The organism is Spirochaetota bacterium, assembly GCA_038043445.1.
In the GTDB taxonomy this organism is placed as follows: Bacteria; Spirochaetota; Brachyspiria; order Brachyspirales; family JACRPF01; genus JBBTBY01.
Map to the genome: position 1 here is coordinate 57672 of JBBTBY010000003.1, position 42929 is coordinate 100600.

Annotated in this window: 34 protein-coding genes (1 of these 34 only partly in view); 18 read left to right on the forward strand and 16 right to left on the reverse strand. The window is 56.2% G+C overall.

Translation table 11 applies throughout. The features are described from left to right. The 3 genes in view from AABZ39_00310 to AABZ39_00320 are tightly spaced (at most 56 nt apart) and all read left to right on the forward strand, a layout consistent with a single transcriptional unit that may run on beyond the window. Positions 1 to 217: the 3' portion of an endo-1,4-beta-xylanase gene (locus AABZ39_00310; protein MEK6793189.1), read on the forward strand. It extends 2456 nt beyond the left edge of the window; only the last 217 of its 2673 coding nucleotides appear in the window; the start codon falls outside the window, past its left edge; its stop codon occupies positions 215 to 217. A 56-nt stretch (positions 218 to 273) separates the two neighbouring features. Continuing rightward, on the forward strand, positions 274 to 1011 hold the full coding sequence (locus AABZ39_00315) for an SDR family NAD(P)-dependent oxidoreductase (protein MEK6793190.1): 738 nt from the start codon (positions 274 to 276) through the stop codon (positions 1009 to 1011). Positions 1012 to 1025: 14 nt separating this feature from the next. Beyond that, a complete protein-coding gene (locus AABZ39_00320) occupies positions 1026 to 1802 on the forward strand; it encodes a type I 3-dehydroquinate dehydratase (GenBank protein ID MEK6793191.1) in 777 nt (258 codons plus the stop codon). Between the two features lie 217 nt (positions 1803 to 2019). Here AABZ39_00320 and AABZ39_00325 read toward each other — a convergent pair whose 3' ends face one another. From AABZ39_00325 to serS, 4 genes are read right to left on the reverse strand one after another with little or no spacing between them, the layout of a single operon-like run. Continuing rightward, a complete protein-coding gene (locus AABZ39_00325; protein ID MEK6793192.1) occupies positions 2020 to 2712 on the reverse strand; it encodes an SAM-dependent methyltransferase in 693 nt (230 codons plus the stop codon). Continuing rightward, a complete protein-coding gene (gene queF / locus AABZ39_00330) occupies positions 2699 to 3127 on the reverse strand; it encodes a preQ(1) synthase (GenBank protein ID MEK6793193.1) in 429 nt (142 codons plus the stop codon). Before queF ends, AABZ39_00325 begins: the two co-directional genes overlap by 14 nt. Next, a complete protein-coding gene (locus AABZ39_00335; GenBank protein ID MEK6793194.1) occupies positions 3087 to 4241 on the reverse strand; it encodes an MraY family glycosyltransferase in 1155 nt (384 codons plus the stop codon). The genes queF and AABZ39_00335 overlap by 41 nt, the downstream gene beginning before the upstream one ends. Then, positions 4241 to 5512: a serine--tRNA ligase gene (gene serS, locus AABZ39_00340; protein ID MEK6793195.1), complete on the reverse strand. Its 1272-nt coding sequence runs from the start codon at positions 5510 to 5512 to the stop codon at positions 4241 to 4243. The genes AABZ39_00335 and serS overlap by 1 nt, the downstream gene beginning before the upstream one ends. 82 nt (positions 5513 to 5594) lie before the next feature. Here serS and AABZ39_00345 point away from each other — a divergent pair, with 82 nt between their 5' ends. Genes AABZ39_00345 through recO form a run of 3 tightly spaced genes read left to right on the forward strand, consistent with a single transcriptional unit; the run spans position 5595 to position 7947 of the window. Next, positions 5595 to 6143, forward strand: coding sequence for a hypothetical protein (locus AABZ39_00345; protein MEK6793196.1), 549 nt, complete (start codon positions 5595 to 5597; stop codon positions 6141 to 6143). Positions 6144 to 6148: 5 nt separating this feature from the next. Beyond that, positions 6149 to 7183, forward strand: a complete 1035-nt coding sequence (locus tag AABZ39_00350) for a DHH family phosphoesterase (protein ID MEK6793197.1) — start codon at positions 6149 to 6151, stop codon at positions 7181 to 7183. Positions 7184 to 7185: 2 nt separating this feature from the next. After that, positions 7186 to 7947 carry a DNA repair protein RecO gene (recO, locus tag AABZ39_00355; protein MEK6793198.1) on the forward strand — a complete coding sequence of 254 codons (762 nt, stop codon included), beginning with the start codon at positions 7186 to 7188 and terminating at the stop codon, positions 7945 to 7947. Positions 7948 to 8778: 831 nt separating this feature from the next. Here the strand turns inward: recO and AABZ39_00360 are convergent. Together AABZ39_00360 and AABZ39_00365 are read right to left on the reverse strand one after the other, a co-directional pair. Then, the gene (locus AABZ39_00360; GenBank protein ID MEK6793199.1) at positions 8779 to 9738 is read right to left on the reverse strand and encodes an NAD(P)-dependent alcohol dehydrogenase; all 960 of its coding nucleotides are present in this window, start codon (positions 9736 to 9738) and stop codon (positions 8779 to 8781) included. Between the two features lie 280 nt (positions 9739 to 10018). Then, positions 10019 to 10378 carry a hypothetical protein gene (locus AABZ39_00365; GenBank protein MEK6793200.1) on the reverse strand — a complete coding sequence of 120 codons (360 nt, stop codon included), beginning with the start codon at positions 10376 to 10378 and terminating at the stop codon, positions 10019 to 10021. On the opposite strand from AABZ39_00365, the gene AABZ39_00370 reads away from it, so the two are divergent. The 8 genes from AABZ39_00370 (at position 10353) to alr (ending at position 20104) form a co-directional block, all read left to right on the forward strand. After that, on the forward strand, positions 10353 to 11342 hold the full coding sequence (locus tag AABZ39_00370) for a hypothetical protein (GenBank protein MEK6793201.1): 990 nt from the start codon (positions 10353 to 10355) through the stop codon (positions 11340 to 11342). The genes AABZ39_00365 and AABZ39_00370 overlap by 26 nt on opposite strands. A gap of 270 nt (positions 11343 to 11612) precedes the next feature. Continuing rightward, positions 11613 to 12020, forward strand: a complete 408-nt coding sequence (locus tag AABZ39_00375; protein MEK6793202.1) for a PspC domain-containing protein — start codon at positions 11613 to 11615, stop codon at positions 12018 to 12020. 10 nt (positions 12021 to 12030) lie between these two features. Then, the gene (locus tag AABZ39_00380; protein ID MEK6793203.1) at positions 12031 to 13341 is read left to right on the forward strand and encodes a hypothetical protein; all 1311 of its coding nucleotides are present in this window, start codon (positions 12031 to 12033) and stop codon (positions 13339 to 13341) included. A 469-nt stretch (positions 13342 to 13810) separates the two neighbouring features. After that, positions 13811 to 14182 carry a GxxExxY protein gene (locus tag AABZ39_00385; GenBank protein MEK6793204.1) on the forward strand — a complete coding sequence of 124 codons (372 nt, stop codon included), beginning with the start codon at positions 13811 to 13813 and terminating at the stop codon, positions 14180 to 14182. Then, positions 14179 to 15276 (forward strand): glycosyltransferase family 9 protein, encoded by a 1098-nt coding sequence (locus tag AABZ39_00390; protein ID MEK6793205.1) that lies wholly within the window; start codon positions 14179 to 14181, stop codon positions 15274 to 15276. The genes AABZ39_00385 and AABZ39_00390 overlap by 4 nt, the downstream gene beginning before the upstream one ends. An 8-nt stretch (positions 15277 to 15284) precedes the next feature. After that, positions 15285 to 16280, forward strand: a complete 996-nt coding sequence (locus AABZ39_00395; GenBank protein ID MEK6793206.1) for a metallophosphoesterase — start codon at positions 15285 to 15287, stop codon at positions 16278 to 16280. A 173-nt stretch (positions 16281 to 16453) separates the two neighbouring features. Beyond that, the gene (locus tag AABZ39_00400; protein MEK6793207.1) at positions 16454 to 18910 is read left to right on the forward strand and encodes a PPC domain-containing protein; all 2457 of its coding nucleotides are present in this window, start codon (positions 16454 to 16456) and stop codon (positions 18908 to 18910) included. A gap of 45 nt (positions 18911 to 18955) precedes the next feature. Next, entirely contained in the window at positions 18956 to 20104 is a 1149-nt protein-coding gene (gene alr / locus AABZ39_00405) for an alanine racemase (protein ID MEK6793208.1), read from the forward strand. 56 nt (positions 20105 to 20160) lie between these two features. Here alr and AABZ39_00410 read toward each other — a convergent pair whose 3' ends face one another. From AABZ39_00410 to AABZ39_00440, 7 genes are all read right to left on the reverse strand, one after another. Then, on the reverse strand, positions 20161 to 20490 hold the full coding sequence (locus AABZ39_00410; GenBank protein MEK6793209.1) for a sulfurtransferase-like selenium metabolism protein YedF: 330 nt from the start codon (positions 20488 to 20490) through the stop codon (positions 20161 to 20163). 84 nt (positions 20491 to 20574) lie between these two features. Further along, the gene (locus AABZ39_00415) at positions 20575 to 21876 is read right to left on the reverse strand and encodes an alpha-L-fucosidase (protein MEK6793210.1); all 1302 of its coding nucleotides are present in this window, start codon (positions 21874 to 21876) and stop codon (positions 20575 to 20577) included. Between the two features lie 17 nt (positions 21877 to 21893). After that, positions 21894 to 26330, reverse strand: coding sequence for a sugar-binding protein (locus AABZ39_00420; GenBank protein ID MEK6793211.1), 4437 nt, complete (start codon positions 26328 to 26330; stop codon positions 21894 to 21896). Then, positions 26323 to 27402, reverse strand: coding sequence for a hypothetical protein (locus AABZ39_00425; GenBank protein MEK6793212.1), 1080 nt, complete (start codon positions 27400 to 27402; stop codon positions 26323 to 26325). The genes AABZ39_00420 and AABZ39_00425 overlap by 8 nt, the downstream gene beginning before the upstream one ends. A 77-nt stretch (positions 27403 to 27479) precedes the next feature. Further along, positions 27480 to 28451 (reverse strand): heparan-alpha-glucosaminide N-acetyltransferase domain-containing protein, encoded by a 972-nt coding sequence (locus AABZ39_00430; GenBank protein MEK6793213.1) that lies wholly within the window; start codon positions 28449 to 28451, stop codon positions 27480 to 27482. Between the two features lie 113 nt (positions 28452 to 28564). After that, a complete protein-coding gene (locus AABZ39_00435; GenBank protein MEK6793214.1) occupies positions 28565 to 29569 on the reverse strand; it encodes a hypothetical protein in 1005 nt (334 codons plus the stop codon). Positions 29570 to 29680: 111 nt separating this feature from the next. Beyond that, positions 29681 to 32260 carry a hypothetical protein gene (locus AABZ39_00440; GenBank protein ID MEK6793215.1) on the reverse strand — a complete coding sequence of 860 codons (2580 nt, stop codon included), beginning with the start codon at positions 32258 to 32260 and terminating at the stop codon, positions 29681 to 29683. 198 nt (positions 32261 to 32458) lie between these two features. Here AABZ39_00440 and AABZ39_00445 point away from each other — a divergent pair, with 198 nt between their 5' ends. Beyond that, complete coding sequence (locus AABZ39_00445) at positions 32459 to 34831, forward strand: glycoside hydrolase family 2 TIM barrel-domain containing protein (GenBank protein MEK6793216.1); 2373 nt, start codon at positions 32459 to 32461, stop codon at positions 34829 to 34831. A 15-nt stretch (positions 34832 to 34846) separates the two neighbouring features. Here AABZ39_00445 and AABZ39_00450 read toward each other — a convergent pair whose 3' ends face one another. Continuing rightward, a complete protein-coding gene (locus tag AABZ39_00450) occupies positions 34847 to 37168 on the reverse strand; it encodes a hypothetical protein (protein ID MEK6793217.1) in 2322 nt (773 codons plus the stop codon). 36 nt (positions 37169 to 37204) lie between these two features. Here AABZ39_00450 and AABZ39_00455 point away from each other — a divergent pair, with 36 nt between their 5' ends. The 3 genes from AABZ39_00455 to AABZ39_00465 all read left to right on the forward strand — a co-directional run bounded on the left by AABZ39_00455 (position 37205) and on the right by AABZ39_00465 (position 40416). After that, the gene (locus AABZ39_00455) at positions 37205 to 38101 is read left to right on the forward strand and encodes an AraC family transcriptional regulator (protein MEK6793218.1); all 897 of its coding nucleotides are present in this window, start codon (positions 37205 to 37207) and stop codon (positions 38099 to 38101) included. Beyond that, entirely contained in the window at positions 38098 to 38904 is an 807-nt protein-coding gene (locus AABZ39_00460; GenBank protein ID MEK6793219.1) for an AraC family transcriptional regulator, read from the forward strand. Before AABZ39_00455 ends, AABZ39_00460 begins: the two co-directional genes overlap by 4 nt. 87 nt (positions 38905 to 38991) lie before the next feature. Continuing rightward, positions 38992 to 40416: a hypothetical protein gene (locus tag AABZ39_00465; protein MEK6793220.1), complete on the forward strand. Its 1425-nt coding sequence runs from the start codon at positions 38992 to 38994 to the stop codon at positions 40414 to 40416. 21 nt (positions 40417 to 40437) lie between these two features. Here AABZ39_00465 and AABZ39_00470 read toward each other — a convergent pair whose 3' ends face one another. Then, complete coding sequence (locus AABZ39_00470; GenBank protein ID MEK6793221.1) at positions 40438 to 41313, reverse strand: hypothetical protein; 876 nt, start codon at positions 41311 to 41313, stop codon at positions 40438 to 40440. Between the two features lie 191 nt (positions 41314 to 41504). Continuing rightward, positions 41505 to 42578 carry a glycoside hydrolase family 43 protein gene (locus AABZ39_00475; protein MEK6793222.1) on the reverse strand — a complete coding sequence of 358 codons (1074 nt, stop codon included), beginning with the start codon at positions 42576 to 42578 and terminating at the stop codon, positions 41505 to 41507. Between the last annotated feature and the right edge of the window lie 351 nt (positions 42579 to 42929).

Genomic DNA, 42929 nt, shown 5'->3' on the forward strand with positions numbered 1-42929 from the left:
GGGTGACGCTAAACCCTACCTGTTCCTCGGCAATCGGGACACCAAAGAATATCCACAGAAAATAATGGAGGACGCAGGAGCCGACTTTCGCCGCCTTTCAATGGAGGTGACACTGCCAGCCAAGAACATCCTCCCACTGGCCATCTGCTGGGGCATCGCCTCCGGGGCAGGTGATGTGCTTGTGGACGATGTGGCCTTCGAACCCAAGATACCCTAATTCGACGGCGGACGCAGCTGCAGCGGTATGGATTGATACAACTTCCGGAGGAAGCGATGAGATTTGAAGGAAAGACTGCGGCAGTGACCGGTGCCGGACATGGCATCGGCAGGGCGATCGCAGAGCGGTTCGCCAAAGAGGGAGCGCACGTTGCCGCGCTTGACATACATAAGTTGAATCTGGGTGAGACGTCCGGAGCGATACGCAAAGCCGGCGGGACCGTGTTTGAACTCGTCGTCGATATTACGAAAGCCGATGAGGTCAAAGCAGCCGTAGAAAAGATAATCGCCGACTTCGGAAAGATCGATATACTTATCAACTGCGCTGGCGGCGGTTTTCAGACAGGCATCGATTTCAAGGATATGGCGGCAGGCGCCTGGCAATGGGTATTCGATCTGAACGTCAACGGCACCTTGAACCTCACGCATTGTGTTGTCCCGCATATGATCGAAAGAAAATACGGCAAGATCGTGAACTTCACTTCGATCGCCTCGAAAGTCGGGCTCCCGAAACGGGCTATCTACTCCGCGACGAAAGGTGCGATCGAAGCCTTCACGAAAACACTTGCGATGGAGCTCGGACCATTCAATATAAACGTGAACAGTGTCGCGCCGGGAAATATCGACTACGCGCCGAAGCCGCCGCCCACCAACGGCACCTGGCTTGGACGCTGCGGGACGCCTGATGAGGTCGCTGCATTGGTCGCGTTCCTGTCGTCGGACGAAGCTGCGTTCATAACAGGCGCTGATTATCTTATCGACGGCGGCCGTGTACTGGGACCAAAAGGCTTATGAAGGAGGATGCTTGCATGAGACCATCATTTGTAAAGCTTATCCAGCCGTATCTTGCGGCTATCGTTGAAGAAGTAACACCGAATGCATGCATGGCGAATATCCGCAATGCGGAGCATGAGGGGGCACAGGCATTCATGCTGGATCTTTCGCGGATTCCGCCGGAGCACAGGACGCGTGAAATCCTTGGGCAGATAATAAAAAGCACGGGCCGTCCCGTGATGCCGCTGGTGTACCGGGCGAACCGCATGTCAATGGATGTTTTTACCGATGAACAGCGTGCGGAGGAAATGATGAAGGCGCTTGATGCCGGCGCGGCGGGCTGCGATGTAATGGGGGATATGTTCGATCCCTCGCCGCGGGAGCTGACGCGCGATCCGCAAGCCGTGGAAAAGCAGATGAAACTGATACGAGAGATCCATAGCATGGGTGCAGAGGTACTGATGTCTTCGCACATGCCGATCCCGATCTCGGCGGAGGAAACGCTTGAGCACCTGCAGCGCATGCAGGAACGCGGCGCGGATATCGTCAAGATCGTCGTAACGGCGGACACCGAAGATGAATTCATCGAATCGCAGCGGGCAACGGTGCTCTTGAAAAAGGGATTGAAGGTGCCATTCGTCCACCTGTGCAACGGAAGGTACGGCCGTCTTCAGCGTTTTGTAGCGCCCATGCTCGGTGCGTCGCTGACCTTCGGCGTGCGTGAATACAGTGAAAGTTCACTCGGCATTCAGCCGACCATCCGTGCAGCGCGTACGGTGCTTGACGAGCTTCTGTGGCATAGGGATCATTAGAGCTGGGGATCGCGATGGCCAAAGACATTTCCAGCCATTGCACGGATCGCGCTGACGTCATACCGCGTTCCGCGGTCTTTGGAATGTCGATGCGGTCGCGCATGGAGATCCAAGGCTTGCGATGCCTCACGCCTTGCTGCGTTTATGCCGGACAGTTATTCCCGTCCCTTGCCCTTGTAACCGATCTTCGGGAGAAAGGAGCAGGCGGGGATAGGGGCTATTCTCCCCCATTCACAACAATAACGAATTCCCTGTCCTTCATCTTCGTCCCTCCATACGCAGCGAGCGCTTCACCCAGCGTCCCCGTAAAAACCGTTTCACTCTCCATGGTAAGATCGTATCCGATGAGCGTATCGCGCGAATTCCCGAACGCGCGGGCGACCGCGGCGAGCACGTCGTTGAATCGGTACGGCGCATCGAGTATGACGACAGGGTAGGGGAGCGAAGCGAGTTTTCTCAATTCGATATCCCGTTCTTTTCTTTCCCGCGGGAGCAGCCCTGCGTAGAAGAATTTCTTTACCGGGAACGGCGCTGTCATGAGCGCGGCGGTTATCGATGATACTCCGGGTACGGGAAGCACCGGTATCCCGAGTTCACGTGCGGCGGCGACGAGCGTGCGGCCCGGGTCTTCGATGAGCGGTGTCCCGCAGTCCGATATGAGCGCCGCTGCGAGCTTTTCAACGGCGATACGTTCGGCATACGATGCTATCTCGGCTGCCGTTGTATGTTCGCTTACTTCGAGCATCTCTTTCTTCATATCGAAATGCTTGAGGAGCGTGCTCCCTTCGCGGAAACTTTCGACGAAGACGATATCCGCCGCCCTGAGAGTTTCAATGACGCGCGCGGTGTTGTCGGAGCGATTGCCGATGTCCACCGCGCAGATGGAAAGCGACGGCTTAGCGAGTTCCATGGGTCGCTGTAACGGTGAAATCGATGCCGCCGCGGCGGTTGAAGCGTCCTTCTATCTCCATCCACTTCGGCTGAAGGGCGCGCACGAGGTCGTCGAGTATGCGGTTGGTCACTGCCTCGAAGAACATGCCGGTGTTCCTGAACGAGAAAAGATAGAGTTTCAGCGATTTCGATTCTATGCACCGTTCCCGCGGGATATAGGTGATGGTCAGTTTCGCGAAGTCAGGCTGGCCGGTGATAGGACAGAGCGAGGTGAACTCCTCCGTATCCATACGTATCGTGTAATCGCGTGAGTTCGGATTGGCGAACGTTTCCAGCCGAGCATCCTCGGGCTTGGACGGATAGACGGTCCGATTCGAGCCGAGGAGCGAAAGTTTATCGGCCCTTCTTTTTGCGCTTCGGTTGTGCCGCGGCATCATTCCCTCCGATGTCTTTTCCGAAAACCGTATCTTTCACGTACTGCTTCATCCGTGTGTAGGTATCCCTGCTTTTCTCAAAAAGATTGAGGAGCACGACGGCGAATATGATGTTCTCGCAGAGAATGAAAAGGAGAAGCGGTGTGAATTCACGCGGCATGAGGAAGGCGATAAGCGAGAATAATCCGAGGAGTATGCATGCCGCGTACATGATGCCGAGCACACGCCAGGGGCGATTGCCGGTGAGCGCAAGGAGGCGATGATGCAGATGCCGCTTGTCCGCGCCGAACACGCGCTGCTGGTCCTTGACGCGCCGGATGATCGACAGGAGCGTATCGAGTATCGGTATGAGGAGGAGCACTACCGGAAGCATGAGCGTTATGGCGAAGCTCGATTTGATGTTCGACACGAGCGACAATATGCCGATGGCATAGCCGATGAAAAGCGCGCCCGAATCGCCCATGAATATTTTTGCGGGGGGCACATTGAAGATGAGATAGCCGAGCACGCCGCCGAGGAGCGCCGCCATGGGATAGATGACATTGCTCCCGGTGAGAGCGGATATCACCATGATGAACGACACGGAGATGACGGTGACACCCGCCGAAAGGCCGTCCATGCCGTCGATGAGGTTCATCGCATTGGAGAGCGCTACCAGCCAGAACACGGTGACTATCCATGATACGACGGGAGGGAGCATGACGACGCCGCCGAACGGATTGGCAAGACGGTCAACGGATATGCCGAACAGGAGCGGTATGCAGGCGACGGCTATCTGCAGGAAGAATTTCAAGAGCGCGGGCATATCGAATTTGTCGTCGGCAAGGCCGAGGATGTACATCGCGATGAGCGAGATGACGATGCCGAAACGCGTCGAATGCAGGAAGTGGAGCGCGCCCTCAAAATATCTTCCGTACAGATACAGCCCGAGCGCGAAACCGGCGAAGATCATGATGCTGCCGAGATACGGCACGGGGCGCACATGGATCTTCCGTTCGCCGTCGGGCACATCGATCATATGAAAGATGCGTGCGAGCATGCGTGCGACGGGGAAGAGCGCGATGGAAAGCGCTAAGGCTGCGCCGAAAATAATGGCGATAGCGGTATAGTTCATCAGCCGATCCTGTCCGCACCCATAGAGGGACGGAGCACGTCGGGTATCGTGACGCTTCCGTCGGCATTCTGATAATTCTCAATGATGGCGATCCACGTCCGGCCGATGGCCAGTCCCGAGCCGTTCATCGTATGCGCTATCTCCGTTTTCCCGCCGCGCTTGAAGCGTATGTGCGCGCGGCGTGCCTGGAAATCGGTGCACGTCGAGCAGCTCGATATCTCGCGGTATTTGTTCTGCGAGGGGAGCCACACTTCGATGTCATACGTCTTTGCCGATGCGAATCCCGTGTCGCCGCTCGAGAGCGTTACGACCCGATAGGGGAGATCGAGCCGCTTGAGGATGTCTTCGGCGTCCGCGAGGAGCTTTTCATGTTCCTCGGGGCTTTTTTCCGGAACGACTATCTTCACGAGCTCCACTTTATCGAATTGATGCTGGCGTATGATGCCGCGTGTGTCCTTGCCGTACGCGCCCGCTTCCGCGCGGAAGCACGGCGTGTATGCGGTGAGATACATCGGGAGGTCGGCCTCGGAGAGTATCTCATCGCGCGGGATATTGGTGAGCGGCACTTCCGCCGTCGGTATGAGATAATACGGCGGATCATTCGTCGTGCGGAAGAGGTCTTCCTCGAATTTCGGGAGCTGCCCCGTGCCGGTCATCGAGTCGCGGTTGACCATGAGCGGGGGCATGTATTCCGTGTAGCCGTGTTCCTTCGTGTGCACATCGAGCATGAAATTCATGAGCGAGCGCTCGAGCTTGGCGCCCATTCCCTTGAGTATCGAGAAGCGCGCCGAGGCTATCTTCGCCGCCCGCTCAAGATCGAGTATGCCGAGCGCGGTGCCGATATCGACATGGTCCTTGATCGGGAAATCGAAGACACGCGGTGTGCCCACGCGCTTTATCTCGCGCCCCGCGGTATCGTCGGCGCCGTCGGGGACATCATCGAGCAGTATGTTCGGGAGGAGCATGAGTTCGCGTTCGGTATCGGCGGCGAGCGTTTCGAGCTCTTTTTCCTTCGTCTCCAGGTCGGCATTGACCGTTCTCATCTCGATCTTGATGCGCTCCGCACCGGCCGTATCGCCCGTCTTCACGAGCGTTCCGACCTTCTTCGAATTCTCATTGCGGACGGCACGGAGGGCTTCCACCGCTTTCAGCACGGTACGGCGTTTTTCCTCAAGGCGCACGAGTGGGGTGAGGTCCACGGTGGAGCGGCGGCGCTTGAGATTTCCCTCGATAATGCCGATATTTTCCCTAAGCAGGCGTACGTCGATCATGCGGTATCCTCCGAACGGATATGATACCATGAAACGACCATCCTTGCAATTCAGGGCAAAAAGTGATATGCTGATGTTACCTATGAAAGTGCGGCTTTTAATCGCAGGGATCGCCCTTTTCGGCGCGCTCACCTCAGCCCTCTTCAGCCAGAACAAGGCGGAGATGTCGGCGGATGACCAGAAAAAGATAGTGTCGCTCGCCGATACGTTCTTCGGGGCGCTTAAGCGCGGTGCATCCGCGGAGATAACCGCTCTCCTGCATCCCGATGTGCAGATAAAGAGCATCGCCGCGCAGGACCTGAAAAAAATGATCGATGACCTGCTTGAGGCGAAGATATCCGCCGTCGATTACATCATGAAAACGACGGGGAACAACATCTCCTATTTCACCGGAGCGAACACGCAGAAGGCGTACGCCGTCATCTCGTATACGGTGGGCAGCGAGATAAGCCTTGACGAGATAGAAATGAAGGATTCGGACTCCATTCCCGTCTATTTCCTTCAGGTCAATATGAGCTATCAGGATGCGGCGAAAGCGGCCCCTGCGGGTGCGGCGAAAAAAAGCAAACGCGCCGAGGTCGAGATAGTGTCCTTTAAGGGCGGTTACCGGATAATCGGCTTCATTTTTTAAGGACAATGGACCTCGCTCAGGCAGAAGATCGCGAACTCTTCCGAAGCATACTGGAAAAAAGCAGCCGCATCGTCATCACTACGCATTCCAACCCTGACCCCGATGCCATCGCCTCATCGTACGGCATGCTTTCCCTCGTACGGCACCTCGTGCGGCGCACCTCGATCATCGTGCAGAGCGGGAGCATAGGGCGTGCTGAGAACCGTTCGCTCATCGAGGCCTGCCGCATCAAGCTTACCGATATGCGCAACGCGGACATAACGGCGCGCGATACCATCATTCTCGTTGACGCACAGCACCCCAATTCGAACTACCCCCTCCCGAAGAAAATGATGCCGCGCATCGTCATCGATCATCACCCGCTCAGGGCGAAGACGTACGGCGTACCCTATCACGATATTCGTCCGTCCTTCGGTTCGACCGCGACGATAATATACGAATATCTCACTGCGTTCGAGGTGCCTGTCACGAAGAACGCCGCCACCGCGCTCTTCTACGGCATCAAGACCGACACGGCCGATCTGAGCCGCGGCGTGACGAACGCCGATATCGCGGCGCATCAGGCGCTGGTGAAGCGCATGGACCATCGCCGCATTGCGGTCATTGAGAACGCGCCGCTCCCCCTCGAATACTACCGCGAGATATTCAAAGGCCTTTCCAATGCGATGCGCTACGAGAATATCGTCATCGTGCATCTGCATTCGATACCCGCGCCCGACTATGCATCGCTCATAGCGGATTTTTTCCTGCGCTGCGAAAAGGTGAACTGGGTGCTTGTTTCCGGCAGGAGCAATGAGCATCTCATACTTTCGCTCAGGAGTAAAAAGGTGCGGCGCAATGCGGGAGAGATCATCAAATCGCTGACGGCGAAGTACGGGAGCGGCGGCGGGCACGGCGCGTATGCCGCCGGGACCATACCCCTCATGGGCAAGGACGAGGATGCGATGGAAAAAATAGAACGGGATATGGTCGCGAAGCTCCTGACGAAGCTCGCCGGCAGGGTCATGGTCGGCGAGCGTTTTTTTGATGCTGCGACATGATCATGCGTACGCCGCTTCGTCTCACGGGTGTCATCATCGACCGTCATCCGTATAAAAGCTCGAGTATCATCGCCGAAGCTGTCACTGATCGCGGAACGATGAGCGTGCTCTGCAGGAGCGCGAAGAAGGACGGTGCCGGCGCTGAACTTTCACGGGTGGCGCTCCTGTCGCTTGTCGTCGTACCGGGGCGCGAGGACCTCTATACCCTTTCAAGCGCATCGATAACGCGCGATCATCCGTCGATACATGGATCAGCACTCAAGCTTTCCGCGGTGTCGTACTTCTTCTCGCTCGTGAAAGCGGTCAAGAGTACGGATGAAGAGCGCATGCTCCCCCTCGTCGATGCGGCGCTCTCCGCTTTTGAAGCGGCAGCGGACGAAACTGATGCGACGGACGCATTGCTTCTGTCGTCAACAGTGAAGCTCCTCTACATTTCCGGCGTTCTGCCGAAGCTCGACGGCTGTGTCGTCTGTGATTCCCCGTATGCCGATGGTTTTTACTCCATCGTACGCGGCGGTTATGTGTGTGCGCGATGTGCTGACCCCGTTGAGCGGAAGGTCGCGTTCCCGCCGGCAGTACAGCGTGCGTTCTCCGGGCTCATCCGCTCGCCGATAGCGGATGCGGTAACGTTTACGGATGTACCGCCGGCGCTCACGCTCATTGTCCGCCGGACGATAGCGGCCTATGCGGGTGTGGCATCGAAAAGCGCGAAGGCGTATGATGAGATCGCCGCGGTGTATGCGGTGAGCGCCCGAAAGCATTGACGCCTGAAAACCTCCCATGCGCCGAAGGTCGTCCGGTATGCGCCCGACACTGCTTCCCGCGTCACTGAGGTCTATTCCTGCGTACCGGAGTAGCTTCGAGTGTTCCCACAACATCTTCGAATGCGCTGAAAATATATTCCGGTGCTCCGGGCATATCTTCACGTGTACTCAGGGTTATTCCGTATAAGCCGAACTGTAATTCCGGTGTTCCAAACAAATAAGAATTAAGAATGTTTCTCACGGAGTTCACGGAGCTCGCAGAGGCGGACGAACGAGGGAGTTCATTTAAGAAAAAGGTTTCTTCTCCGCGAAACAAACACTCACCCCTCGGCTAATAAAGCGTTGTGCAGAAGAAAATATATTTGCCTCTCCCCTCTCTCACAGGGAAGTGAGAGAGGGGAGAACATGTCGGTATGCACAAATACTTTCAGGCTGATTATTGATTTATTCCGTGTTTTATATTATATGCAGCAAGGGGTATGCCGATAACGTCGCCCGGAGCGATCCGCTCTCTATAAGGTCATGGAAGCGCATTACGACGCGTTATGTGAAGAGTATAATATCGTCTACGGCGAACAGTATGGTTTCTTCCGCCCACATTTATTTGAGCGCAGTAACGCTCAAATAAATGTGCGGGAAAGAAAATATCGGTGAATTCGGGCGGAATGACGCTACTCGATGGGGTTTGGCGGGGTAGGATCACGGATCGACTGGGGCTGGCGATGCGACACCGCTGAGACGGGGTTGGATTTGACAGGATATCGGCGGGTGGTATACTGAGCGGTAACTGAGACGGCGATGGTGGTAAATGAAAACTCCTTTCCTTTTTGTTCAGGTTGTATGGCTTTTCTGATTAACGGTGATCGCAACATTCCCTTTCTTGTGGCCTGTTTCCACATATCTGTGGGCTTCCACGATCTGCTCGAATGGATAGCACCTGTCCGTTACAGGACGAATGTGCCCTGCTTCGACGAGTGCTCTGACCCTGTCAAGGCGGGGTGAATCTAGGAGCAAAGCCTCATCATCAATGGATGCATAGATGCCGCTTTTGGCAACCGCTCTTTCACATGCTTTTCTCAGCGCTGACGTTCTTCTCTTCCCGACCGCATCAAGCATGAAATCGTACTTTTCGATCTTGGCAAGGGACACAGTACTCGTGTAGTCGAGCACCTTGTCGGCCCCCAGCGATCGCACCAGATCAAAATGAGCCGCACTGCATACCGCTGTCACCTCTGCGCCGCGATGCTTGGCGAACTGTATCGCAATGGTACCGGATGTGCCAGAAGCTCCATATATGAGCACCTTCTGGCCCTTCTGTATATTTCCTTTCTCGCCGAATTGGAATGCCAGCAAACCTCCGTATGCGGCTGCTGTTGCATCCTCGAAGGAGATGGTGCGAGGCATGAGTGCAAGACAGCCCTGTTTGGAATCTGTCTCCTTCATGCATTTATAATCCGCATAGCCGCCGAGTGACATGCCGGTAAGACCATATACCTGATCACCGGGCTTAAAACGTGCGATGTCTGTACCTGCAGATTCTATCTCTCCGGAAAAGACCTCGCCAATGATCGGGTTGCGGGGCCTTTGGATGCCGATCATCAAGCGAAAGGGGATCATCAACGCAAACGCCACCTTGGAGCTTCGAATGAACAGGTCGCTGTTGGTGACCGATGTCGCGTAGATCTTAATGAGTACTTCATTGCTTTTGGGCACCGGCTTTTTAGTTTCAATGACTTTAAGCACTTCTGCCGGGCCGTACTTGGTGCAGTGGATCGCTTTCATTGTGTCCATGCTGTGAAGCTCCTTTTTTTACTGCTGAATAAAATAGTGCATTTTACCCGAAGCAACTATCCTTCCTGACAGTATATTCCCGTCAGTGTAAACCGTCAATATCCCGCCCCACTGGCTGTCATTTGCCTGCATGCGTAAGAAATTATCCTTGATAATGTCGGCACGTTGCAGGTCGCGGTTTGCATGGCCGGAAACCTGCACCGTATTGAGCGCCGTCTCATTGGTGTCAAGCAGGGCTTCGGAGCCAAATCGTCCCGCTCAGGTCTGCTTGGACACCTGACTATTCTCCCGTTGGCTTGAGGCTGAGATCATCGAACCATGCCCGGCTCATGCTGCCATCGAGTTGGCATTCGATGATGATCTTGTCGCTGGCATCCGCCGGGATATCTACCTGGCATTTCGATAAGGTGAAAACGGGTTGCTCCGTAGTGACGAGCAGTGAACCGTAAAGCGTATACTGAGCGGTAACTGAGGCGGCGATGGCGGTAAATGAAAACTCCTTTCCTTTTTTTCTGCAAAACAAGGTCACACACGCTGCACGATACCTGCTTTGACACGCAGTCGAATATTTGTTATACTTGCCCGAATGCATATCATTTCTGTAGGATAATGCCATGCGTGCATTTGCCATCGCCGTCATCGTGGTCCTTCTGCAGACTGGCTGCATGTATACGGATCACGGGCGCACCAATCCGATCGATCCGGGATCGACAAATTATATCCCCGCATCGCATTGGACGCTCATGCCGACATCCCCTTCGCCGGTACATATCGGCGCAGGGCACGCGGCCGTTTCGTATAAAAATGAGATCTGGGTCATCGGCGGCAGTTCAAACGCCGCGAATGCAATGAACGAAGTCCGCAGAAGCAGCGGTGGCCCCTCATGGATCTCCGGCAATAATCTCCCCACCACACTGTGGCTTCATGCGGCAGTCGTGTTCAGGGGGGCAGTATGGGTCGTTCATGGCAGTTACGGCAGCGGCTCGCGGACGAATATAATGCTTTACAGCACCGGCGGGGGATGGGGTTCATTCTCCCCGGTGCCGGATAACAAACGCTACGGTCATGCCGTAGTCGTCTATAAGAATAAACTGTGGATGATCGGAGGGGATACCGGAGCATCGCCGCTTCGCACGAATGACGTCTGGGCGACATCCGACGGAACGAACTGGAATCTCGTCACCGCTTCCGCGTCATTTCTTCCCCGTGCCGGACATCGTGCATTTGTCTGGGACGATAAAATATGGATAGTGGGTGGTTGTGACTCGAGTCCGCCCTATTTCAGCGATATCTATTGGTCGACGGACGGCGTGAACTGGACGGCCGCGCCACCCATGCCGTTCGCACGGTCATATCCTGCCGTTGTGGTCATCAATAATCGTATCGTCGTTATCGGCGGGGAAACGAATGCAAGCGCTCCGGTAAAGGATATCTGGTACACGCCCGACCCCTCCGCCACTGGGTCATGGCGGCAGGTGCAAAGCCCGTTCACTACGAATTTCTCGCGGCAATCATCGCTCATGTTCAACGATAAGGTGTGGATGATAGGCGGCGCGAACGGTTCTTCGCCGTATACCAATAATAATGTCTGGTGGTCGTACTGACTTGCGTTACTCGTTTTCGCGCATGATGTCGATTTCTATGCGGCGATCGGCTGCGCGGGCGGACGGATCGTCGACGTCGTTGATCGGGCGTGTGTCGCCGTATGAAATTGCGGATAGCTGCCTTCCCTCGGCCCCGTCGCGCTCGAGCTCTTTGGGAGATGGCGGTAACGGATCACGTCCGTGGATCATAGATGCGGCAGGATGAGCCGAAAATCCTTGACAACGGGGCGATTCCTTTTATAATCAGGTGTGACCGGACGGAGGGACGAGATGAAACAGCTTGAACGCAATCTTGATAAAAAGCTCATCGCGGGCGTCTGCGCCGGCATAGCCGATTCGACCTCCATCGATGTGACGGTGGTGCGCATCATTTTCGTCGTGTTCGCGCTTTCCGTGGGTTTCGGATTTCTGCTCTATGTCGTGCTTTGGGTGATAATGCCCATAGCCGCCGCAGGGTCGGTCACGGGCGCTTCGGCGCCGAAGAAAGCGAAGGCGAACGCGAACGAGCCTCCGCCGAGCGCTGCGGGGAAGGGGAAGAGTATTCTCGGGATATCGCTCATCGGGGCGGGCATTGTCGTCATCCTCTCCGTCTTCCTGCACTCGTTCATACCGCTCCTCGGCATTGCGCTCATTGCGCTCGGCGTCATCCTCATCACGCAGATAGGCATGAAACGGTGATGCACCGGGTATGAAGCAATATCACATCTGCCGTGTATTCAATGAAAAACGCCGGTTCTTTCCGGACGAACTTCAGTACCATGTGAACCTCGGACGAAAAACGTTCCTCATTTATCTTCCGCGCGACGTCGAGATGCAGGAGATATTCGTCGCCGCCGACTATTTCCTCAAATACGATGCGGCGCTCTGCATACACGACCTCACCTTTCTCCATGCGACGAACGACATCAATGTCGGGCGCAATCTGCAGAAGATATTCATCTTCCTCCAGCGCGGCGTGAAGGTGGAAAGCCTGTCGTACCATTTCGGTTCGCTCTACGGTTTCGGCCGCGAAATATCGGAGATGAGCGTTGAGGAGCATATTCGCCTGCGGCTCGACCCGAAGAACGAGAAGGAGCGCTTCCTCTGCGCGGCGTACGACCGCTCGCTCTACAAGGACGGCATCGAGACGCTCTTCGAGTATATGTTCAATATCTCGCAGTTCTGCTATCAACACAAGATAAAGCTCCTCATCAAGAACCTCGCGCTCGATTACATCTACGTGACGAAGAAATACACCGATCATTTCCGCGCCATGGGCTATGTCCGGGAGGACGCATCGGGTCCTTCTTCCGAGCTCGGGCTTATCCCGAAGATAATCGAGAAGGGGGAATTCCCCCGCGCGTCCAAGGAGATGCGGCTTATCGCCGAGACGTTCGATATCGGCATTGCGCTCGACATGGAACATCTTCTGTTCCAGACGATACTTTCGCGGCACTACAATGTAGAGAACAAGGAGTTCATGAAGCAGTGGGATGTGAAGCTCACCCCCGAAGATGAGAAGATGCTCATCAAGTACGGGTTCACGGTGAAGGCGGGCGTGCCCATCATCTATGAGCGAGCGCTCGATTTCATCGATGAGGTCCTCGCGCTCAAGGACGCCGTGTTCATCGCGCACCTGGCGGGGAGCGTGGGCCCCATATTCCTCGATAAGCCGGACATCTCCCGCGCACAGATGACCGATGATGCGCTCTTAGGCATCCTCGAACCGGCCGATGTCCCGTACGCGCGGCGCGGTAAGGCGCAGCTCCCCGCATATGAAGGCATCGTCGATGCGCGGCACACATCCGGCGACGGCGACCTTTCGTACACACGGCTCTTCAAGCACCCGCGGTCCATCGAGGTGTGGAAGGAGATGTTCGTCGATATGTTCTCAAGCTCGCTCGTATCGCTCAAGGAGATCGAGGTCGCGCGCGTGGTGACGAAGATGAAGGAATACAACGAGAACGCCACCGCGATGTTCCAGATGTTCAAATTCCTCGCGGATAAGTTCATAGATTAAATCGGAAGACGGCTTTCCGCCGCGGGGATGAGAAATCAGATCTACGGCTTCTATGGAGATTCCAATACCATCGTTGGGGATTTCGGGATGAAGCCGTATACGGCGAAACCCGGCAGGACAAAAAAAGCCTCCGCCGTAAAGTAAGGGAAAGGCGCAACGGTGAAGTAGAGCTTTGCCGTTGCGATTTTCTATTTCTGCGTGTTGTTAAATAAGCCAATTTGGCTTATAGTGTAGTCAACAGAAAATGAGAGAATCAGATGGAACGTGACCAAAAGTTATTTGAGCTATTATGAATTCATCGAACTAAAGGAATACCACGTGGCGGAAAAAAGTTGCAGGCAAATAACGCAGAAGACAAACGCGTTTGAAAAAATCATAATTCGTGTAAATTGGTGCAATTCGTGTCAAAAATATTTTAAGAAGATAGACACGAATTGCACGGATTTTCACGAATTGAGAGAAGAAAACTATGGAACTGTTATTCAAAGATGAATCCTACACGATAGTCGGTATATGCATGGAAGTACATCGGATTCTCGGCGAAGGATTTAATGAAATTATCTATAAAGACGCGCTTGAGTATGAATTTAAGCAAAACGGGGTTTCATTCGAACGGGAACGCCGCTACACCATCCAATATAAAGACACGGTGTTGCCGCACGATTATATAGCTGATTTTTCAGTGTATAATACCGTCCTTCTTGAAATAAAGGCTATTGAATGCTTGACAAAAAGCCATGCGAAACAGTGTCTGAACTATCTTGCTGCCGAAAAATTGCGGTTGGCTTTGCTTATCAATTTTGGTGAAGATTCGTTGAAATACCAGAGAGTAGTCTTATGAAGCAGAAGAAAGGCGCGATTGACATGCGCTCCGCCCCACATTCCGGCATGCAAATCCTTGTTATAAAACAGACATCGCTCGGCGATGTGCTCCACGCGAGTGCGTTCATCCGGGCGGTGAAGAAACATATGCCCGATGCGAACATCGACGTCGTCGTCGACAAGCGGGCGGCGCCGATACTCGCCGATAATCCGTACATCAGGAAGCTATACATCGTGGATGTATACCGCTGGGAGCGCGAGGCGTTCTCGTCCATCGCCGGTCTTTTGCGTGTCATCCGCGATATCGTTCGATCGATACGGATGGTGCGCGCGAAGCGCTACGATGCCGCGTTCGATCTGCAGGGGCTTTTTCGCAGCGTCATATTCCTCTACGCGTCGCGCGCGCGTGCGAAATTCGCCAAGGGGCGCTGGCTCGGCGTGCCGCATCTCTTCTATCGCGATATACATGCCGTCGAAGGGCTTCTGCAATTCCTCTCGTTCATCGATGTCCCCGATGACGGCGTGGCGCTCGATATATTCCTTCCGAAAGACATCCGCCGTCGCACGGAGAGGGCGCTTGCCTCGCACAGGATGACGCTCCCGAGGTCGTATCTCGTCTATGCGCCGTATTCACGCTGGCAGACGAAGGATATGCCGATGGAAAAAAGCGATGAGCTGCTTGATGCGCTCGCAAAAAAATTCCATCTGCCGATACTGGTGTGCGCGACCGCGGACTATGCCGATGCATGCCGTACGCTCGCATCGAGGCATGCGCGTGTCATGCCGCTCGCCGGCGTGCTTTCGCTCACTGAGCTCAATTATGTGCTGTCACAGGCGAAGGGAATGATAAGCGTTGACAGCTATCCTATGCATGCGGCAGCCGCGTTCGATATCCCCCTTGTTGCTGTTTTCGGGCCGACAAGCGAGAAGCGCATCGGTCCGCGATCGAGGCGTTCCGCCGTCATTCGGGCGGAGGGTATCGACTGTGCGCGCTGCTATAAGCGCCGCTGTCCGAAGGCGCATGAATGCATGATGACCATAGATGCTGCGCATGCGGTGAACGTACTGGCGAAATGCGTTCGGCTGCCCCGCGCGAGACCCCAGCGCAAATGAAAGCATCGATGAGCGGTATGCGATCGAGGCTCTCCGGAGCGAAACGCGCCCTCGCGATCATCTGGCTGACGATGCTCCGCCTCAGCGGCGAACAATTCATACTTGCGGTCATTCCCGATCCGCAGCACGAGGTGTGCGTCGGGCCGGCCGGTGATCCGGTGATGTTCACAAGCCAGATGCAATGGATAGCAGATAATAGTCGCGCAAGTAATATCGCGTTCGTTATTTCTGTCGGGGACAATGTGCATTACGATCCGCCGGACCACTATATGTGGACCTTCGCGAGCAACGGATATCGGTTACTGGAGAACGCCGGCGTGCCCTTCGCGCTTGTCGTCGGCAATCACGATACGCACGCGGTCAGGACGAACAGTGCGGGCATGCGCGATCCGGAAAATACGGCAACACTGCTTCGCGAAACCCCCGAGTTCAACGCCTATTTTCCGGCAAGCCGGTTCACCGCGCAAAAGGGGCGTTTCGAGAGCGGTAAAAGCGATAATGCGTACTACACGTTCGCTGCCGGCGGCTGCAAATGGATGGTGATAGTCCTTGAGCTCTGGGCGCGTCAGATCGCCGTCGATTGGGCGAAATCGGTACTTGCCGACCCCGCCTATGCCGATCACAATGTCATTATCGCCACACATTCCCATCTCACCAGCAAGGGGGTGATAGAGCAGCACCCGCCCTACGGGGATCTGAGCCCGCAGAGCGTTTTTGACCAGCTGATAACACGGTATCCGAACGTGCGCTTCGTGTTTTCCGGCCATGTCGGAAAATCGGCATGGCGCGATGACCGCGGGGTGAACGGCAATCATATCTATCAGATTCTCACCGATTATCAGGAAGAAAAAAAGGGCAATGGATGGATGCGTCTCATTGCGATCGATACGTCAGCAGGTATTGTTTCGGCATGGGTATATTCGCCGTATGTCAACAAAGCACGGGATGATGCTTCGCGGTTCATGTTCACCGGGGCATCGTTCATACCGCCGAACGGGCATTGATCGCATCGGTTCGCGCCAGCCATTGTCTTGTCATTTGCCGATCGTTGTCGTATACTGAACGTATGCGACAACGATCTATTCTGAACACAGCCAACTGCCGATCCTCGAAAGCATATCGGGGAAACTTTCACAGCGTTCAGGCGTCAAACTCAAAGGCTCATCGGGAGGAAACCGTGCGTAACATCATTCTATTGTCGTTCCTCATGTGCACACTGGCGTTCGCGCAGCGTCCGCATGCGGGATATGTCTTCCCCGCCGGCGTCAGACAGGGGGAAACGGCAACGCTCCTTGTCGGCGGTCAATTCCTCGAGGGGACCACCAATGTCATCCTTACCGGTACGCCGATCACGGCGCAGATAACCTCGTTCAGCAAGGACCTCGACAGGAAGGAATTGAACGCGCTCAACAATAGGCGCCAGTACCTCGAGGCGAAGATCCCCAAGGCTTCCGAGCAGGAAAAACCGGCGCTTGAGAAGCAGCTTGCCCGCGTCATGCAGATATTGGCGTATCGGGAAAAAATGCCGCAAGAACATGACATGATGATGTATATGAAGGACATCGAGAAAAAGAAGCAGCCCAATGCGCAATTGACGGAGCTCGTTCGTCTTGAGCTCACCGTTCCCGCCGATGCGCCGCTGGGCAGGCATGAGCTTCGGCTTGTCACGCCGCGCGGCGTCACCGAACCCATTGCGTTCGAGGTGGGACGTATCGCAGAGATAAAAGAGCGCGAACCCAACGATGATAATGCCGATGCAGTGCCGGTGCCGTCATTCCCCGCAGAGCTCAATGGGCAGATACTGCCGGGGGAGGTCGATCGATACAAGTTCTCCGCCCGCAAGGGGCAGCGGCTCGTATTCTCGGTAGAGGCGCGATCGCTCATACCGTATCTCGCCGATGCCGTCCCCGGCTGGTTCCAGGCGGTGCTGACCGTGTTCAATGCGAAGGGGAAAGAGCTCGCGTATGCCGATGATTTTCTCGGCAACCCCGATCCGGTGCTCCCGTTCACGGTACCCGATGACGGCGACTACTATCTTGAGATACGGGATTCCATATACCGCGGACGCGATGATTTCGTCTACCGCATCAGTGCGGGTGAATTGCCGTTCGTGGCGGCCGTATTCCCGCTCGGCGGCCAGCACGAGAAGGAGACGAAGGTGTCCCTGTCGGGATATAATCTTGCCGCGAGGGAATTCTCCGTTGTCCCGAAAGCGGGAAGCGATATACTTCCCGTACGCGTTCCCGATGCAGAGAACACGTTCCTGTTCCTTGCCGACGATCTCCCGTCAGTGTTCGACGCCGGCAGCAATAATACGACCGCGAGCGCACAGCGCATCGTGTTCCCTTCGGCGGTCAACGGGCGCATCGAGAGTGCCGGCGATGTCGATGTGTTCTCGTTCTCGGGAAAGGCCGGCAGCCGCATCGTCGCGGAAGTGTACGCCCGCCGTCTCGGCTCGCCGCTCGATTCGGCCCTGCGCCTCACCGATGCGAAGGGTGCGACGATAATGACCAATGACGACTTCTACGACCGATCGTCGGGACTTACCACGCATCATGCGGACTCGTATTTCGCGGCGACATTGCCTGCGAACGGCACCTATTATCTGTCCCTGCGCGATACACAGAGCAAGGGCGGTGAGTATTACTCGTATCGCCTGAGGTTCCGTGAGCCCAAGCCGGATTTCAAGCTTCGTGTGGCGCCGTCAAGCGTTCATATTTCGCGCGGGGGTACGGCAATGCTCACTGCCTACGTGCAGCGTATCGACAACTTCACCGGCGATATCGTGCTTTCGCTCGATGATCCCCCGGAAGGGATAGCCTTCCAGAACGCGACGCTTTCCGGCACCAATGAATCGGTGAAGCTGACCGTGCGAACGAGCTCGAAGATGAACGCGGGGCGATTTGCGCTCTCCATCGCGGGGACGTCGGGCGGTCCGCAGAAGGTGCTCGCATTGCCGGCGGAGGATATGATGCAGGCGTTCGCGTACCGGCATCTCGTGCCTGCCGAGGAGCTCATCATCACTGTCGATGAGAGATCGAAGAGCGCGGACCTGAACCCGAAAAGCGTTGAGAACCTGAAGGCCGCGATAAAGCTTGTCGGGGAATTCGCCGCTCAGGCTGCGGGTATGCAGCCCGGAAGCGATGATGCGTTCGTCGCGGCATACGCCGCCGAGCGTTTGGCGGGTTTTGAACGTATACGCACCGCCGCCGCAGGCGCCGAAAAGGAAAAAGTAAAGACCGTCATCGCACAGAACGTCGCGGCCATCACCAACATACTTTCGATGCATCTGCTCCCGAACCAGGCGGACAAGGCGCGTGTCGTGCTCGGTCCGCTCTTCGGCGAACTTGACCGCGAGGTGCTCTCGCTCCTCGACGCGGGTGTACCGCAGGGAAAGGTCATCGAGACGATACCGATACTCTCCGACTATGCGCGATCGCTCAATGAAGAGGTATACGCAAAAGCGTTCACCGGGAAGACCGCGCGTTCGGATATGGCGGCGAAAGTGAACACGCTCCGCGAGTATGCCGCGAAACGGATGGCGCCTATCATCGGCGACGGCGCCGCATCGTCGTGGGCGGAGCAGGTGCCGCTTGCGCTCGTCGGCGGCGGTGAGAAGCCGAAAAAGAAGTAGCCGGATTTCTTGACAAAATCGGCATGCGCCCTATACTCATGCACCATGACCGCTCTCTCATTGATACGTTCTGGCCGAAGGCCGACATGGGCGCAAAGCGATCTTTCCGCTCTCGCGCACAATATACGCATTATTAGACGACATGCGCCGGGTGCAGAATATCTTCTCCCGGTGAAGGCCGATGCGTACGGCCACGGCATGGAAGCGGTCACGAAGACGGCGATGATGAGCGGTGTCCGGTATTTCGGGATCGCATCGACCGATGAGGGGATGTTCCTCCGTGCACAGGGGATCCGTGCGAACCTCGTGATCCTTGGATTGAGCTTCATCGAACAGATTCCGGCGATAGTGCGCTATGACCTGATACCCGCTGTTGCCGATGCTCATTTCATCGATGCGCTTGACCGCGCGGCGAAGAAGCGCGGTAAGAGGATACGCGTTCATATCAAGATCGATACCGGCATGGGCCGCGTCGGGGTCTCGGAAAAGGACGCCCTTTCGCTTATCCTGCACGCCGCGGGGAAAAGGAACATTATCATCGAAGGGGTGTTCACGCATTTCCCGTCATCCGACGACGATAGAAAATTCTCGCGCGGGCAGCTTTCCCGCTTTCAGGCGATAGTCGATGCGTGCGCATCGCGGGGCGTACGTCCGCGATTCATCCATGCGGCGAATTCCGCGGCGGTGCTCTCGCTCCCCGAAAGCCATCTCTCGATGATACGCCCGGGGCTTATCAGTTACGGGTATGCCCAGTCAAAGGGGCTTGCTGCCGTACTCCCCCTGAGACCGGTATTGTCATTGAAGAGCAGGATAATTTTCGTCAAGACGATAGAACGCGGCATGTCGGTGAGCTATGGGCGTACCTTCATCGCGAAGAAGCGCATGCAGGTGGCAACCGTTCCCATCGGCTATGAGGACGGGATAAGCCGCGCCTTCTCGAACAATATGGAAATGCTCGTGCATGGAGCGCGCGTGCCGCTCATCGGGCGAGTGTCGATGGACCAATGCATGCTCGATGTCACGCCGCTTCACGCGGCTGGAAAAGTCGCGCGGGTAAGCGACGAGGTCGTCATTATCGGCAGCCAGGGGCGGGAACGTATCGGCGTGGAAGAACTTGCTTCGCGCATACATACCATTCCGTATGAGATAACGTGCATGCTTTCCGAGCGCGTACCGCTCATTTATCGTTCATAGTCATTGCGGCGGTGTTCAAAGACCATACGTTGTCGGCTTTTACTGCACGTTTCGTTTCAGATCGTGACCGCTGACCGCGCATTCCCCATCATGCCGACTATCTCTTTCATCGTGCTCACACGCCCCGCTTTGAGATCAGCTATTTTGTAGAATGAAACGCATGTTCCGCAGGCGGCGAGGTCGATGCCTGCGCGGGCGAGTATATCGAGCGCGTCGAGCACAGGCGATCCTTCGGCGAGGAGTTTCACGCCGGCATTATAGAAGACGATGGCGTTCGGCCTCGTTCCTGCAGAACAGAGCGTGCGGAGGAATGAGCCGGTCAGTTGCGCGCCGAGCGCGGCATCACCCTGTCCCATGGAATCCGAATTGATGATAACGAGGTCCATTGTCATTGCTCCTTGTGATGCAGACTATACCGTATCCATCGGCGAACGCAATATGAACAATGGCTGATTTTTCGCTCGGCCCCTTCAGGCTGCACCCCGTGAGAACGCACTGAGCGTCATCGGCGGCGCTTCCCCGTCGGCGGATACCGACAGTGTCAATGAACGCACCGTCCGCGGCGCGAACCGTTCGATGCGCTTGTGGCCGACCGCAGTGCCCGCGCAAAGGCGTTCGGTGCCGTTCCCGGTGTCGCCGTCGACGGTGTATGTACGTATCGATTCGCCGTTCGTGATATCTTCGGCGATGACAAGGGTATCGATGCGTGTCGGCGTGTCGAACGCGAGCGTGATATCCCCGCGTCCTTCAGTCGTGCCGAGCGCTCGTTCGAACGTGCGCGCTATCGTTCTTCCGAATGCGGTGAACTGAGCGATGTCCGCATCCGGCACGAGCCCGCGGTCATCGATGACCATGCCGAGGAGCAGATTGGAATTTCGCCCGATGCTCTGATAGTACCGTTCGACGAGATGCTCGGGTGAATAGAGATGCTGTTCATCGCCTTTTCGCCAGAACCAGCCGCCCTGGAATGCTTTGTGCTGATCGCGGTTGGGCATATCAGATTCCGCCGGCGCCCACCGGTCCCCGTCGGCGCTGCCGGCGCAGTCGATTCGTTCCTTCGTCCCGTCATCCGATGTCGTTATCGATGTCGTCGCCCAGCACGGGTACGGCGCTTCGCCGCGTTCATTGCCGACCCAGCGGAGCAGCGAAGCGCATTCATGCGGGCCCTGGAAGACGACGGCATTGGGCTGTAGCCGTGTCAGGAGCGGTATGATATCAGGACCGCCCTCCCGCACCGGGAGCACTCCGCCATCGAACCATATCTCGAACAATTCGCCGTAATTGCTCCAGAGCTCGGTAAGCTGCTGTTCGACGATGCGATTGTATCGCGTTTGTTCCGCGGCATCACCGGAAAGCACACGTCCGGGATTATCCACACCGAGGAAAGCATTGCAGCTCGCACTAGCGTAGATGCCGGGTTTTACGCCGTAACGCGCGCAGGATGCGATGAAGTCACCGACGATATCGCCTTTCCCTCCTCGCCAGGGGCTTGATGCCACGCTGTAGCTATGCGCTTTGGTCGGCCAGAGAGAGAACCCCGAACAGTGCTTCGCCACGAGCACGGCGTATTTCGCACCTGCCTTCGCAGCGGTGGATATCCACTGATCGGTATCGAGCGAGTGCGGGTTGAACACCGACGGCGGCGGGGTGTAGCCGCGCTGTTCGCGGAATTTATATGCGGGCTCGAACACCTGCACATCGAGGTGTATGATAACGCCGATCTCGGCGTTCGCCCATGCACGATGTGACGGGGTGGGTACAGGTCGCGTCATGAAGGTACACCTCTGGTCTATTCGAACACGAAGTATGACAGATTCCACGGGTTCATCCACCCCTCTTTGCCGTTGCAGGTGGTGACCGCGGTCTTGCGCGGTATGTTCGGATCGCTCTTGTTCTCGTCGGCATCGTTCACCATAAGACCGAGGCCGATGACCGAATTCTTCTTAATGGAAACCGGATTGATATATTTCGCGGGGAAACACAGTTCGTATGTCGTCATCTTCTTTTCCTCATCGCGTTTTATCTTCATCGGAACGCCTTTTTCAACGACGACATTGTCGAGCCAGGCTATCTGGCGCTGCGGAGAGAAATTCCTGAACACCTGGTCCCCATCGACGCCCGAACCGAGCATGTACGCATAATCGTCCTGCATGTTGAGGCTGTTCTCCGTGCCGTCCTTGAACGCATCGATGAAAAGCTGTATCGAGTCCGCCGCCCAGAATTTCGTCGCGGGGAACGGCTGGTAATGGACATCATCCTTCACGATGACGGCCATGTAGAGGTTCGCATCGTCATAGGCGAACATGAACTTCGCCTTGAGCGGATCGGCGCGGTATGCGGCACCTGCTTTGTAGGAGCCGCCCCCCGTGCGGTAATCGATGGCGTCATCCTCAGTACCGCCGACGACGGCGTAGCGGTAATCCGCCCAGTCATCGAGCTCGCCGTCGATGACGATATTTCCCCGTGTGCGGCTGCAGAAGAGTATGTTCATACGCTCCGTGCGTTCGGAAAGCGTTCTGTCCGTATGCACTTTCCCTTTCACGTCTATCGTGTAGCGCGCCGACTGGCTGATATACGGGGCGAGGTCCACGGTGAACGCACGTTCGGATAATCCCCCGATCGCAAGCGGTGCCGATGCTTCGTTCCCGTTGACGGCATAGGTGAAGGTGCCGGTGAACGGTTTTGCATCCTTGTTCTTCACCATCAAGGATAGCGTGCGGTGATCGATGATCTTCGGTGATATCGATATCGCTTCCTTTTCGCCGTATTCTACCGTTGAAGCGGTGAGCACTGCTTCGAGCTCTTTGACCGGGAGTCCGCATATGAATGCCGGCATATAGTCGATACTGAACACAAGATATTCCCCTTTCTTCTCCGCGGCGAGCGGACGCCCCAGCACATCGGTGACTGTGATGCCGTTCACGTTCTTGAGCCGAAACTTCAATGGTGAGCGCTCGGCAAGCTCGAGCTTGTCGTCGAAGTCCCATATCGCGGCGACACCGGCCCCGGAACCGTTATTGAAAAGGAATGTCTTTACGGTCTCCGCGTACTTGAAGTCACGCACGAACGATGAGTTGCCGAGCATGCGCGCAACGGCATTGTAGCCCACACCGATGTCGGTCGGTATGCCGGCGACGGAATCGATATAGACGCCGCCGGTGGTCCAATTGAGGAACATCTTGATGCGGTCGGCGTATCTGAGGGTGATTATCATGGTACGAAGATTATACGCCGCGCAGTAGCGGTTGCCGTATACATCCGATGTAAAGCGCCCCAGGCGTACGGAATCGGTGTTGGCGAACGCACGGCCGACGGGAATGGCGGGGAGATAGAGCTGCGACCAGTTGCCGCCTTCGGAATACCACAGGTCGCCCTTGAAGCCGTGTTTGTCGGCAAGCTTTATGAATTCCTCGCTGTCGTATTCAAGGCTCGGGCGTTCGGGTTTCTCGCGGTATGGATGCGTTGCGAGAATATCGAAATAGCGTCCGCCGCCGCTCTCAAGGAGCACATCGAGCCATTTGCGCGCGCTGTCGAAATTGTTCGCCGGATCGGGAGAGATAACGACGGCATCGGGAATCTCTTCTTTGAGTACCGCGTAAAGCCGCTTCATTATCTGCGGGAACGTCTTCGGGTTATAGATGGAGGGCTTATCGAATATGCCGAGATTGGGCTCATTGGCGTATTTCCAGAACTTGAAATGCTTCGTCTGACGGAAATAGTTCTTGAACCATGCGGTTATCTCATCCATCTCCGGCCCGTCATAATCGGTTATCGTGTGAAGAAGCTTCATGATGCGGTCCTGGTCGGGCATATAGCGTGCGTTGGCGCCGTCGTCTATCATCATGCCGAAGACTATCATACCCTCCCTGTCAAAGACATCCTGTATCTCCTTTGCGCAATGCGTGAAATTGTTCGCTTCCACGCCGCCGGTGCCGAGCATACGCATGAGCGCGACGTTCTTCGGCCAATTGCAGGACGGGAAAAGCCCCCAGCTGAAGACAAGATTATGCTTCATCGACTTCATATCATCCTTTGAGTACGGATCGATGACCGCGATGCGAAAAAAATCATAGTCGTTGTGTTCGCTCCCGGAGAGCCGTACCTCGATAGTATAAAATCCGATGTGGTCCATCACCGAAGCGACATCGAAGGCGAGCGGCGAGGGTGCGCCGGGGCTGAGCGATACCGACTTCCATTCGCGCGAGAATATCTCGTTCTTGAAAAGATCACGGATGATGACGCGTGCATCAGTGCTGCGCGGTGATGCGGTCATGTTCACGAGATCAAAGACCATCTTCTTCGGATCGCGCACGAACTGCAGGTTCCGTGTGCGCTCCATGGATACGGCTATCGGTTTCATCGTGAACGGGGTATCGGCGCTGCTCTCTTCAAGCTGCACGGCGTCTATCCAGATATGCACGCGTTCGCCCTTGATGCCGCCTTCACTGACGTTAAGGAAAAGCTGGCCGGCGGTCTCGGCGGGCGTGAACGTGGTCACATAGCGCTTCCACTCAGTTGTGAGGGAGAAATTCTTCGTATGCATCCATTTCCCCCACGTTTTCGTGATGAACATGAGGCCGGCGTTGGCGGATGCTTCCTCGGCTTTCGCATAGAAGGAGAGCGTGTACTGTCTGCCTGCTTTGAATTGATAGGGGAATGTCGAGAGCGAGCTTAACGGCTGATACGCACGCGTCGGATTGGGTATTGACCCGCGGCGCAGCTGGTAGCGCAGGCTCTTTTTCCCGTGATATGCCGTACGGTCGTCGATGATGATGCATTCTTCCGCGTGATTCGTATCACCGACCACGGTGGCCCATTGGCGGACCTCCCAGCTGTGAAAACCTTCTTCAAAGCTCGGGTTCTGAATTCGGTTGAGCGACGCCGCATAGTTCGGGAGCTTTGCCAGATTGAATTTCTCGAAATCGAGAGGATCGAATTCATTCACGATGCGGCTGCGGTATGCTGACAGCTTCTTCTCGTCAACGTTCCGTATATCTATGGAAAGTCTCGCCTCTTTCGATGGGGCTACCCGCATGCGTATATCGCCGTAGGGGCTCGCCGTTTCGCCGCGGCGATCGACAAAATCCGTACCGCCGCTCTCAAGGAAGCCGAGCTTCACATTCCTGTCAACGTCCCCTGAGAAGAGATCGATGACCTTTGACTTATACGCACGATTGTTCTCTTTCCCGTACGTCGTACCGAGCGTTACCGCTTCATCACCGTCCTTATAGATCGTATTGTCGAGGATGAATTTCGGGAAAATGATACGCACGGTGGCGCTGATCTTCCCCTCCGGATCGATGATGCGAGCGTGATAGCTGATGATGCCGTCATCGGCAAGCGCGACGCGTATCTCGAACCCGCCCGAGGTGAATGTGCCGTCCTTATTGACGATCTTCCCGGTGATGATGTGTTCACGTCTATCCGCGATCATACGCGCATTGGTGAGCGTCCCTACATCGGACTGGCCGTAGGCAAGACCCGGCGCGCTCCAGATAATGCGCACATTGAATATCTCCGTCCCATTGACTATGTAGTAGAGTATGCCGTCCTTGATCATGACCTCTTTGTCAACGATAGTGAATGCGCCATTGTCATTCATGCGTATCGTGCCGCCAGGGGCGCTGCCGTGTCGTTCCTTCGCTGCGCCGTCACCCGCGCCTTCAGGTTTCTTCGATCCAGCGGCCGGGGCATAGCCTGCATGCACTTTGACATCGGCAAGCTCTCCCGTAAAACCGCCCGCCGGCCCCTTGCCGATGATGAGCGGCGCTTCGTTCACCACCGCGATGCCGCTGTCGGTCATATCCTTGCTGTCGACGATCTTTCCGTCGATGGTAAACGTGCATTTTCCCGCGCGGATGAATGATGCACGGATATCATGCCATGCATTGTCGAGCACTGATGATACCGGGACGCTCAGGCGGAAGCCCTTTCCCGGCGGGTTCGGAAGCTTCAATTCCACATGGAATTTTCCGCCCTCAATGTATGCCGAATAGGAATTGTATGCCCATCCGGCCTTGCTCACGATATGTGCTTTCGCCTGATCAGCCGCTTTCATACGGAACGAGATCATGAAGTCCCCGGAGCCGGGATTGATATCGGCGGCGTTCGGCACGCTTACGGCGCCGTCACCGTTCGCAAGCGTTATCGATGCGGCAACGGTCCTCTGTCCGTACACCGCGGCGGCAAACAGTGCGCACATGATGAGGGCGTTCGATCTAACCATTGGCGTTCTCCTTGAGGGCGGTCGTATCGCTCTTGACGATGTGACGTGCGGGCTTATGTTCAGGGTTCCGTATCTGATCAATGAGAAGTTCGATAGCGGTATGTATCTCGCGGACGCCCTGCTTCATGATATTGTGTTCGGCGACGGTATAGTTATAGTCGGTGTAATTGATGATGATCGTGCTTTTCTCACGGCCCGATGTGCGGAGGTGTTCTCTGCATGCCATGGCCGCTTCATCGCCGATGGTGAATACGGCATCCGCCCATGCGATCGAGGCGCTGTTCTTTTTCATGAAGGAAGCGAGCGCAGTGCGTGAACATCCTGTGTACTGGAGCGATCGTACGGCGAAGGCGGCGCCCTTTGCATGGCGTTCAAAGCCGGCACAAAAACGGTTCGTGCGGGAATTGAGGTCATTGTTGACGATGAGAAGGAGCTTTGTACGCCGCCCAGTGGTCATGACCGCTGAGATCTCGCGGTAGACCTGTTCGCTGTCCGCATGCACCGTATCGATGCGCTGCGCATAGTCATTGAAGAGCGCGACAAAGCGGATGTGGTACTTCTGCATCATACGTATGTTCTTCGGGATGACCGGACACATGAGGATGACACCGTCACAGAAGCCTTTCATGAGATAGTCATGGATCTGCGCGTTCACATCATCCTCGATGTCAGTGCCGCGGAGATAATGTACGGAAAATGAAAAGCCGGCATGGCTGCGCTGATACGCAGTGATGCCGGCGATGAAGGGGTTCATCCAGGCATAGGCGTCAGCGAGGTCGGAGAATATCACCGCGATGTGCGTACGTCGCGGGCGGCGCATCGTGGCCAGCCGCTTGCGGTACCCCGTCTGGAGGTATGTGCCGATGCCTTTCCGTGTGGCGAACACCCCCTGCTTCACGAGCGCTTTTACGGCATGGTGCACGGTATTGATGCTTGTGTCATAATCCCGCGCTATCACCCGGTAGGAGCGAAGGAGCCCCTTGTTGCTCTCGGCATCCGCAATGAGGTCGGTCGTGAGGATATCGGAGAGCTGCGTTGCGAGCGATCGTTTGCTGACCGTGTTCAACCGCATGGCACACCATATTGTCTAACTTTATAACACCTATAGTATAGACGGATGATCCGATTTGTCAAGACGAGCCATTCGCGCTACAGTGAGACGAATGCTTTCCTGCGGTACATGGCGAAGCCGAGCCAGACCAGCACGGAGATGAAGAGAAGCCCCTGTACAGCGGCGAGCCAGAGGGGAGGATCGGTATGCCACCAGGGAACGGACGGTACGAGGAATACGGAGAGCAGCAGAAGGTGTGTCATATAGAGAACGAGCGGGTTCGTGCCGACAATGCGCAGTGCCGGGACATCGAACTTCTGCTTGAACAGCATGCGCATACCCCCGAAGACAATGGCGCCGGATGAGACCGTGATGAGCACAAAGGATAGCGACATGCGGTGCTTACTGATCGGGAAGAAGAAAGCAGCGGCAATGCCGATGGCGAGGAGCGCGGCGCTCACAGTCCAGAAGCTTTTGCTCTTGCGAAGGATGTCGCCGAATACGGTCGACAGGACGAGGAGGAGCGCCCAGCTCAATGAACCGGGAAGTCCGGCATGCGATGAATGAAGAACGGTTGAAAGCCAGTATGTATCGAGCGCCCACTGATACGCGCCAAGGAGGATGAGCGCCAGGGAGAGACGAATGAACACGGGCATGAAGAGGAACGGGAACGAGAGTATGATCGCGACCCCGATAGCCTGCAGTACGCCCCAGACGACGATGGAGTTCGCAAAACCGAACGAGTGTTCGCCGATGCTGAACATCATGCCGATGCCGATAAGAGCGAATGCGCGTTTTATTACGTGCTCGGCCGCCTTGAACGCGCCGTCGCGTGCTGCACGCTTTGTGACCGATGCGGCGAAGGTAAGGCCTATCGCGAAGATGAAGAACGGTGCTATGAAGTCGACGATGGTTATTCCGATATCCGGCGCATGTTTGAGGCAGGCGGGGATGGTCCTGATATGCTCAAAATAATTCGCTATGAACATAAGTACAATGGTAAGTCCGCGGAAGGCATCGATGGCGCCGTCGCGATCGACCGGTACGGATGACATTGTTCTTTTTCTCATGGTATTCCCCCAAGTGTCATCAGTATATAGGGGCGGCATATATTTTTCCAGAGGACACGGATGTATGTTCTGCGCCGCGATCGGCAGAAAAGAATACGATCCCTCATGATCATCTATCGCGTTGCTTTTCTCAGCGCATTGAGCGAGCGCATGAACGCATCCGGTATGCGCCCGTCGAGCAGCGGCGGTACGTCCCAGGTAATGACGCCGTCGAAAGAATTCACGTATTTTGTATACGCGATGAGCATATCGTCGCTGAAGCGCACATCACCGCGCCCCCAATACTCACCAAGGAACGTGAGCAGATGGTACTGTGCGCCGTCGACGAAACGCGAAAGCGTCGGCCCCCAGCTTGACGGAGTTCCTGTATTCACGGATACCGGCAGCCCATTGGCCGCTTCACCCGCGGTGTAGTCCTCGTTCGCCGCATGTTTTATCACCGGGATCTTTACACCGGGGTTGAAGGCCACGATCGACCCCTTGTTGCCGGCCCTCATCGCATCAGCGAAGCTCTCGAAATTCGGCGCAGCAGGAGATCGATAGAGCGTGTCGGCATAATATCCGCCGTCTATCCACCAGCCGTGAACGTTCCCGCCCCATCGCATCGACCATTCACGAATGATCGCTTCCCAGTTGTGCTGGAATTCCGTGAGCCTGTCATCGACGCCCGGCTGTACGGTATACTTCGATGATGCGAGCGCGCACACGGGTTTCCACGGGGGAGTGCATTTGAGCTTTTCAAGCGCTGCAACGTCCATCGCGGGGCCCAAAGCGGTGAAATACACCATGGTGCGGATATTTTTTTTCGTAAGCGCTGCTGCTATGTCGCCGACAAGATCGCGCCGCGAAAGGCGGCTCGGTTTTCTATCGACGATGCGATCGTAGGTGTTGTTCGGGGAGAGATAGTAGCCTGAATTCTGGCCGAGGGTGATGAAGAAATATCCCGCTTTTATCTCCGCAAGCTGATCTGCCAGTGCGTCAACATCGAAACCGTCGATACGACGATCCCATGCATCGGCGGTCATTTCCGGCGCATTCGTGCTCGATGCCGGTGAGGCGAGGTAGTGGAAAAACACGCCCCATTTCGCATCGCGGAACCAGTCTGCCCTATGCTGCATCGTCGTGCTCCTTCTCTTTCGTATGTGTAGCGATGCAGATACAGTAATGACGCCGGGAAAGTATGACAATGGACGTTCCTGCCGCGGAACATGGATTTTTTGACAAGCGCGTCATTTCAGGCGTGCAAGCGTACGCTCGGCGGCGATATCCTTGCGGAACATCGGTTCGAGCGGGCGCAGGCGCTTGACCAGGTCAGGCTCGCCCACCGATATGCCGCGCTGCGTGAGGAAATTCATGAGCGCTTCATGCCGCGCGGTGAGATATTCGACGACCTCTTTCTGCCGGCCTTCCTTGAGCGCTTTGACGGCGGAAACGCTTAAGTAGAGTATATTGTTGGTCTCGCTCACCAGCATCGAATCGATGAGCGGCTGCACCGAGGTGTTATCCCTGAATTCCATTCTATCCGCGTAGTAACGCTTAAGCAGGTATGCAGCGAGGTCCTTTTTTTCCGGGGTGTCGGTGAGAAAACCGCGCGTCCGTTCGAGCGCATCCGAATTCTTTATCTTTATCTGCGGTGACTTTACCGGCGCCGAAGCCGGCGATAGGTGCTTTGAACGCTCATGTTCTTCCCATTCCGCGGCTATCGCTTCCATTTCATGACGATTGGGCCCGCGGTAGGTCCTGAGGATGCGTTCGCGCTCGGCTTTGTCCGATGCCGCATAGAGGCGCGTTTTCACCTCTATCTCACGGCTTGCGCTTGATATGCCGCTGAACAATGAACGGAAGAATTGCAGTATTTTCCCCCAGAACGAAAGATGTCCGTTCAATCGGCGTATACGCTTTGCGGTATCCTTGAGATCGCTGTGATCGCGGATGCCGAGTATATCGATGAGCGGTCTTGTCTCCCGGCCGACGATGATACGCGGGTTCATCGATCGGTAGACGACGGAGTCGAAGAGCGCCTCGACCTTTTCATGGTACGAGGAAAAACCGATCGCGCTTTCGTTCACGGCTTCGCGCTTCATCATTCCGTCCGCATAGATGTTCTTCACCGAGCGCTTCACCGAGGAAAGCATCTGTTCTTTCAGCTGATCGAGGCGTTCGGTCTCGCCCGTTCCTGCACCGGAAATGCCCTCGGAGGGGGTGAACTGGGTATAGATGTTCTGCGCAAAGGCGCGAGCATCGCCATTTGTCGCACGGTAATCGATGAGCTTCCCGAGCACGGCGAGGAAGCGTCCGTCGATATCGTTGAGCAGGGGAGTGAGTCGGTTGACGCCCGCGGCTTCGCCCCCGGCACGGACATTCCCGTACTGGCGTTCGAACTGCGACCTGCCCGGTATCCGTGTGCGTGCCCAGTCGTCCGCGATGCGGTTGAACGCCGCAGCACGCATCTCATGGAGGAGCGTATCGAACACGTCGATAAGGCGCGGTGAGAGCACGACACCGTCGCCGATCTCGGTGTACTGCGGTATCGATGAACCGCTTATCATCTTCGTGAGGGGGAAGAACGCCTTGATCGCGGCCGTGTCGTAGCGCGGCGTGCTGCCGCGGATGAAATGTTCGTAGACCGAAACATAGGAGAGCTGATAGAACGATGCCGGCACCTCGCGTTTCACCGAGCCGGTCATGAGCATTTCCATGACCGACTGACGGTCCATCTCTTCCTGCGAGCGGCGCACCGCGCGTGCACGCGTTACCGTGAGCCAGGCGAACGCCGTAAGCTGATAGAGCACGGTGCTGTGCGCCTGCCCTGCGGCATAGCGCATGATATGTACGAGCACGATCTCAAGCTCCGGCGAACGCGAAAGCCCGTGCATGAGCATCTGCGTGATGAGCTGCTCGGCGCTCTGCGTGCCCGTCACCCGCGTGGCAGTTCCCTTGCGTATGTCCTGTGTGATATTCTCGTTGAGATACTGCCGGTCGGAAAGCGTCATATGCGATTCTATGAAATAGGTCATGGCCGGGAAGAGTACGTTCATCGCAATGTACTCGATGTTCGCAGGGTTGGCGGAGAAGAGGAACTCCACCGGCGTATCGACGATGGGCCCGCGGGGGATCATCACCTTCACCATGCCCGAGGGATGGGAAAGGATCTCGTTCACATCGGCGAAATAGAATTCATCGAGCACGGTGGCGGCCGGGAGTATATCGAGATCGGACAGGAGCGCATTGACCGCATCGGGTGCGAGGGAGAACACTTCGCGCGCCCATGCCAGGAGCGATGTCCCATCCGGGAATGAGAGCGTTGGCTTTCCGGAAGCGCGGTTCTTCGCATCGTCAGTAATGAGCTTCTTGACCGCGGCAAGATCGGAAAAGACCGCCTTGACGCGGGTGACCATCTCGGCGTACGGATCGGATGTCATCGGCGGGGCGCCCTTCTCGCGGAAGAATATCGCACGCGGCAGTCCGTCATCAGCGAGTTCCGGCGAACGTACGGCGAAATGCTCGACATCGCAGACGGCACGGATGAACGCTTCGAGCGATGCTTTTGTGTTGGCGGGATTTCGCCCGATATATGCATAGAGTTCGGATGTTCGTATAACGGCATTGCCCTGATACCCGCTCATATCCCGCGTCATCTTCCCGATCAGCGTCAGTATGTCGTCGTGATAGGCGGCTATCGTCGCGCTTAAGACGGCGTCGATGAAAAGCTTATGGTCCGGCGATTTCGGATTGAGATAATCCGGCGGGTCGACGCGCCCGGCGGGGAAGCCGAGCGATGAGCTTTGTTCGTTCAGGTCTGCGGACACGATGATATCCTATATGTGCAGTATATCAGTATACCGGTGTTTTGTGCAAGTGCATTTCGACACCGCATAGACCGGCGTTCCTTGCATTTTCTTACGAAGTCGCGGATGATATCGGCGTGGCCATGTTTTTCTCCGGGAATGCCATATACTGGATGAAGCATCGATAGTTCTTTAACGGCATCACGATAAGGACAGCAAATGACACAGGGAACGATAGCGCTCATACGCGGTAACAATTTCGACAGCGGATGGCGATTCACGACATACGCACCCGAGGACGAAAAGCGTTCGGAGGCGCCCGCTTTCGATGATTCGTCGTGGCGGACGGTGGATCTCCCGCATGATTGGAGCATCGAGGCGCCGTTCGCGGCGGACCATCCGTCGCAGCAGCACGGGGGTTATGTCGCCTGCGGCATCGGCTGGTACCGGAAGTCATTCGTTCTGCCTGCGGACATCGGCACGCGGCGCGTCGTGTTCGAATTCGATGGCATCTATATGGCGGCGGAAGTTTTTCTGAACGGAAGCCGCGTCGCATATCAGCCCTGCGGATATACGAGCTTTCACTGCGACGTAAGCGACCATGTACACCGCGACGGAACGCCGAATACGGTGGCCGTGCGCGTTGACAACAGCCTGCAGCCCTCATCACGCTGGTATACCGGCTCCGGCATATATCGGAATGTACGCCTCACGATCACCGACAGTCTCCATCTCGGACAATGGGGAGTGACGGTCACCACACCCGAGGTGTCGGAAAAACGCGCCGTCGTGAAGGTGTCAGTCGCCGTACAGAACGATCACACGGTCACGAAACGGTATCGGGTGAACATCGCCGTGATCCATAAAAGCGCACGCGCAGCGGAGACTGTAATTGAACAGACAGCGAATAAGATATCGACATCCATGGCGGAAGCACGCATTTCCGTCGACTCGCCGAAGCTCTGGGATATCGATCATCCTGAACTCTACACGCTGCTCGTAGAGATCATCGAGAACGGCACGACAGTCGACAGCATGACGACCGCATTCGGCATACGCAGCATTGCTTTCGATATCGATGGGGGATTCCTCCTCAACGGAAGATCGGTGAAGATGAAAGGCGTTTGTATGCACCATGACAACGGCTGTCTCGGTGCGGCATGGAACCGCAGTGCGGAAGCACGGCGCATCAGGATACTCAAGGGCATGGGTGTGAACGCGATACGGACAAGCCACAATCCTCCGGCGCCGGGACTGCTCGATCTCTGTGACGAGATGGGGATGCTCGTGATGGACGAAGCCTTCGACGAGTGGCGCATGAACAAATACCGCACCGCTATGCAGGGCACGCACACTGCCGGAAAACAGGCGCATCCGGCGCTCGCGCTCTACGGCTACAGCCGCTTCTTCGACGACTGGCATGAAAAGGACACTCGAGCGTTCGTACGCCGCGACCGCAATCATCCGTCGGTGGTGATATGGAGCATCGGCAATGAGATACCCGAGCAGGGCCGTTCGCTCCCGGATGGGATCGCGATCGGCCGACGGCTTGTCGGTATTGTCCATGAGGAGGACAGCACGCGAGCGGTCACCTGCGGCGGCATGTTCGTGCACTTCACCCGCGATGACGGCTTTAACGATATCGTCGATGTAGCCGGCTATAATTACTCCGAACCGACATACGCCGCGGAACACACGAAGGGACGCCTTATCATCGGAAGCGAAACCTCATCGCATAAGCTTGTGCATAAGCGCGGCACGTATCCATTGTTCGAACATCCCCGCAAGCACAACCGCTCAACGCTTGCCGAGGAAAGCTGGAAAATAGCGGAGACATCGCTCGCGATCACCATGGAGAACAAGTATGCCGCAGGGCTTTTCATGTGGACGGGATTCGATTATATCGGCGAGACCGGCACGTATACCTGGCCATGGCGAAGCTCGTTCTACGGCATCGTCGATACGGCGGGTTTCCCGAAGGACAGCTATCACTACTATCGTGCGCATTGGACGAATGAAACGGTGCTGCATCTCATGCCGCACTGGAACTGGGAAGGACATGAAGGGAGCACTATCACCGTACGCTGCCTGACCAACTGCGACGAGGTGGAACTGTGTATCAATGGAAAGTCGTGCGGACGAAAGAAACGGGAGCCCTACGGGCATCTTACATGGGATGTATGCTATGAACGCGGCACGTGTTCGGCAAAAGGATATCGCAGCGGGAAAGAGATCGCATCGTGCGAAATACGAACGACGGGGGCGCCTGTACGCATGGAACTCACCGCCGACCGAAGCACCATCACTGCTGACGGACATGATATTTCGTATCTTACCGCACGCCTGCTCGACGCGAACGGATCAGTTGTTCCTGCCGCCGACAATGACATTACATTCACTGCCGAGGGCGGACGCATCGCCGGTGTCGATAACGGTGATCCGGAATTCGTCGGCAATCTCCGCGGCAATACGATACCGGTTCTTGCGGGCATGTGCATTGCGCTCGCTGCATCCGACACGCCGGGCACGATGACGATACAGGCATCATCGGCAGGTCTTCCCGACGCTTCGGTCGCCGTGTCGGTACGCTGATATGTGCCGTGCTCACTAGCGCAATGTCGGCATTGTCTTCGTCATCACATAGACGGGATATATCTCTGGTGTGAGAACGAACGTGCCGCCGGGCGAATCCGATACGGACTGATTCCCCATAAAGTCGACGATGCCGGTCTTTTCCGCGCCCGTACCGAGCGTCAGTGACCGTCCGGTATCCTTCGACGCCCACACCGCCGTCACAAATCCATCGCCGCGCCTGAATACATACGCATGAAGCCCATCCGCGGTCGAAAGCGGTCCTGCCGTCGATGTTCCTTCGAGAACACGCGTCATCGCAGCGGCGGCCATGAACACCGGTTTCGGCGCGACATGCGTCGGCCCGAACGAGGGCTTGGGCAGAGTAAGATTGAACATGAGACCGTAGCCGTCCTCGCCGTGCGTTTCAAGGCTTCCGTAATCGCCGAGATAGAAGAAGAACGTCGTATCGCATCCCTCACCGAGAAGTATGATATGACCGCGTATCACATACGCCGCCTGAAGCGCAAGGAGCGCCGGATCCAGTTCGCGGTATGATGAGCGATAATCGAGCCCCCACTCGCTCTGTATGAGCTTGGCATCCGGTCGCAGGTACCGCTTCATGAGCGCGCGAAGCCTTCTCATATCACGTATCAGCCCGCCGTCCTCGGGTGAGATATATTTCCCGCCGAGATTGGTCGCATTCGGATCGCCGAAGGGGACATAGTATGCGTGTGTCGCAATGCCGTCGAGATATTTTCCCGCGCCGAGCGGCAGGATCCGTGAAAGCGTTTCAACGGTCTTAGCAAGCACGCCGCCGCCGGTACCCATCACCCGCGCATCGGGGTCGCCCGCATGGAGCGATCGCCACGCGCTTTTGTACATTGCAACAAGCGCTTCATCCGTTCCTTTATAATGCCAATCAGGTTCCCATTGCAGCTGATAGTAATTCTTTTTCTGCTGCCAGAGAGCGCTTCTGCGCGCCGCCGATTCGCGCCCGATCTTCTCAAGGAATGCCTCGTACTGCGAGAGGTCCTTCGGTGCATACGCCTGATCGTTCATGGCCCCTGCCGGTCTCGGAACGTTCGCCGGCCAGTCTATGGCCCATTGCGGAAGTCCGTTGATGCAGATAAGCGTGGTGAGATCGCTCTCTACTATATAGTCAGCTTCGCTTGCTCGCGCTGCGCCGTCGAATGCGAGCTTCGGCGTGAACTGTCCCGGGTTATTGGGCTCAAGCTTCGACCACTGCCGCATGAAGTTGAGCCAGCGTGCACCGAGCATGCCGTAGAGCGGACCGAAGGGATCGCCGTTCGTCCATATGCCGCTTGCGACGAACGCCGTCCCCTGCATGCCGAAACGCGCATCATCCGCCGATGCTGATATCGTCTGCACGGACGGGAGTATACCGATGGTGCCGAAATTGTCGGGGCGGCTTCCCGCACGCGCGATGCGGAGCCCGGAACTTTTTACTCGAGCATGCACCGCGTAATAGCCAGCCGGGAGCGGCGGCATCGATACGTTCACCGTCACGACCTTTTCGGGAGCGGCATCCGCCGCCCCTTGTGCCGCCGTTGCACCGCGGAAATCGCGCACCTTCCACTCAATGTTGTCGGCAATGGGGTTCTCGCGGATAAGCTCGAATGATACCGCGATCTGCTCATTGCCAGAGAAGAGGCTGTGCCGCGGATGCGATGGCACTGAAAAGACAAGCCTATCCTTCGCCTCCGACGCCTCCTTTAGCTCGAACGTTCCCGCAGTAACACGTATCGTATCTATGTGGATCGCATCATCATCGCCCTGCCCGTTGCGCATGAACGTTACGCCTGAGAGGTCCTTTGCCGCCGCGTCCTTGAAGGCGCGCTCCTTCACGAGCGGTTTTACCGCACCCCCCGCGGAGAGATAGACCGAGAATTTCTTCGCAGCGTGATCGATGACGGTGATGACGGTGGTCCAAGTACCGGGCGTTGTCGTGTCGCCGACCGAATGGTATGCCCCGCTGCTGTTAAACCCCCACTTCCGGCCGGTATCATGATAAAAGAATACCGATGCGCGCTTTTCGCTGTCGATGCATTGTATTATCAGTTTACAGTCGCTTGTTGCGAGACGGAGCGAATACGAAACGGTGACAACGCCGTCCATACCGCTCGGCAGCATCATCTGTGCAATGCCGAATTTCGGCTTGATGCGTATCGCCTGTCCCTTGCCGCCGACCGACGATACGTCCTCTATCACCGCATCGTTCTTCGGGGAAGACCAATTCCCCTGTCCGTTGATGCTCCCCGTTGTGTATGAGTCAATATCATCGCTCATATCGGCGAAGAGCACTGCCGTAGCGAGGAGCAGGGCGAGATATCTCATTCGTGAACACTCCTTGACGGATATATCGGTCGGGATATGATGACTGTACTATACCGACACCGCGCAGATACGTCAATGGACGGAATGGCTGCGGGATATGGACGATACGGCATGAAACAGATAGCGAAGAACGATATTTTTCAGCTCGTTGCGGAACGGCTCGCCTTCACCGTACTCGAGCACGGCTATGGCACCGTCGGGCGCTGGTGGAATGCGACGCAGGACGCCATGCCGGTCAACCGTCTCCACGTACTGTTCGGCACCGGCGGTATCATGCGCGACAGAACGGGCGATCTTGCGTTCAAGCGCGGGCTTGTCTTCATCAATCCCATCGGCTCGTCATGCGAACAGATATGGCAGCGTGATTTCAAGACGTTCTATCTCCACTTCCGTCTTGAGCTTTATCCGACACAGGACATATTCGCCGGCACCGGGCGCACACTGAGCTATACGGCGGACGCATCGATGCTTTCACGGCTCATTGCGCTCACGCAAAGCAAAGACCTTCGAGACAGCATAGAGGCGAAAGCGCTCTGTCTCATGCTGATAGCACCGCTCATCGCCGGGAGCGCTCAATCGCTTCGGCGCCGCATCGCGGTCGGGGAAAAATACCGCGATGTTTTCCGTGCTATCGATGACAGCGTAAGCGCCCGCGTGCCGCCGGCGGAATACGCCGCGAAGCTCGGTCGTAATGCCCGCTCGCTCATGCGTTCGTTCCGGAGCGATACCGGCTTTACGCTTAAGGCATACATCAATCGCTGCCTCATCGAACGCGCGCGTTATCGGCTTATCTTCACCGATATGAAGGTCAAGGATATTGCGCATGAGCTTGGCTTCAACGACGAGCTCTATTTTTCGCGATTCTTCAAGCGGCACACACGGACTTCGCCTGCCGATCACCGTACGCACAATCGCGGGATCATACGCGGATGACGGACGCGATCGCATTCACCTGTCTTGACCGCGGCGATGACAGCCCGGCAAAAAGGAGCGTCATCGATTGGCGTGAACTGCCCTGTCTCCTCGTGTCCGTACGGCGGGGACTTCACTGGAAGCTTCTGCTCGATCACGGCGTGTCGCATACGTTTGGTCCCGGCGAAGTGATGATCATCCCTCCCCGTACGCGCCATCGAATCGAGATTCTCTCGCGCACGAAGGTCACCGGCACACGGTGGGCGCATATACGCTACACGGTCGCGGGGGGCATAGAGCTTTTCCCGCTCATGACGCTCCCGCTCTCGGCTGGCGCTCACATCGGAAAAAAGATCGGCGATATCGTCTCCGAACTCGCACAGCTTTCTCCGGATGCTATAGCGGATCGCGCCCGCGAACAGGAACTCGGCTTCCGTATTCTCGGCATACTCCTCTCGCTTGTACGGCGCGATCCGAAACAAACACGTTCGCTTCGTGAGGCGATGCGGCTTGCCCCGGCATTCCGGTATATCGAAGAGCATCTCGCAGAAAACATATCACCGTCCGATGCCGCTGACACCGTCGGTCTTTCGCCGTCACGGTTCACCGTGCTCTTTAAGGCCGCCGCCGGAAAGCCTCTCATGGACCATATCCGAGAGGCGCGCATAGCGCGGGTGAAGATGATGCTGCTTTCTGGCGGAACGCTTTCGTCAGCGGCACGCGCTGCCGGATACACGACATCGTTCAGCCTGAGTCGCGCGTTCAAAACGGCGGTCGGCATAAGCCCGGCGTCATACATCCGAGCAAACCAGGACCTTCGATAACGCTCATGGTATGAAAACAGTGCCTGCGGATATGGATTATCCACACGAAGCGGACTATACTGAACACATGACACAAGCGAGGCAACCATGAAAGCATACATTGTAAGCGTTCTTCTCTGTGCGGCAGCCTCACTGTTCCCGCTCACCAAAAGCGATATAACAACGTTCAGCGACCGCGAGGAGAAAAAAAGTTCGCATACGGTGATACACGCCGTGCTTGAAGACGATTTGATCACGGCAACATACGCTATACCGGAGCATGTCGAGCTCGGCTATGCCTATGCGGGCGTTGCGGTCAAGATGGAAAGCGCCGGGGTGCACTCGCTTTTTTTCACGATGAAACGTTCGGCGAACGCCCTTCAGCCGGCATCGGTGACGCTTCGCACGAAAGCGGGTAAGCGCGCAAAGATAGATTTCTCAAAACTCGGTTCAGTGACCGGCGAATGGCAGACTTTCGCCGTCTCCTTGGACGACTTTATTCTCAGCGATTCGGAGCGGGATATCGATTCGGTGAGATTCAGCCTCGGTGTGAACTCGGTGAAGGACGATGTTTCGGAAGCGGCGGGTACGGTATGGATAAAGGATATCGCATTGAGCGATGCGCGTACGCAGTCGCGGTCGATGGTACCCGAGTACGGCTTTCTCCGCGACAGGAAAACGGCTCCCGTCAAGCGCGGCCATGCCGCATGGATATATGAGGAATCGGATGCGCATGTCGCGCGTATTCGTGCATGGAACAAGGTGAGCTCGGTGCCGATACGGATACTTTTCGTCTATGCAGGAAGCTTCACGTTCACGCCGGAAGGCGGAAGATTGTCCGCGCTCCGTACACAGCGGCTCGCCTGGTTCCGCGAGCATCTTCCGGCGGAGGTTGAAGTACATGCGAACTTCGATGCGTCCGCCGGCAAACGCCTCGGTACGTATCCCGCGGAAAAGCAGGAGGCGCTCGCCAATCTCGCCGCCGATGCTGTCAATGCCGATCCGTCATGCGCCGGTATTCATTTCGATATCGAACCGTATGTGAGCGAAGCGCTCCCGTTCTACATCGCGGTAAAAAAGTATTCGACAAAGCCCGTGAGCGCCGCGGTGGCGGTGTGGGACAGGCATCTTTTTGCCGTGCTTGATTATGCCGTGCTCATGGCGTATGACATCGCACGATCGCCGGATCAGTTCGCCAATGCCGCTCGTGCGCGGTATGAAACGTTCGCCGCGGATGCGGTTGCGGCAGGCACGACTTATTTTCTCGGCGTGCCGTTCGTGTCGACGGCTATGGAATATGAGTACCGCGAGAACCTCAAGACCGGTGCGCGCGAGCCGAGCGGCTATACGATGGAGTCGTTCACTCGTGCGGCAGGCGATGCATATTGCACCATGAAGCGTCCCAAAAGCGATACGTTCTACTGCGGATCGGCGATATGGGGATTTCTTTCCGGAGAATATCCCCGTAAGGACTGGGTCAATCGTCCGCGGGAGATAACGGAGCCGTGCTGGAAGTATCTATCGGATTTCTGATAGCTGTCCGGCGGAAGCGCTCTATCCTGTTCGTTCTTGCAGCCACGCCAAGAGCTCCTCGTCGCTTTTCTCCGATGCCGGGCAGTTTGCGAAACAGTTCTGACAGAGCCCGCCTTCCTTCATGAGCACTTCATTCCTGCTCTGTGCGCATGCGGTGACGGTATATGAGGTCGGATAATCCTTATCGGCACGATAGCATTTGCCGCGGCATGTCTTCACGCACACGCCGCATTTTTTACAGTTCGTAGTAAATGAGATTAGCTTTTCGTCAGGCGGGAGCACGGCGTCGGTCATGAGCGTCAGGATCACCATACGGTTGCCGAGTTCAGGATGCAATATGAGCCCCGACCTCCCGTATACGCCGATGCCCGCTTCGTATGCGGCGAGTTTGCTCTGCACCTGCACACCGCCGACGTCGGGCTTTACCTGATAGCCCGCTCGCACAAGGAATTGCCAGCCGGTGCGGAACGCGCGCGACATCACTTTTATCGTGAGCGGGTGATAGACATTGAACGATGCACCGTTCTTCTCCGAGTCGGTGCTTCCCGAGTTAAGCCCCCTTAACTGCGCCTCGCGCTTATCGACAGGGAGGTTATTGTCAAGGACGGGGGGGTAGGGCGCGATAATGACAACAATGCTCCTGCATTGCGGCCAGAGTTTTCTCGGCGATTCGACACGGAATGGGTTAGGCATGGATAGCGCGTGTTCGAAACCTGTTCGCGGGTCGGCGATGCGAACATCGTAGGCCCCGCTTTCCTTCATCGTTTTCACAAGTTTCGATTTCAGATCGGCGGGAGAGGTATCCCCGAATACGTTCGTGACCGATGCAGCGACGGCGGCGCCTGCTGCACCGAGTGAATGACGCAGGAATGTTCTTCGTGCTATGATCGATGGCATACGGATAGTATAACCAATTTCCGGTCCGAACGTCAATGGCCGATAGTGAACTGTCGCCAAAATAGAGAACAGCGGGTTGCAACCCGCTGTTGTCCTCGATTCTGATGATATTTTGATGCTCATTATTCTTCGCTATGAGCGAATAGCAATTTCGCGACAGCCCCGATAGAATGGTCGTTCTGTGATATGATTCAGGGCCGATCGAAAAATCTCAAATCCCAGCTGTCGTGCCAGCGGAGCACCGGTCTATCATTTTCGAATTCTATCGGCTGCCAGATATAGCGCCCGTCTATTGCATTCTCCGGTCGCCAGCGGTCGCCGAGAAAGATGAAGGCACCCGGTCTTCCTTGCACCGGAAAGATGAATGCCGGCTGCGAATCGAAGCTGATCGCGGTGTCAACGTCGGCGCCAATCCATGGATTACCGAGGTCTTTCCAGGGGCCGAAGGGGGAATCCGCCACCGCACTTCTCGCCGCATTCGGTTTCCACCCCGTGCATCCGGAAGCGATGATCCAGTACTTCCCGTTGTGCCGGAACATCGCCGGAGCTTCCATGAAACGCCCGGGGAAAGCGCGCGCCCATCTCCCCGACGAACCGAGATAATCCGGAGTGAGCTGTGAGATGTGCAGTACACCGTTCTCTTCCGAGGCATAGATGTGATACGCGGTGTCGTCGTCATCGGCGAAGAGCGTCATATCGCGCGACATCTGCCCGTCGGTGAAATCTCGGCGGAAAAGCCGCTTCGCGTCATAGCCGTCGAATGCCGCGCCGGTGTATTTTGTCCCTGCGAATTCTTCCGGAGCGAGCGGACTTTTTTCATTATCATCGACATTGAGCGGCCATATGCCCGCATCCGGACGGAACGATTTTACGAAGCGATACGGTCCCGCGACGCGCTCGGCCACGGCGACACCGACGCGTGCGCCGAGATATCCCTTTCCCTTCGGCTCAAGATGGAACCACATGACGAAACGATTTGTGAGTTTGTTGAAAAGAACCTTTGGGCGTTCGAGAATGCATCCGCGGGCGATACCGTGCGACATGTCGTCGGACACGAAGAGTGCAATGCCTTGGTCTTCCCATGAATAGAGATCGGTCGATCGATACACATGAACGCCGACCTCGGCTTTATTGCCGGCATCGCCTGCGACTTTGTGTTCGCCGAACCACCAGTAATATCCGTCGTGAAAGAGCATGGCGCCGCCGTGTGCGTTGATGTGAACGCCGTTGTTGTCGGGCCATAGTGTTCCGGGTGTGAAAGCCATGAATGCCTCCGTGGGGGTTACGATACAGCCGGAACTGTCTTTGTCAATAGTGGGGCTTAACAAATCCGATGATATAAAAAGATAAGAGGAGTGATGCCCGGATTCCCGGATTCACCGGATTTTGTTGGTGATGTAATCCTGCTCATCCGGTCGATGCAAATCGCCCTCCCATAGCGGCTCTGCCGCCGGACTGCGCCATAGGCGCACGCATGGCTCGCATCGACTAAGCACTTCCTGTGCAACAGCTCATCCTAGTGACTCTCCTTTTTCAGCACTCTTAATTCTGAATATCCGACTCGAAGCGAATTGCATGCGACCTCCGCTTTTCCTTAAGATACGCACACCCGCACG

What these genes read in the sequence shown, in the direction of transcription:
- AABZ39_00345 (MEK6793196.1), top strand. Translation starts at nt 5,595, where the DNA reads ATGAAAGTGCGGCTTTTAATCGCAGGGATCGCCCTTTTCGGCGCGCTC.
- AABZ39_00370 (MEK6793201.1), top strand. Translation starts at nt 10,353, where the DNA reads ATGCGTGCATTTGCCATCGCCGTCATCGTGGTCCTTCTGCAGACTGGC.
- AABZ39_00410 (MEK6793209.1), bottom strand. Translation starts at nt 20,490, where the DNA reads ATGGACCTCGTTATCATCAATTCGGATTCCATGGGACAGGGTGATGCC.
- AABZ39_00475 (MEK6793222.1), bottom strand. Translation starts at nt 42,578, where the DNA reads ATGGCTTTCACACCCGGAACACTATGGCCCGACAACAACGGCGTTCAC.
- alr (MEK6793208.1), top strand. Translation starts at nt 18,956, where the DNA reads ATGACCGCTCTCTCATTGATACGTTCTGGCCGAAGGCCGACATGGGCG.
- AABZ39_00460 (MEK6793219.1), top strand. Translation starts at nt 38,098, where the DNA reads ATGACGGACGCGATCGCATTCACCTGTCTTGACCGCGGCGATGACAGC.
- serS (MEK6793195.1), bottom strand. Translation starts at nt 5,512, where the DNA reads ATGATCGACGTACGCCTGCTTAGGGAAAATATCGGCATTATCGAGGGA.
- AABZ39_00320 (MEK6793191.1), top strand. Translation starts at nt 1,026, where the DNA reads ATGAGACCATCATTTGTAAAGCTTATCCAGCCGTATCTTGCGGCTATC.
- recO (MEK6793198.1), top strand. Translation starts at nt 7,186, where the DNA reads ATGCGTACGCCGCTTCGTCTCACGGGTGTCATCATCGACCGTCATCCG.
- AABZ39_00315 (MEK6793190.1), top strand. Translation starts at nt 274, where the DNA reads ATGAGATTTGAAGGAAAGACTGCGGCAGTGACCGGTGCCGGACATGGC.
- AABZ39_00415 (MEK6793210.1), bottom strand. Translation starts at nt 21,876, where the DNA reads ATGACGCGACCTGTACCCACCCCGTCACATCGTGCATGGGCGAACGCC.
- AABZ39_00420 (MEK6793211.1), bottom strand. Translation starts at nt 26,330, where the DNA reads ATGGTTAGATCGAACGCCCTCATCATGTGCGCACTGTTTGCCGCCGCG.
- AABZ39_00430 (MEK6793213.1), bottom strand. Translation starts at nt 28,451, where the DNA reads ATGAGAAAAAGAACAATGTCATCCGTACCGGTCGATCGCGACGGCGCC.
- AABZ39_00385 (MEK6793204.1), top strand. Translation starts at nt 13,811, where the DNA reads ATGGAACTGTTATTCAAAGATGAATCCTACACGATAGTCGGTATATGC.
- AABZ39_00325 (MEK6793192.1), bottom strand. Translation starts at nt 2,712, where the DNA reads ATGGAACTCGCTAAGCCGTCGCTTTCCATCTGCGCGGTGGACATCGGC.
- AABZ39_00465 (MEK6793220.1), top strand. Translation starts at nt 38,992, where the DNA reads ATGAAAGCATACATTGTAAGCGTTCTTCTCTGTGCGGCAGCCTCACTG.
- AABZ39_00450 (MEK6793217.1), bottom strand. Translation starts at nt 37,168, where the DNA reads ATGAGATATCTCGCCCTGCTCCTCGCTACGGCAGTGCTCTTCGCCGAT.
- AABZ39_00380 (MEK6793203.1), top strand. Translation starts at nt 12,031, where the DNA reads ATGAAGCAATATCACATCTGCCGTGTATTCAATGAAAAACGCCGGTTC.
- AABZ39_00395 (MEK6793206.1), top strand. Translation starts at nt 15,285, where the DNA reads ATGAGCGGTATGCGATCGAGGCTCTCCGGAGCGAAACGCGCCCTCGCG.
- AABZ39_00360 (MEK6793199.1), bottom strand. Translation starts at nt 9,738, where the DNA reads ATGGACACAATGAAAGCGATCCACTGCACCAAGTACGGCCCGGCAGAA.
- AABZ39_00365 (MEK6793200.1), bottom strand. Translation starts at nt 10,378, where the DNA reads ATGACGGCGATGGCAAATGCACGCATGGCATTATCCTACAGAAATGAT.
- AABZ39_00375 (MEK6793202.1), top strand. Translation starts at nt 11,613, where the DNA reads ATGAAACAGCTTGAACGCAATCTTGATAAAAAGCTCATCGCGGGCGTC.
- AABZ39_00335 (MEK6793194.1), bottom strand. Translation starts at nt 4,241, where the DNA reads ATGAACTATACCGCTATCGCCATTATTTTCGGCGCAGCCTTAGCGCTT.
- AABZ39_00390 (MEK6793205.1), top strand. Translation starts at nt 14,179, where the DNA reads ATGAAGCAGAAGAAAGGCGCGATTGACATGCGCTCCGCCCCACATTCC.
- AABZ39_00445 (MEK6793216.1), top strand. Translation starts at nt 32,459, where the DNA reads ATGACACAGGGAACGATAGCGCTCATACGCGGTAACAATTTCGACAGC.
- AABZ39_00425 (MEK6793212.1), bottom strand. Translation starts at nt 27,402, where the DNA reads ATGCGGTTGAACACGGTCAGCAAACGATCGCTCGCAACGCAGCTCTCC.
- AABZ39_00455 (MEK6793218.1), top strand. Translation starts at nt 37,205, where the DNA reads ATGATGACTGTACTATACCGACACCGCGCAGATACGTCAATGGACGGA.
- AABZ39_00350 (MEK6793197.1), top strand. Translation starts at nt 6,149, where the DNA reads ATGGACCTCGCTCAGGCAGAAGATCGCGAACTCTTCCGAAGCATACTG.
- queF (MEK6793193.1), bottom strand. Translation starts at nt 3,127, where the DNA reads ATGCCGCGGCACAACCGAAGCGCAAAAAGAAGGGCCGATAAACTTTCG.
- AABZ39_00470 (MEK6793221.1), bottom strand. Translation starts at nt 41,313, where the DNA reads ATGCCATCGATCATAGCACGAAGAACATTCCTGCGTCATTCACTCGGT.
- AABZ39_00435 (MEK6793214.1), bottom strand. Translation starts at nt 29,569, where the DNA reads ATGCAGCATAGGGCAGACTGGTTCCGCGATGCGAAATGGGGCGTGTTT.